47 protein-coding genes (1 of these 47 cut by a window edge) are annotated in these 57,671 nt (G+C 53.4%); 22 read left to right on the forward strand and 25 right to left on the reverse strand.

The features are described 5' to 3' along the window. The 3 genes from FIV08_RS18790 to FIV08_RS18800 all read left to right on the forward strand — a co-directional run. A protein-coding gene (locus FIV08_RS18790; protein ID WP_227714495.1) for a long-chain-fatty-acid--CoA ligase crosses the window boundary here: on the forward strand, positions 1–751 show its final stretch. It extends 935 nt beyond the left edge of the window; only the last 751 of its 1,686 coding nucleotides appear in the window; the start codon falls outside the window, past its left edge; its stop codon occupies positions 749–751. Positions 752–836: 85 nt separating this feature from the next. Further along, a complete protein-coding gene (locus tag FIV08_RS18795) occupies positions 837–1,508 on the forward strand; it encodes an OmpW/AlkL family protein (protein WP_091642699.1) in 672 nt (223 codons plus the stop codon). A 388-nt stretch (positions 1,509–1,896) separates the two neighbouring features. Further along, positions 1,897–2,925, forward strand: coding sequence for an IS630 family transposase (locus FIV08_RS18800; RefSeq protein ID WP_054645368.1), 1,029 nt, complete (start codon positions 1,897–1,899; stop codon positions 2,923–2,925). Positions 2,926–3,473: 548 nt separating this feature from the next. Here the strand turns inward: FIV08_RS18800 and FIV08_RS18805 are convergent. From FIV08_RS18805 to FIV08_RS18820, 4 genes are all read right to left on the reverse strand, one after another. Next, on the reverse strand, positions 3,474–4,724 hold the full coding sequence (locus FIV08_RS18805; protein WP_091642696.1) for an NAD(P)/FAD-dependent oxidoreductase: 1,251 nt from the start codon (positions 4,722–4,724) through the stop codon (positions 3,474–3,476). Positions 4,725–4,812: 88 nt separating this feature from the next. Next, positions 4,813–6,450 carry a GMC family oxidoreductase gene (locus FIV08_RS18810; protein ID WP_227663913.1) on the reverse strand — a complete coding sequence of 546 codons (1,638 nt, stop codon included), beginning with the start codon at positions 6,448–6,450 and terminating at the stop codon, positions 4,813–4,815. A 17-nt stretch (positions 6,451–6,467) separates the two neighbouring features. Then, positions 6,468–7,775 (reverse strand): cytochrome P450, encoded by a 1,308-nt coding sequence (locus tag FIV08_RS18815; RefSeq protein WP_227663916.1) that lies wholly within the window; start codon positions 7,773–7,775, stop codon positions 6,468–6,470. Positions 7,776–7,894: 119 nt separating this feature from the next. Then, complete coding sequence (locus FIV08_RS18820) at positions 7,895–8,215, reverse strand: 2Fe-2S iron-sulfur cluster-binding protein (protein WP_091642688.1); 321 nt, start codon at positions 8,213–8,215, stop codon at positions 7,895–7,897. A 129-nt stretch (positions 8,216–8,344) separates the two neighbouring features. Between FIV08_RS18820 and FIV08_RS18825 the strand changes: the two genes are divergently transcribed. After that, complete coding sequence (locus FIV08_RS18825) at positions 8,345–9,388, forward strand: AraC family transcriptional regulator (protein ID WP_091642684.1); 1,044 nt, start codon at positions 8,345–8,347, stop codon at positions 9,386–9,388. Between the two features lie 69 nt (positions 9,389–9,457). Here the strand turns inward: FIV08_RS18825 and FIV08_RS18830 are convergent, their stop codons facing one another. Then, a complete protein-coding gene (locus FIV08_RS18830; protein WP_091642682.1) occupies positions 9,458–10,072 on the reverse strand; it encodes a TetR/AcrR family transcriptional regulator in 615 nt (204 codons plus the stop codon). A gap of 258 nt (positions 10,073–10,330) precedes the next feature. Here FIV08_RS18830 and FIV08_RS18835 point away from each other — a divergent pair, with 258 nt between their 5' ends. From FIV08_RS18835 to FIV08_RS18855, 5 genes are read left to right on the forward strand one after another with little or no spacing between them, the layout of a single operon-like run. Beyond that, positions 10,331–10,816: a PaaI family thioesterase gene (locus tag FIV08_RS18835; protein WP_091642679.1), complete on the forward strand. Its 486-nt coding sequence runs from the start codon at positions 10,331–10,333 to the stop codon at positions 10,814–10,816. Continuing rightward, positions 10,813–11,316, forward strand: a complete 504-nt coding sequence (locus tag FIV08_RS18840) for a PaaI family thioesterase (RefSeq protein WP_091642677.1) — start codon at positions 10,813–10,815, stop codon at positions 11,314–11,316. The genes FIV08_RS18835 and FIV08_RS18840 overlap by 4 nt, the downstream gene beginning before the upstream one ends. After that, positions 11,306–12,208: an alpha/beta fold hydrolase gene (locus tag FIV08_RS18845; protein ID WP_091642674.1), complete on the forward strand. Its 903-nt coding sequence runs from the start codon at positions 11,306–11,308 to the stop codon at positions 12,206–12,208. Before FIV08_RS18840 ends, FIV08_RS18845 begins: the two co-directional genes overlap by 11 nt. 37 nt (positions 12,209–12,245) lie before the next feature. Continuing rightward, the gene (locus tag FIV08_RS18850) at positions 12,246–13,298 is read left to right on the forward strand and encodes an efflux RND transporter periplasmic adaptor subunit (protein ID WP_072678647.1); all 1,053 of its coding nucleotides are present in this window, start codon (positions 12,246–12,248) and stop codon (positions 13,296–13,298) included. Then, positions 13,295–16,333 carry an efflux RND transporter permease subunit gene (locus tag FIV08_RS18855; RefSeq protein ID WP_072678648.1) on the forward strand — a complete coding sequence of 1,013 codons (3,039 nt, stop codon included), beginning with the start codon at positions 13,295–13,297 and terminating at the stop codon, positions 16,331–16,333. The genes FIV08_RS18850 and FIV08_RS18855 overlap by 4 nt, the downstream gene beginning before the upstream one ends. 269 nt (positions 16,334–16,602) lie before the next feature. Here the strand turns inward: FIV08_RS18855 and FIV08_RS18860 are convergent, their stop codons facing one another. Together FIV08_RS18860 and FIV08_RS18865 are read right to left on the reverse strand one after the other, a co-directional pair. After that, positions 16,603–17,025: a 5' nucleotidase, NT5C type gene (locus FIV08_RS18860; RefSeq protein ID WP_216646157.1), complete on the reverse strand. Its 423-nt coding sequence runs from the start codon at positions 17,023–17,025 to the stop codon at positions 16,603–16,605. Between the two features lie 441 nt (positions 17,026–17,466). Continuing rightward, a complete protein-coding gene (locus FIV08_RS18865; RefSeq protein ID WP_152439435.1) occupies positions 17,467–17,754 on the reverse strand; it encodes a hypothetical protein in 288 nt (95 codons plus the stop codon). Positions 17,755–17,993: 239 nt separating this feature from the next. Between FIV08_RS18865 and FIV08_RS18870 the strand changes: the two genes are divergently transcribed. Together FIV08_RS18870 and FIV08_RS18875 are read left to right on the forward strand one after the other, a co-directional pair. Beyond that, positions 17,994–18,431 carry an NIF family HAD-type phosphatase gene (locus FIV08_RS18870; protein ID WP_152439436.1) on the forward strand — a complete coding sequence of 146 codons (438 nt, stop codon included), beginning with the start codon at positions 17,994–17,996 and terminating at the stop codon, positions 18,429–18,431. Between the two features lie 211 nt (positions 18,432–18,642). Continuing rightward, complete coding sequence (locus tag FIV08_RS18875) at positions 18,643–22,494, forward strand: hypothetical protein (protein WP_152439437.1); 3,852 nt, start codon at positions 18,643–18,645, stop codon at positions 22,492–22,494. A gap of 122 nt (positions 22,495–22,616) precedes the next feature. On the opposite strand, the gene FIV08_RS18880 is transcribed toward FIV08_RS18875, so the two are convergent. From FIV08_RS18880 to FIV08_RS18895, 4 genes are read right to left on the reverse strand one after another with little or no spacing between them, the layout of a single operon-like run. Then, positions 22,617–23,459 (reverse strand): DUF7281 domain-containing protein, encoded by an 843-nt coding sequence (locus FIV08_RS18880; protein WP_152439438.1) that lies wholly within the window; start codon positions 23,457–23,459, stop codon positions 22,617–22,619. After that, positions 23,449–24,684 (reverse strand): hypothetical protein, encoded by a 1,236-nt coding sequence (locus FIV08_RS18885; RefSeq protein ID WP_152439439.1) that lies wholly within the window; start codon positions 24,682–24,684, stop codon positions 23,449–23,451. Before FIV08_RS18885 ends, FIV08_RS18880 begins: the two co-directional genes overlap by 11 nt. Next, a complete protein-coding gene (locus FIV08_RS18890; RefSeq protein ID WP_152439440.1) occupies positions 24,681–25,319 on the reverse strand; it encodes a hypothetical protein in 639 nt (212 codons plus the stop codon). The genes FIV08_RS18885 and FIV08_RS18890 overlap by 4 nt, the downstream gene beginning before the upstream one ends. After that, the gene (locus FIV08_RS18895) at positions 25,309–29,040 is read right to left on the reverse strand and encodes an ATP-binding protein (RefSeq protein WP_152439441.1); all 3,732 of its coding nucleotides are present in this window, start codon (positions 29,038–29,040) and stop codon (positions 25,309–25,311) included. The genes FIV08_RS18890 and FIV08_RS18895 overlap by 11 nt, the downstream gene beginning before the upstream one ends. 82 nt (positions 29,041–29,122) lie before the next feature. Here FIV08_RS18895 and FIV08_RS18900 point away from each other — a divergent pair, with 82 nt between their 5' ends. After that, complete coding sequence (locus tag FIV08_RS18900) at positions 29,123–29,641, forward strand: MbcA/ParS/Xre antitoxin family protein (protein ID WP_152439442.1); 519 nt, start codon at positions 29,123–29,125, stop codon at positions 29,639–29,641. 99 nt (positions 29,642–29,740) lie between these two features. Here FIV08_RS18900 and FIV08_RS18905 read toward each other — a convergent pair whose 3' ends face one another. Next, positions 29,741–30,394, reverse strand: coding sequence for a hypothetical protein (locus FIV08_RS18905; RefSeq protein WP_152439443.1), 654 nt, complete (start codon positions 30,392–30,394; stop codon positions 29,741–29,743). Between the two features lie 254 nt (positions 30,395–30,648). Here FIV08_RS18905 and FIV08_RS18910 point away from each other — a divergent pair, with 254 nt between their 5' ends. The 6 genes from FIV08_RS18910 to FIV08_RS18935 all read left to right on the forward strand — a co-directional run bounded on the left by FIV08_RS18910 (position 30,649) and on the right by FIV08_RS18935 (position 38,521). Then, positions 30,649–31,281 (forward strand): TnsA endonuclease N-terminal domain-containing protein, encoded by a 633-nt coding sequence (locus FIV08_RS18910; protein WP_152439444.1) that lies wholly within the window; start codon positions 30,649–30,651, stop codon positions 31,279–31,281. A gap of 12 nt (positions 31,282–31,293) precedes the next feature. Beyond that, complete coding sequence (locus FIV08_RS18915) at positions 31,294–33,252, forward strand: DDE-type integrase/transposase/recombinase (protein ID WP_152439445.1); 1,959 nt, start codon at positions 31,294–31,296, stop codon at positions 33,250–33,252. Beyond that, positions 33,245–34,231, forward strand: a complete 987-nt coding sequence (locus FIV08_RS18920; RefSeq protein WP_172972304.1) for a TniB family NTP-binding protein — start codon at positions 33,245–33,247, stop codon at positions 34,229–34,231. Before FIV08_RS18915 ends, FIV08_RS18920 begins: the two co-directional genes overlap by 8 nt. Continuing rightward, positions 34,231–35,745: a TniQ family protein gene (locus tag FIV08_RS18925; RefSeq protein ID WP_152439447.1), complete on the forward strand. Its 1,515-nt coding sequence runs from the start codon at positions 34,231–34,233 to the stop codon at positions 35,743–35,745. Before FIV08_RS18920 ends, FIV08_RS18925 begins: the two co-directional genes overlap by 1 nt. A gap of 128 nt (positions 35,746–35,873) precedes the next feature. After that, entirely contained in the window at positions 35,874–37,469 is a 1,596-nt protein-coding gene (locus FIV08_RS19775) for a hypothetical protein (RefSeq protein WP_216646158.1), read from the forward strand. A gap of 506 nt (positions 37,470–37,975) precedes the next feature. Further along, positions 37,976–38,521, forward strand: coding sequence for a hypothetical protein (locus tag FIV08_RS18935; RefSeq protein ID WP_152439448.1), 546 nt, complete (start codon positions 37,976–37,978; stop codon positions 38,519–38,521). Between the two features lie 422 nt (positions 38,522–38,943). On the opposite strand, the gene FIV08_RS18940 is transcribed toward FIV08_RS18935, so the two are convergent. After that, positions 38,944–40,119 (reverse strand): NYN domain-containing protein, encoded by a 1,176-nt coding sequence (locus tag FIV08_RS18940; protein ID WP_172972305.1) that lies wholly within the window; start codon positions 40,117–40,119, stop codon positions 38,944–38,946. 240 nt (positions 40,120–40,359) lie between these two features. Further along, positions 40,360–42,183, reverse strand: coding sequence for a DUF262 domain-containing protein (locus tag FIV08_RS18945; protein WP_152439450.1), 1,824 nt, complete (start codon positions 42,181–42,183; stop codon positions 40,360–40,362). A 987-nt stretch (positions 42,184–43,170) separates the two neighbouring features. Here FIV08_RS18945 and FIV08_RS18950 point away from each other — a divergent pair. Then, positions 43,171–44,100, forward strand: a complete 930-nt coding sequence (locus FIV08_RS18950) for a DMT family transporter (protein ID WP_152439451.1) — start codon at positions 43,171–43,173, stop codon at positions 44,098–44,100. On the opposite strand, the gene FIV08_RS18955 is transcribed toward FIV08_RS18950, so the two are convergent. The 9 genes from FIV08_RS18955 to FIV08_RS18995 form a co-directional block, all read right to left on the reverse strand. Beyond that, complete coding sequence (locus tag FIV08_RS18955) at positions 44,078–44,491, reverse strand: hypothetical protein (protein WP_146136838.1); 414 nt, start codon at positions 44,489–44,491, stop codon at positions 44,078–44,080. The genes FIV08_RS18950 and FIV08_RS18955 overlap by 23 nt on opposite strands. Before the next feature lie 135 nt (positions 44,492–44,626). Continuing rightward, entirely contained in the window at positions 44,627–45,211 is a 585-nt protein-coding gene (locus FIV08_RS18960; protein WP_152439452.1) for a gamma-glutamylcyclotransferase, read from the reverse strand. A gap of 35 nt (positions 45,212–45,246) precedes the next feature. Further along, positions 45,247–45,879 carry a MarC family protein gene (locus FIV08_RS18965; RefSeq protein WP_152439453.1) on the reverse strand — a complete coding sequence of 211 codons (633 nt, stop codon included), beginning with the start codon at positions 45,877–45,879 and terminating at the stop codon, positions 45,247–45,249. Positions 45,880–45,974: 95 nt separating this feature from the next. After that, complete coding sequence (rluF, locus tag FIV08_RS18970) at positions 45,975–46,964, reverse strand: 23S rRNA pseudouridine(2604) synthase RluF (RefSeq protein WP_152439454.1); 990 nt, start codon at positions 46,962–46,964, stop codon at positions 45,975–45,977. Between the two features lie 104 nt (positions 46,965–47,068). Continuing rightward, positions 47,069–48,088 (reverse strand): sterol desaturase family protein, encoded by a 1,020-nt coding sequence (locus FIV08_RS18975; protein ID WP_228718369.1) that lies wholly within the window; start codon positions 48,086–48,088, stop codon positions 47,069–47,071. A 99-nt stretch (positions 48,089–48,187) separates the two neighbouring features. Then, positions 48,188–49,402, reverse strand: coding sequence for an IS256 family transposase (locus FIV08_RS18980; protein ID WP_152439549.1), 1,215 nt, complete (start codon positions 49,400–49,402; stop codon positions 48,188–48,190). 267 nt (positions 49,403–49,669) lie between these two features. Beyond that, on the reverse strand, positions 49,670–50,077 hold the full coding sequence (locus FIV08_RS18985) for a hypothetical protein (RefSeq protein ID WP_152439456.1): 408 nt from the start codon (positions 50,075–50,077) through the stop codon (positions 49,670–49,672). Next, entirely contained in the window at positions 50,074–51,696 is a 1,623-nt protein-coding gene (locus tag FIV08_RS18990) for an S-type pyocin domain-containing protein (protein ID WP_152439457.1), read from the reverse strand. Before FIV08_RS18990 ends, FIV08_RS18985 begins: the two co-directional genes overlap by 4 nt. 149 nt (positions 51,697–51,845) lie before the next feature. Beyond that, complete coding sequence (locus tag FIV08_RS18995) at positions 51,846–53,429, reverse strand: flavin-containing monooxygenase (protein WP_152439458.1); 1,584 nt, start codon at positions 53,427–53,429, stop codon at positions 51,846–51,848. Positions 53,430–53,967: 538 nt separating this feature from the next. Here FIV08_RS18995 and FIV08_RS19000 point away from each other — a divergent pair. Then, on the forward strand, positions 53,968–54,606 hold the full coding sequence (locus FIV08_RS19000) for a TetR family transcriptional regulator (RefSeq protein WP_152439459.1): 639 nt from the start codon (positions 53,968–53,970) through the stop codon (positions 54,604–54,606). Positions 54,607–54,630: 24 nt separating this feature from the next. Here the strand turns inward: FIV08_RS19000 and bamE are convergent, their stop codons facing one another. Further along, positions 54,631–54,942: an outer membrane protein assembly factor BamE domain-containing protein gene (gene bamE, locus FIV08_RS19005; RefSeq protein WP_052009733.1), complete on the reverse strand. Its 312-nt coding sequence runs from the start codon at positions 54,940–54,942 to the stop codon at positions 54,631–54,633. Between the two features lie 153 nt (positions 54,943–55,095). Then, positions 55,096–56,208 carry an NADH:flavin oxidoreductase gene (locus FIV08_RS19010; RefSeq protein ID WP_072675936.1) on the reverse strand — a complete coding sequence of 371 codons (1,113 nt, stop codon included), beginning with the start codon at positions 56,206–56,208 and terminating at the stop codon, positions 55,096–55,098. 89 nt (positions 56,209–56,297) lie between these two features. On the opposite strand from FIV08_RS19010, the gene FIV08_RS19015 reads away from it, so the two are divergent. Together FIV08_RS19015 and FIV08_RS19020 are read left to right on the forward strand one after the other, a co-directional pair. Continuing rightward, the gene (locus FIV08_RS19015) at positions 56,298–56,762 is read left to right on the forward strand and encodes a winged helix-turn-helix transcriptional regulator (protein WP_152439460.1); all 465 of its coding nucleotides are present in this window, start codon (positions 56,298–56,300) and stop codon (positions 56,760–56,762) included. 169 nt (positions 56,763–56,931) lie between these two features. After that, entirely contained in the window at positions 56,932–57,660 is a 729-nt protein-coding gene (locus tag FIV08_RS19020) for an OmpW/AlkL family protein (protein WP_152439461.1), read from the forward strand. The last annotated feature ends 11 nt before the right edge of the window (positions 57,661–57,671 follow it).

The raw sequence follows: 57,671 nt of genomic DNA on the forward strand, positions 1-57,671 counted from the left end.
GCTTAAACGGACGGTGATAGGGGGTAGCGCTTGTCCGCCCTCAATGATGTCGGAGTTTCGTGGTAAGTATGGCGTAGAAGTTGTCCATGCATGGGGAATGACAGAAACATCACCGATCGGGACCGTCAACGCACTGCTGTCGAAACACAATACTCTTTCGGAGGAAGGAAGAAACAAAATCCGTGAAAGCCAGGGACGGCCTCCCTACGGGGTGCAGCTCAAAATTGTAGGAGAAGACGGTCATCAACTGCCCGAAGATGGCATTGCTCAGGGAAATCTCCGCATCCGTGGTCATTGGGTGGTAGCCGATTACTTCGGTGTTGAACCAAATCAGACTCTTGAGGAAGACGGTTGGTTCGAGACAGGTGATGTTGCTTCGATCAATGATGATGGATTTATGACAATACGTGACCGCTCAAAAGATATTATTAAATCTGGTGGTGAATGGATATCTACAGTCGAATTGGAGGGAATCGCAATGGGCCATTCTGCCATCAATGAAGCTGCCGTAGTGGCGGCCTCCCATGATAAATGGGACGAACGACCGATCCTGTTGGCAGTAAAAATACCCGACGCAAATATTACTGAGGAGGAACTTCTTGCTCATTATCAGGGGAAAGTCGCCAAGTGGCAGATCCCGGATCGCGCGATCTTTGTGGAAGGATTGCCACGCAATGCCACTGGGAAAGTATTAAAAAACAAGCTGCGTTCTGAGTATGGGGAAGTATTAGTCAGTAAACCGGCAAGCTAGCATCAATGAGTGACATTTGTGTTACGAAAAATTGCAGTTTTACCTAAAGCCAATTTGTTTTAATACCAAAAAGGATAATAAAAAAATGAAACCTAAAATAATTAGTAAAGTCTCGTTAGTGGCGTTCCTTTTACTTTCACTTGCTGCGAGCCTGGCCAACGCTCAATCTGAGCCGGTTTACAGTAGAGGCGACTGGGTGGTTGGGCTGAATGCCACTAGAGTTCTAACCGATGAAGATTTGCGATCAGCCTCTGCGGGGGGTGCCCCCGTTCCAAATTCCAACCTGTCTATTAACAACGATACGACCATATCATTCGACGTGTCGTATTTTCTGAGTAATCAGCTGGCATTCAACATTTTTGGCGGCATTCCCGCTAGTGCGGACCTCCAGGGCGAAGAGTCTCTCTCCGGTCTTTTTCTTGGTCAAACAGATTATGGTCCGGTAATTCTTTCGCTTCAGTATCATGTCTTGACGGGTAGCAACTTCTCTCCGTACTTTGGAGCGGGTGTAGGACGGATTCTCTTTTTAGATGAAAAGGATCGCGCACTAACCGACTTCGACGTCGAAGATACATGGGCCCCTGCGGTTCAGGCTGGTTTTCGCTGGAAGATACACAATAACTGGTCGGCAAATTTTGACGTTAGATATGCACCCTTCAAGGCGGATATCACCGGTAACCTGGGCCCGGCCCCTGTTCAGGCAGAAGTGGAAGTGGACCCCACTATCGTGAGCATCGGAGTCGCATATCGCTTTTAAATGCCAAGTATACCAACCGTCTGCATTTGCTGGTCGCTTTCAGCAACCTGCTGATTGATAAAAAACCTGCAGCGTAAGACCAATGCGCCCCTTTTCCGCCAAGATTGCGGAAAAGGGGCAAAAACCAGCGGTTATTCAGATCTTCCTTAGGTATATAGCCCCAGCCTTATACATCATTTAAAGGTCTCGTATCGTTTAGTCGAGTAGTATATAGCCATCAGGACCGGCACGTCCTTACTATAGAAAACCTTTTCAGTAGTCCCGCAAGTTTCATTTAATCGAGCAAGTGTCTTAACATTAATACCGCTCGCACTAATGGGTTCGAAAGTAAGCGAACATCATTTATAATGTAGGCTCCGTTCGCCAAGCTTATCGGATATTTACACACATGCGCCACGATGACGGTCGTAAACTTGATCACAAAACATTAGAAGCCATTCGCGTTCGCGCCGTTCAACGGGTCATGGATGGCGAGAGTCCAGAAGTCGTCATCAAAGCGCTGGGGATGAGCCGAGCACGAATCTATGAATGGCTGGCTGCCTACCGCGAGGGTGGCTTTGACGCGCTCAAGGCCAAGCAGATTTCCGGTCGTCCCAAGAAACTGAGCGGTGCTCAGATCCGGGAGCTGTATATCTGGATAACGACCTTTACGCCGGACCAGTTGAAGTTTGATTTTGCCCTGTGGACTCGGGGCCGAGTGCGTGAGCTCATCCGGCAAAAGTTCAACGTCCGGTTAAGCGATGTCTCGGTCGGTCGTCTGCTTCGAAACCTGGGGCTGACGCCTCAGAAACCCCTGCATCGGGCCTACCAGCAAAAGCCAGAGGCCGTGAAACAATGGAAAGAAGAGACCTACCCGGAAATTCGCAAGGAAGCAAAAAAAGTCGGCGCCACCATCTATTTCGGCGATGAAGCCAGCATTCGGTCTGATTATCACAGTGGCACCACCTGGGCACCCAGGGGTGAAACTCCGATCATCCGTAATACGGGCAGTCGCTTCAGCATCAATCTGATCTCGGCCATCTCGCCTCGCGGCGAGCTTCGCTTTAAGACCATTCAGGGCAACATGAACACCGATGCGTTTCTTGGTTTCCTCAAGGCTCTGGTGCAAGACGTTGACAAGCCGGTTTTCCTGATCCTCGATAACCACCCGGTTCATCATGCTCGTCGGGTTCGAGACTATGTTGAGAGTCTCGACGGCAAGCTCAGGTTGTTCTTCCTGCCGCCGTACTCGCCGGAGCTGAATCCTGACGAGTCTGTTTGGGGCTATATCAAATACCATCACGTCGGTAAAAAGATCATTAACAGCAAAGAACAACTTCGGAGCACTGTTTACCGGCAGCTTCGACGTTTGCAAAAATTGCCACGACTATTGAAATCGTTTTTTGGCCATCCGGATTTGGCTTATATCTCCGGGTAATGTTCGCTTACTTTATTTCGAATTAGTAACTATCGGTTCTTGATGTCCACCATCAATAAGCCGGAATCTTACTGTGTTTGATTTACACACCGCTTGAAGCTTGCAGTCTGAAAAGCCCTGTCTTGGCTGCCACCACCCATCCGCATGAAAAAGCATATGCTCAGATGAACCAAAACAAGAGGTCGACACCGAATGGGCGATGTTGCTTATGAAGGATTGAGTGATCGGAACCTCTACCCATAATGGCCGATAGAGACTTCGCTTTATCTTTGTGGATAAAATCAAGTTCATATTTTCGTCGGTAATTGCAAGGTGAGGTTATTAGTGGGATATATAGAGAATTATTTCACCGCTATGGTGCTCTCGGTTTACCAGAGCAACAGTAATGTGTCTGGCTACGGGAAATTCCGCCGGTTGTGGCTCACGCATTCTTTGCGCTCACTGAAAGCTGTCGGTCGTAGGATATGATATCCATAGGCCGTATGAGTTGTGCATTGCTTTCGCAATTTTGGGCAAACTAAGGGCACAGCTCTACTCGGTCGTCAATTTCAATTTATGGACTGACCGCTCACCAAGGACTTCAGTTCAATATCCGGATCCTTCAACATTTCAGGATTGACCTGCCTGCGTTGTTGAACGAGGGTCTTGCCGACCATAAAAGCGATGGGCAGGTTAACCGCATCAACAGCAATGACACAGCCGTCGCGGAGATAAAACACCGCAAATCCCTTGTCTTCCGGGCTTCCGCGCAGCACACGCTGATCATGATATTGCGACAACCCCACCATCTGCAGACGCACGTCATACTGGTTCGACCAGAACCATGGAGCGCTATTATAGGGTTTCTTCTCGCCCATCAGGGTTGCCGCCACTGTCCGGGCCTGATCAACCGCGTTGGCGACAGATTCAAGGCGCTGCATCTTCTCGAAGAAAAGATTCCGGTGGCGGGTACAGTCGCCGATCGCCAGGATGGCTGGATCTTCTGTGCGGGTAAACTCGTCAACAATAATGCCGTCATCACAGGGCAGGCCGGCGGCCTCAGCCAGGGCGGTTTCTGGCGCCACACCCACTGAAACGAGCACTATGTCGGCCGGTACAGTGCCGCCGCTCGCCAATGTCACGCCAGCCACATGCCCCTGATCGCTAGCTTCGAAACCGGTTACCGCCGTGTTCAGGCGTAGATCCACGCCAGCGTTACTGTGTTTGGTGTAAAAAAACTCCGACATTTCCGGGCCTGTTACACGCTGCATAAGACGCTCGGCCGCTTCCAGTACCGTGACATCAACGCCTTTTTTGGTAGCGCTGGATGCCACTTCAAGGCCAATGTAACCACCACCCACGATGACCAAGCGTTTCCCCGGAACCAGTTGTTCACGCAGGGCATCCGAGTCAGCTATGTCATGTAGGTAATGAATGCCCTTCAAGTCAGCCCCGGGTGCGTTCAGGCGTCGAACGTGTGACCCCGTGGCCAGGACCAGTCGATCGTATTTCAATGTGCTCTGGTCCGACAAACTGATGGTCTTGTTGTCCCGATCAATTTGTTCGGCACGTACACCGAGCCGCAACTGATGGCCGGCGTTCTCGTACACCGAGCGCGGCTTGAGGTACAGCGACTCCTGATCCACCTCGCCTGCCAGGTAGTTCTTGGACAGGGGCGGCCGCTGATAGGGTGGATGTGGCTCTTCGCCCACCAGGACCACTTCATGTTGATATTTCTTTTGCAGCAAGGTTGTCAGGAGCGCACCTGCTGCGTGCCCGCCGCCAACGATGACTGTCGTCTCTTTCTGTTGGTTTGCCATAGCCTGTCTCTTTCTACTGTTCTTTGGAATCAGATTGATCAGAAGTCCAGATGCCAACTGAGCCCTGTGACGCCCGCGCGCGCGGAGCTCAGCCGACCATCTCCCCGGCATCCTCAAGTATCATCGCGGCACCTTTCTCGCCGATCATGGTTGCCGGCTGATTGGTGTTTCCGCCGACCAGCGTCGGCATGATGGAGGCATCGACCACCCGCAGGCATTGCAGGCCATGCACGCGCAGGCGCGGATCGACCACCGCCATCGGATCAACACCCATCTTGCAGGTGCCAACCGGGTGGTACGCTGATTCACCGCTGCGCCGTACCCATGCGGCGAGATCGTCGTCATTCTGCAGCGCCGGCCCGGGCAAGACCTCAACCTCGTGGTGCGGGGCAAACGCCGCCTGCGCCAGGATCTTGCGCACCAGGTGGACACCGCGCACCAGTCGCTCGACATCGGCGGACTCGGCCATGTAGTTGGGGTCGATCAGCGGCGCGGCAAACGGGTCGGCACTGTGCAGACCGACGCGCCCGCGCGACGACGGCCTGAGCCCGTAGATCATCACCGCGTAGCCATAACCGCTCATCGCGGTCTTCAGGTCTCGCCCGTGATCGTCGTACAGCATTGGCGCGAAGTGCAGCTGCAGGTCGGGTACCGGCTCCTCGGGCCGGGAGCGGATGAACCCGCCGGCCTCGGCGCCGTTGCTCGACAGCACGCCCCGCCGGCCGCTCAGATACGTCAGAGCGCCCCACAGCCCCTTGAGCCAGTAACTCGGATGCATCGAGATGCTTTGGCGGCTGCGGGCGCTGACGCGCACGAACACGTCGATATGATCCTGAAGATTCTGCCCGACGCCCCCCAACGCATGGCGCAGTTCTATGCCATGCCGGGACAGTTCCTCCCGCGGACCGATCCCGGACAGCATCAGCAGTTGCGGCGAGTTGAACGCGCCGCCGCAGAGCACAACTTCGCGCCCGGCACGGACCTGCGTCAGCCCCTTTGTATCGCGGTATTCGACACCGGTGGCGCGGGTGTCTTCGAGTAGCACCCGGGTGACATACGCGCCGCTGCAAACCGTCAGGTTGGAACGCGCCGTGGCGGGTTCGAGATAGGCCCGCGCGTTGCTACAGCGTGTGCCGTCTTTCTGGTAGGCGTAGTAGAAGCCCACGCCCTCCTGCTCACTGCCGTTGAAATCTGTATTGAGCCGGTACTTTGCCTGGGTCGCCGCCTCGACAAACGCCGTGCTCAGCGGATTGGTATAGCGGCGCTCGGCAACGTTCAGCGGACCACCCTGACCATGAAATTCTGCCTCATTCGGCGTAAGTTTGGGCTCGAAATGTTCCGATCGGCGGAAGTAGGGCAACACCTCGGCGTATGACCACCCTTTGCACCCCAGCCGTGCCCACTCGTCGTAGTCCCGGGCATGCCCGCGAATATAGACCTGCGCGTTCATGCCGCTGGAACCGCCAAGCATCTTGCCCCGCGGCTGAAAAAGCGCCCGGTCGTGCATGTGACGCTGCGGTTCGGTATTGAACTGCCAGTTGTAGCGGCGGCTGAACATTAGCTGCAGGAAACCCAGCGGCATGTTCACGAAAGGGTTGCGGCGGCTCTCCGGACCGGCTTCAAGCAGCAGCACAGAATGGCGACCGCTCTCCGACAGGCGGCTGGCGACAGCACATCCGGCCGAGCCCGCGCCAACCACGACATAGTCAAATTGTTCGGTCGTCATCCTGGTTAGCCTGTTCATTAACTTTTTGGTGTCAGCTGGACCATCAGCTCCGAATAGCCCCGCACGAAGTTGGACTGCACGCGCTCCGGCTCGCCGACGACTTCGATCTTGTCAAAGCGTTTGAGAATCTCTTCCCATAGGATACGCAGTTGCAATTCGGCCAGGCGGTTGCCCATGCAACGGTGAACACCGTAGCCAAATGACATATGGTTTCGTGCGTCCTTGCGATCGATAATGAAGTGATCGGGGTCCTCGAACTTGCGCTCGTCACGGTTGCCCGAGGCGTACCACATCACAACGCGATCGCCCTTTTTGATGGTCTGGCCGCCCAGCTCAACATCTTGCTTGGCGACTCGGCGCATATAGGCCAGCGGCGTTTGCCAGCGGATGATTTCCGACACCATGTTCGGAATCAGTTCCGGTTTTGCCTTCAGTTTTTCGAACTCCTTTGGGAATTCGTTCATGGCCACCAGGCCACCACTCATTGAGTTGCGAGTGGTATCATTGCCGCCAACGATAAGCAGCGTCAGATTGCCGATAAACTCCATCGGGCGATTGATCAGATCTTTGGTGTCGTCGTTGCTCTGTAGCAGGCTGATCAAATCGAAACCGGGCTCTTCGCCCGCCGCGCGGCGCGCTTCCTTATCCCTCCAGAGCCTGGAGAAGGACCAGGCCATGTCAGCCGCGTCGTCAAACATGATCTCTTCTTCGGCATACTCGCCGCCGGTTGCCGATGCTGCCCCGGCCATCCGATCCGACCACTCAACCAGCTTGTGACGTTCCTCGTAAGGAAAATCCAGAAGGGTTGCGAGCATGCGACCGGTGAGTTCCTTCGATACAGTGGGCACCCAGTTGAAGGGCTGGCCCAGAGGCAGGCTGTCAAGCACATCGCCGGTACGCGATCGGATCAGCTCCTCCATTTCCTTCAGGTTCTTCGGTGCCACCACGCCTTGAACCGAGCTGCGCTGCACATCGTGTTTTGGCGGATCCATGGCTATGAACATTTCCACCGACAGCCCCTCTGGAGGGTCGCCTAATATGATTTGCGGCTCGGCGGAAAACAGGTCGTGACTCTTGTCTACGAACATGATGTCCTCAAAGCGAGTCACCGACCAAAAGGGGCCGAAGGGGCTGTTCTTCTGGTAATGCGCCGGAGCCTCATCGCGCAACCGTTTGAAATAGGCGCGCCACTGATCCTGCCGATACAAAAATGGATTGCTGACATCGATGTCCTCAAGGGCCAGCGTGTTAACGTCCGGGATGACTGATTCAACAAATTCGGGCACCGGCCGGCGTGGGCCGAAGGCCTTCTTCTTGGCGCTCATTAACAGTTTCAGCCCCTGGATCTGCCTGTGCATCGGTACCACCCTGGAGGTAGCATTGATCACTCGGGATTGAATGTCGTCAAATGTTTTAGACAGTGTTGGCATGCGTCCTCCTATGTTCACATCTGGAACTCGGGTAAATGCACGGTCATGCCGTCCATTTCATCAGTAATGACCACCTGGCAGCCCAGGCGCGAAGTGCTCTCCCGCTCCGGGGTCATTGACAGCATTTGCTCTTCCTCACCACCAGGCGTACCTGTCTTTCTGAACCAATCGTCCGAGACGATGACGTGGCAGGTGCCACAGGCACATTCCCCCCCGCAGTCCCCGTCAATACCGGGGATCAGATTGTCAACGGCGATTTGCATTACCGAGGAACCAGTTTTGAACTCAGCGACATGTTTAGTTTGATCATGTTCTATAAAAGTAATCTTACCCATTGTTGTTCTCCTGCCCGTAGTATTCACCGATAGATATTGGCTGTCTGGCGATACTTCTGTCAGGTCATTTCTTGACAACATAGAGTCATTTAAAGACAAAATAGTGGTCGTTCAGGACGGAGATGATCAATGATGACGACGCAGAAGGCGGGTGATTTGCAAAAAACCGGTCCAGGTATTCCATCGAATTACTCACGGCTAATTGCGCGTGAGCTTGATTTAACAGCCAAACAACTGCCACGTCTGCTGCTCGGCACCGGGCTTGGTGTGGCGCAATTATTGAGTGAGGAAAGCCTGCTTACCGCAGCTCAGCAGATGCGGATTCTGCGCAACGCACTGGACTTGTCCGGCCTGCCGGAATTCGGGTTGCGGCTCGGCAAGCGACTGACACCGGCAACCCATGGAGCAATGGGGTTCGTTGCTTACAGCAGCCCCGACTTTCTCACTGCGCTGCAGGCGATTCATACTTTTCTGCCCACGCGTGCTAGCTTCATCCACCTGCATTTGCAGCAAGTCAACGAGCGCCTGGAGTGTATTCTGGACTATCAGGAGTCGCTGGACGATGACATACAGCAGTGCCTGTCGGATGCGATGATTAAGGCCCTTTTTGAATTTGGCGAATTTATAATTGGTCGCCCTTTGCATGAGGCTGAAATATACTTCGCTCATCCTGAACCAAAGTATAAGGCAATGTATGCCGATTTTTTATCCGGGCAGATTCACTATGATTGCGATCAGGTAAAACTTACGTTGCCGATGTCATTGTGTCGGGAACCGAATGCGTCCGCCAATCACGAAAACTATCGTCTGGCCTTGCAACAGTGTGAATCGATGCTTGTGCAACTTCAGTCGGATCAACCGAGCTATCAGACCCAGCTGAAGATGATGATGTTGTCCCGACCGCCCGGAACGCTCAGTGAAGACGAAGCAGCGGCCTCGTTGTTCATGAGCAAACGCACTCTGGCACGCAAACTCAAGCAGGAACGCAGCGGTTTTCGGAAAGTTCGCGACGAGATTCTGTCCCAGCAGGCAGCGACCTATTTGCGTGAAAGCCAACTGTCAATCGAGGCCATTTCCGCGTTGATGAACTATCACGACATTGCCAATTTCAGACGCGCCTTCAAGCGCTGGTTTGACCAGTCGCCTGAGCAGTTCAGGCAAAATGTCAGATGACAAACCGTGCATCCGCATGATTAGCGATCATAAACAGAGGCTACTTGCTTGCGTTTGTGAAGCCAGAACCTATGCCTGCCCCCCTTTATTGATCACACCGTCCATCGCGATCTGCCAGATCAAGTCGCCAATGGCGTCGAGTGAATGAGCCCCGTTCGGGTCGAACCAGGTTGCAACCCAGTTGAGCGCCCCAAGGCCGATCAGGCGGAGCAAACGGCCGTCAACATTCTTCCGGATCACGCCCTGTGCAATCATCGTTTCGAGGATATCGGCCCACAAGGACTCGTACTGGTCACGCAGTTCGATGATTTCCTCGCGGGCCTCCGGGCCCAGCGCTCGCCATTCAAACAGCAGCACGTAAACCGCGTCCGAATCGACCAACAGGGCTCGCAGATGCGCGTTGATACAAAGACGCAACCGTTCAACCGGGTCATCCGAACTGGCGTAAGCCGACTCGACCTCTGCGGTAACCAGGTCCACCCCCCGGCGCATCAGCTCGACAAGCAGCGCTTCCTTGCTGTTGTAACGATAATACAGACTTCCGGGCAGCATATTGCAGGCCTCGGCAATCTCCTTGAGCGACGTCCTTTCAAAGCCTTTCTCACGAAAAAGCCGGGCTGCGTTAGACAAAACGTCGCCCTGGTCGCCCAGTTTGCTTGCAGGAGTCATCTGTCTGTTAACCATGGCTTAAACATCTCCTCAGCAAGCCAGCTATTTGTTCATCAGAGCGGCAACCACCTGACTCATTGCATTGGTGGTGCGCCATCGCACGGGTGGCGTGCCATTTGCCACAACAGATTCTTGACATTTGGTTGGTTAACCAACCAAAATCCAGCAACAATGTTATTCGGAAGAAACTGACATGGCAATGACCTATCAAAATCAGCTGTTTCCCCCCACTTCCACCCCTGCGCGAAATGCAAACCGGGGTGGGCAGATCTGATGACGGAGTCGAACAGAGCTCAGCACAGTGACGCTGTGACGACGGCGTGGCAGTTCACCGAACAGGTTCCCCACGGCAGGGATCTGGGTATGCAGGTTGTCTCTGTCGATAAGGGCCAGGTCTGTATGCGCCTGACCCCACAGCCATGGATGTTCGCCGAAGAGGATACAAAAGAAATCTGCACCAGCGTGCTCTACTCACTGGCAGACTCCGCCGGAGGCCTGGCGGTATTTGCGGGGGCCCTGGAGCTGATGCCCATTGCCACGCTGGATCTGCGCATGGATTATCTGCGGCCTGCCAGCGGCGACCGTGCCCTGGTAGCGGTGGCCACCTGTCGTCATTTAACGGACGAGGTCGCGTTCATCCATTGCGACATCCTCAGCGAGAGTGACAGTGAGCTGTTAGCGACGGCAAGCGCCACCTTCATGCGCAACACCCAGGGCCAGCAATTTCAGGCCGGTGGACGAAAAAAGGAGGGCGCATGAGTACGACTGGCGATTCGGCACAACCCATCTCAGGCCCTTCCGAAAGCGGGCAAGAAAGCGGGAAAGAATGTTCCGACTGGCAGGCCCTGCTGGAGCGCACTCCCTACGCACGGCACCTTGGTCTTGAGGTTCAACGCGACGATGTAGGTCTAGTGGTTCATATGCCGTGTCGTGAAGCGCTGATTGGCAACTTTATGCTACCTGCTCTCCATGGCGGCGTGCTTGGCGCCCTGATGGAGCTTACCGCGCGGGTCGCTGCGCAACGCCAGGATACAGACAAACGTTGCCCACGCATTCTCGACAGCCACATTAACTACCTCCGCTCCGCGCAGGCCCGATCGACGTTCGCCAGCGCCGAAATTGTCCGGCAAGGCAGGCGGAGCAGCCTGGTCCGGGTGACCTGCTGGCAGGGCGATAAGCGCAAGCCGATCGCCAGCGGTCAGGTTCAGTTGTTGCTCCCGACAATGGCGGCCAAAGAAGCAGATCTTCATGGACAATAAGCACAACAACCCTGAACGCGACCAATTCCAGGCGCCGGATGGCGCGGAGATCGCCCTGTGGCGCTGGCCGCAATCCAAAGCGCGCCCCACGTTGCACTGGGCGCATGCAACGGGTTTCCATGGCCGCCTGTACCGCCCCCTCCTTGATGAGCTTGCCACGGACGTCAATGTCCTGGCCTGGGACATGCGGGGGCACGGGGCCAGCGCCGGTGCGGCGAACTTTTCGACATTCCGGGGCTGGGAAACCTACTATCGCGACATGACCGCTCTGCTGGATAGCCTGGATGAGCCGGTCTGGCTTGCCGGCCACTCCATTGGGGCCACCACCAGCATCATGGCCGCTGCCCGACGGCCAGACAAAGTGCTGGGCCTGATTCTGGCGGAACCCGTAATCATGGATCCGGGGCAGGGCCTGAGGTTGTGGCTGGCCAAGCTGCTACGCCAGTCACATCGGTTGTCACTGGCCGCCGGAGCCGCACGTCGGCGCCCGGTATTCGACTCGCACGCTGCTGCGTTGGACAACTATCGGGGCCGCGGTGGCTTCAAGACCTGGCCCGAAGCATGGCTGGAAGCCTATATCCAGCACGCCTTCGAACCGCAGGAAGATCAAGTTCAGTTGGCGTGTGCGCCGGAGTGGGAGAGCACCACTTTTGCCCATACCGAACACAACCCCTGGCCCGGTATTCGTCAGTTGCGGTGCCCGGTTATCGTGCTGGCGGCGGAACGCGGGTCAACCTTCTCGCCGGCCGCGCGAAAACGCCTGCAGATCCTGCTGCCTGAGGCTGACGTAAATGTCCTCGGCGAGGCGACTCATTTTCTGCCTATGGAGCGGAGGGAAACCGTTCGCGATGCCATCCTGCAACTTGTTTTGTCCGGCTACCGTGAGAGCTGATACTCAAATCTGGATTTTGCCAATCGGGACACCTGCCATGCGCTGTATGCTGACCCTGTTTATCTCGCTGCTCATGCTGTCTGGTTGTCAGCAGTCTTCGGAACCGCCCCCAGATGCCCGCGCCCCTATCCCCTGGGTAAAAACAGTTGAACTAAAGGACGCCGGCCCAACAGCGCAGAGATTTTCAGGAACCCTGCGAGGCCGCCACGAAGTTCCTCAGGCCTTTCAGATCGCCGGTCGGATTCAGCATCGTTATATCGATGCCGGTCAGCGCGTGGAAAAAGGCGACTTACTGTTCAAGCTCGATACACGGGACCTGGTGGCAGCCGCAGGGGTCGCCGCCGTGGATCTTAAGCGTGCAAAAGCGGCCCTGGCAATTGCCACCAATGAACTCCAGCGCCAGCAGCAACTTGTGGCGCATCAGTTTGTCAGCGAACAAACCCTGCAACGCCTTGAGTTGGCAGAGCGTGAGGCGCGCAGCCAGGTGCAAACCGCTTCTGCACGCAATCAGCAGGCTCAGAATGCCCTGGGGTATGCGGAACTGAAAGCCGCCCATGCAGGCGTGGTCACTGAGGTCATCGTTGAACCTGGCCAGGTTGTGGGTGTCGGACAAACCCTTGCCGTTCTGGCCGAAGATCAATCGCTGGAAGTCGAGGTTTTTTTACCAGAGGGCAGTAACCCGTCCATGCGCGGTTATGTCCCTTTACCCAATGGCGAACAGCTTGCTGTGAGCTTGAGAGAGATTGCCGGGGCTGCCGACCCCGCAAGCCGGAGCTGGCGTGCCCGATACAGCCTGGAGGGGCCCTACCCCTCGTCTTTAACCCTGGGGTCGGTGGTGAGTGTGCGGTTAGCGCAGAAGCAAACCGCCCCCAGCCATCGCGTACCGCTGGGTGCCCTGGATGAGAGAGGGCAAACGCCGCAGATCTGGTTGGTTTCCGACGGCACGGTAACGCCCCTGGCGGTCGAGGTGATCGATCTGGGTGAGGAGTATGCGAAGATCAAGGTCGACATCAAGGCGGGAACGCCCATCGTCGCGTTGGGGACACACCTGCTCACGCCTGGCATGGCAGTGCGGGAGCTGGTTCAATGAGCTTACCGAATCTTTCCGCGCTGGCAGTGCGCGAGCGTTCGGTCACCCTCTTTTTTCTTTTGCTGTCCGTTGTTGCCGGTTTCTACGCGTTCTCGTCCCTGGGTCGGGCGGAAGACCCTGCGTTCACCGTCCGGGCGATGGTGGTTTCTGTCGTCTGGCCAGGGGCAACCCCCGAGGTGCTGCAGAACCAGGTCGTGGATCGTTTGGAAAAGCGAATCCAGGAGGTGGTGTATTTCGATAATATTGAGACAACCATTCGGCCCGGGCAGGCCGCCATGGTTATCCGATTCCTGGATTCTACTCCGAGTGAAAAAGTGTCGGACCTCTTCTATCAAGTCCGCAAGCGCATGCTCGATGAGCGACCCAACCTCCCCCAGGGTGTGATCGGCCCCATCGTCAACGATGATTTCGCGGATGTGTATTTCTCCCTGCTGGCGCTGACGGCACCCGGGATGCCAATGCGTGAACTGACCCGCGAGGCAGAATCGATACGGGATCGCCTGCAACGGCTGCCCGGCTTGCAAAAAGCACAGCTCCTGGCGGAGCGTCCTGAGCGGGTGTATCTCGAATTTGATCAGGACCGGCTCAACAACCTCGGTTTGTCGGCAGAAGAGGTGTTGCAGGCGATAGAGGCCAACAACCGTCTTCAGCCTCTTGGCTTTGTTGATCTTGCCGGCCCGCGGGTTTATGTCCGCAGCAACATCGACCTGTCTGACCTTGAGCGCCTCACCTCAGTACCTCTCCGTATCGGCGACCAGCTTATTACCGTATCTGATCTGGCCGAGGTGCGTTTAGGGTATGAAGATCCTTTGAGCTACATCGTCCGCTCCAACGGTGAGGATGCGATCCTCCTGGGTGTGGTCATGCGTGCGGGTGAAAATGGCCTGGAATTTGGCGCGCGGCTGCGCGAGTTTGTCAGTACCGAACAGGGCAGGCTGCCGCTGGGAATGTCAATACAGACCCTGACCGATCAGGCGGAAGCCATCACTCAGGCGGTTGATCTTTTTCAGGTCAAGTTTCTGGTTGCGTTGGTCGTGGTGATGGGGGTTAGCATACTGGCGATCGGTCTGCGCGCGGGTTTGGTGGTGGGCATTGCGATTCCTGTGACCCTCGGCCTGACTTTCTTGTTGATGAAAATGGCGGGCATAAACCTGGACCGCATCACCCTGGGTGCGTTGATTATCGCACTGGGTCTGTTAGTGGACGATGCGATCATCGCCATTGAAATGATGATCGTGAAGATGGAGAGCGGCTGGGACCGGGTACGGGCAGCCAGTCATGCCTGGAGCGTAACCGCCGCGCCCATGCTGTTCGGTACGCTGGTGACGGTGGCCGGATTTGTCCCCATCGGATTTGCCCAGTCCGGAGTGGGAGAATACACCGGCAACATCTTCTGGGTGCTGGCTTTTTCGTTGTTGATTTCCTGGGTGGTGGCGGTAACTTTTACGCCTTATTTGGGCGTCAAGCTCTTGCCCGATTACACCGGGCATATGGGCCAGGACCTTTACCAAAGCGCGTTTTATCAGCGGTTGCGTGGGGTGATCACAGCGTGTGTTCAGTACCGGAAAACCGTCGTTTTTATCACAGTGGGTTTGCTGGCGATCAGTGCTTTCGGGATGGCAACCCAGGTGCAGAAGCAATTTTTTCCCAGTTCTGATCGCCCCGAAGTTCTGATCAGTGTCTACGCTCCGCAGGGGAGCGCTATTGCCACCACGGATCAAAGTGTCAGACGCCTGGAAGCGATTCTGATGGACATGCCGGAGGTGAAAAGCCTTTCCGCTTACATCGGTGCCGGTGCGCCCCGATTCTTCGTATCGGCCAACCCCGAGCAGCCGGACCCGGCATTTGCCAAGTTGATTGCCATTGGGCAGGACGTTAAAGGGCGCGATCGCATCATCTCGGCGCTGGAAACCAGAATCGCGGCGGGTGAATTTCCGGAGGCACGAGTGCGGGTGACGCGTTTGCTGTACGGTCCCCCGGTGGTCTGGCCGGTCAGTTTTCGTGTGCTGGGTCCGGAATCCGATCAACTCAGAGAGATCGCGCACCAGATCCGCACTCTCATGACCGGGCATCCGAACATCGTCATGCCGCATCTCGAATGGGATGAGCGTGTGCCCACTCTCTATCTTGATATGGATCCGGAAAATCTGGGTTGGATGGGCCTGACTCCGGCAGAGGTTGCCCGGCAACTGCAGTTCCAACTCCGCGGAGTGGCCGTCACCGAACTGCGCCAGGGCATAAGGAGCGTTCAACTGGTGGCGCGTAATGCACGTGGCGAAGTGATCATGCCGGAAGATCTTGAGATCAAAACCCGCGACGGCCGCAAACTTTCCGTACAGCAACTGGGCAAGTGGCAGGTTCGTTACGAGGACCCCGTCATAAAGCGTTACAACCGTGACCCCTTCCTGGCCGTTCAGGCCGATGTAGAAGGTGCCCAGCCACCGGATGTCACCAAGGAGATATGGAGTGCGATGACGGGCCTGCGCGAACAGTTGTCGGAGGGTTACCGTATTGAAATCGGCGGTACGGTGGAACAATCAGCCAAAGCCAATGCTTCAATCCAGACATTACAACCGGTGATGTTGGCGTTGATGCTGATCTTTATCATGCTTCAGATGCGTTCCTTTATCGGCACATTGACTGTTCTTGCCACCGCGCCACTGGGGCTGATTGGGGCTGTGCTGGCTTTGCTGCTGTTTAATCAACCCTTTGGCTTTACCGCGCTGCTGGGGCTGATTGGCCTGGGCGGCATCCTGATGCGAAATACCATGATTCTGACGCAGCAGGTGCAGGACAACTTCAAAGCAGGAATGGCTGCCCGGGAAGCCGTTGTCGAAGCGGCAGTCCAACGTGCCCGCCCCGTGGTACTCACCGCCCTGGCGGCCGTTCTGGCGTTTGTACCTCTGACCTTTGACCTGTTCTGGGGGCCGCTGGCTTATGTCCTTATCGGTGGCGTGGCGGTCGGCACTCTGATCACGCTATTGTTTGTGCCGGCGCTTTATGCCCTTTGGTTTCGATTAAAGAACGAACGCTGAGATTAGATCGGCCCCACAGTTTAGACTGGTTCAGGCATCCCAAAGCTAGCTGAAACCCCTGACCTGCACCCAGCTTCCTTTCCATGTGATCGTCTGGCGTCCGTGATTTGCTCCATCAATTAGGCTGTATGAAGCATAAGTGATTTGCTCGTCGGCCCTGAGCGGAGGCTAACTTGAATGTCCGCTTTTGTTTAATACCGTCATTGGAAGCGGGGTAGAGCTCGACTTTAAATGGCAAATTGGCAGTTTGGCGGCTGGGGAGACTAATCCTAAATCCCGAGACGAGTGCGAACGGCCGACCAGTCTGGGTAAGCGCTACTGCCAAATTGGATTAGTTCCCCCCTGAAAAGATCCTGGCCCTTGCCCTCAGAATTGTCGTCTATCAAAAAGTCTCCCCTCAAAAGCCCCTTATGAGGGGAGAGAATCAACTTTTCACAAAAGTCGTATCCGAGGTAGGTTTCTACCCATTCACGTTTTTCAGCATAACTGAAAGGGTTTCTTGTACTTGGGGCAGAGAGGATGAAAGGATCGTATTCATCCGAATCAATCAGGTCCTTTACTGTTTCGATTGCACCCTCAATTGGTTTGAGATTGGCGAAAAATCGATATTGTGACTGCGGGTACCGGATGGCCGGATTCATCCTTACGGCGTTTAAAAAAGCGTCTTTGAAGTCGCACAAAGTATCGTCCATATCGATATACACAATCCTCATCGGTGCCTCCGTTGAATCTTTGGTCTATTCACGATATCTAATCCTTAAGCGGATGAGTCACAAGCACGTCAGTATCCTCCGGGACAAGCCTTAGGCGCCCCACCTCTCGCCTTCTTTCGCGTTGAAGCTCATCCACCGGAAGCCCGGCTGCCTGGGAAAGCCATAGCACTTCAAACCACCAATCATTGCCTCTTTCCCTTGGAGGTGGGTGATTTCGCTTTTCCCACACACTTCCCCGAGACCAATCGGGGCAGCGAACAAAACAGTGTTCGTGATTACCAGCGATGAGAATTTTGTCCTTGTTCGGCTGGGAGCCTGATCCGGTGTAATCTTCCGTGTGCACAAGGACATCCTCGTCCGGGAGCGGCAGCATCTTCTCATGCAACCTGTGAGTGTCGGATATACACACAAGTCTCACCGCTACTCCCAAGGACAGTCTGGACTGCCCCACTCTTGGCCCACGGGTCCCCCGACCGCACCTTGTAGCTTTCTCTTTTTGATCCAGTCGATCGCGATCTTGTCCATATTTTCAGATGGAATTTCAACAACAAGCAGATCCCAGGATTTACCTTTGAAAGACTCTTTTTCGACTCGAAACTCCTTTGGATCATTCAGTTCTAGAAAAACTGACTTTGGTTGCGCGCTGAGCAGCTCCTGATAATACAAGTGGTAATTCGGGCCGCTGGAAATTGAAGCTTTTGTACTCATGTATTGGCTCTCTGGTCGTCAATGCTCGCAAAAAGTTCTACGCGTTCACGATATTCCATAATGGAAATTAAATTACTAATTATTTCAGTGCTTTACGTAATATTCAGTGTATGCAAGCATTGTGGAATACGCCAGTCGAGAGTTGGAAAAAGTTTGGGTTCCCTGGCACAGGGGCATGCAAGGGATGCGGAGCTCGACCCCAATGATCTCGACAAACGCCACAGAATGAGGCTTCAATCATGAATAGACAAAAACAGAAAACGCTTCTTTGCCTAGATCTCGAAGGGACCCTAATAAGCAATGCAATCTCTCAAATTCCACGGCCAGGTCTCTACCCGTTTCTTGAGGCCGTATCAGAAGCCTGTGATCTGATGTTGTACACATCGGTTAGCTCAGAGCGAGTCAATGTGATTCGGAACCTGTTGGTCGAGGAAGGAGTCGCGCCAGTTTGGTTCCCCGACCTAGCTGTCCTCCATCCCACCGGCACAATAAAGGACAAAGCCCGCTGCGGGCGATCTGACGCTCTGTTGCTGGATGATCAGGCTGCCGTTATTGCTCCTGGCGAGGAGTATTGGTGGGTTCCAATTGCAGAGTATCTGCCGCCTTACTCAGACTATGATTATGAGCTCGTTAAAGCTCTCGCCACCATCAAGTCCCGACTCAATGAGTCAGATTGAAAACGGAACTAGGTCGGAGGCAGCCCCTAGAAAGTGGCCGGTCGGTGACGTCGCTCAAGCGAACATTCAGGTCGACCAACACGCATTCATGAAGGTGTTTGAAGGTAAGACCTTTCACAATAAGCACTCCAACAGGCACACTTCATCAGATTGTATGAGTTAGATGGTTATCTCCGGGCGAAACCGCTGGGGAGTATGCTGAGGTGAGTGCGTGGCAATTTTCGACATAGAGAAAGATGATCTACTCCGACTGACCGAAACTCAGCTCGAAGAGTTAGTTGCTCGCCTAGCCGAGGCGGAAGTCGCGGCACATGGCCATAGCCCCGCATGGGTAAGTTGGTCAGGTTCCATAAATGCGCCTGACGAAGGAATTGATATTCATGTTCAGATCCCCGTCGGTTCGCTGAACACCGGTTTTCTTGAAAAGGCCGACACGATCCTACAAGCCAAGAAGCATTCGATGTCCAAGGCCTCGATCACTAATGAGATGGCAGCCGACGGCGAACTGTCACCGACAATCTCAAGCCAAGCGGCAAAGGGCGGAAGCTACATTATCGTCAGTTTGGGTGATGATTGTTCCCCTCCCATGCTGAAAGATCGCCTAAAAGCTATGCGGGATGCCGTTAAGGATGATCCCGACAGTGGCAATATTCACCTGAACTTTTACGACCGATCAAAGCTGCTTCAGTGGTTGCGACAGCATCCTTCTATCATGCTATGGGCAAAAGGAAAGCTCGGCCAGGGATACTCCGGTTGGCAGCCCTATGGCGCTTGGAGCAATCCACCACATGATGTCGTTGACAACCTGATTTGTGCTCCTGGCGTGACGGTCACATTACCATCAGAACAGGGTCAGAAGTTAAGTATTGAAGACGCAATCGATCCGATGCGGGACCTGATTCGATCTACCAAGAAGGCCGTTCGTATCACAGGCTTATCCGGGGTCGGGAAGACGAGGATCGTGCAGGCACTCTTCGATGAGAGTATTGGTTCAGACGCTCTCGATAGGACTATTGCCGTCTACGTCGATACGGGTGCTGATCCGGATCCTTCTGCGGCAGCTGTTCTGGACAGGCTAGTTAATGAGGGCCGAAGTGCCATCATCATTCTCGATAATTGCCCATCAGAATTGCACTCTTCACTGGCCAGCAAAGTATCAGCCGCAACCAGCGATGTGAGCCTCATTACCGTTGAGTACGACATCAGGGACGACAAGCCTCAGACAACCGAGGTAATCCACATTGAGGCAGTCGGACCGGATGTGGCTGAGCAACTTCTGATCCGGCGCTTTCCCGATATCGGTCAGATCAACGCCCGCCGGATAGCAGAGTTTGCTGACGGGAATGCCAGGGTATCTCTGGCAATTGCAGAGAGAGTTGAGCAAGGTGAGGGATTAGCTCAGCTTTCAGACACGCAGTTGTTTAACCGTTTGTTTGAGCAGCGTAATCATCCGGACGCAAATCTTCGGGAACAGGCTGAAATACTGTCTCTGGTATATTCGTTCTCGGTCTCAACCCTTAAGGATGGTTACAACGAATTGGAAGTACTGGGTTCGATCTCGGGGTATTCCCAGCTTCAATTGTTTCGATCCGTCAAAATTCTGTTGGACCGCCATGTTGTGCAGAAGAGGGGGCACTGGCGAGCCATCCTGCCCCATGCCATTGCAAACAAGCTGGCAGCATCGGCACTGGAAAGCATCCCTGTTGATCAACTCAGGGCGACCTTTGAAGCCACCGGCCGTGAACGCTTATTAATGTCGTTCGCACACAGGCTGGGGCTATTGCACGATCACCCCGTTGCGAAAGAAATCGTCGAGGCTTGGCTCCAGCCAAATGGGCTGCTGGGGGGGATATTAGAGCTAGACGGTATGGCAGGACGAATGCTGGACTATATCAGCCCAGTTTCGCCTGAAGTACTGCTCAATAGGATTGAAACAGAACTTAGAGCGCCTGACTTCGAGGGTATGAAACCGGGCGATCTACAGCGGACAACCATTCTCAGGCTTTTGCAGCTGCTGGCATACGAAGCTAGCGCATTCGATCGTTGCGTACGGCTGCTTATACGAGTGGCAGACTATGAAGATGAGAACAACAATTATGACGCGGTTCGGGACAAGATCACGCAGCTTTTCCAAGCGTACCTGTCTCGCACACATGCCTCTCTGGATCAGCGTATAGCGGTCATGAACGAATGCCTCTCGTCAGACTTGGCTGGACGCAGGTCGCTGGGCTTCCAAATGCTTTCGACTGCCTTGAGTGGGCCGCCTTGGACAGGATATGGGGTGAACGAGTTTGGTGCACGCCCGAGAGACTTTGGTTTCCACCCCAACCACGATGAACTTGTGGAGTGGCTCAGTGCCTTTATCGACATTGCGGCACAACTAGGAACCTCTGGCGATCCCGATCTTGAAGGACCCGCACGGCAGACCCTCGCAAACGTGTTTCGAGGGATATGGCACCACAAAGCGATCAGGGGCAAACTCGTCGATTCTGCTAGAAAGCTAAATTCCCATTACCCTTGGGTCGAGGGCTGGAAAGCCGTCCGATCGACGATCTACTTTGACCACACCAAGCGCAAAGGCAAGGGTGATTTCGAGCCGCTGCCAGATAACCTCGCTGCATTGGAGAGAGAGCTGGAACCCGTTGACTTGGTTCCGACAATAATGACATATGTGCTCGGCAAGGGGCACGAGTACTGGGCGCTAGACGCCGACTTTGATCATCAGGACACCAAAAAGTATCGCGAATCTAGGAAGCGACTTGACGCCAAGGCACTCCAATTAGGGGAAGACTTCGCAGCATCAGACTATGAGCTCGACGAGTTAGGTCCCAATCTGTTCTCCAGCGATGGGATGCCCTATCGCACCACATTCGGGATGGGGTTAGCGAAGGGATGCCATGACCTGCGAGCTGGTTGGCAGCAACTCCTCAATCAACTGGAGCAGCAGACCGAAAGCGGCAAGGACTTTGCGGTCTTTGCCGGCTTCATCGAACAAGTTCACTCTGATGAACCAGCACTAGCACAGGAGCTGCTTGACCAGTGCGCGCAGCATTCTCAGCTTAGAAACGTATTGGTCGGATTGCATCCCCGGTGGAAGTTCACAGAAACAGACTTGGATCGCTGTGTGGCGCTTCTCGATGATCCTGTTGTTTACCCGCGAATGTATGGCCCAATCATCTGGCGGGACGAGTATGCTCACTTGCCCGAAAGCCGTGTTCTTGATCTTGCTCAGCGACTACTATGTCAACCGAACGGTGATGACGTGGTCTTGGAGGCCTTGAGCATGAAGCTACCAGACAGCAAGGGAGCGGCTGATACGCTCGGATCGGCCCTTAGACGGGTCGGTTTGAAAGCAGCGATTCAGAGACTCCAAGGAGATCACCGTGACGCTGGCGGATCCATGGACTACAACATGGAGCGCGTCGTCAGCTCTGCGTTGCGCTTTGACGGGATTGAGGCCGAAAAACTGGAATGGTTGGACACTATCGTTGCGGTCATTGATGAGCACTATGGCTGCATTCATGCATTCGAAAGTGCTATCGCGACGACTATCGCATTGATGCCAGAGGCGCTTCTCAATCGCCTCTTCGAGGGCACCGAAACACAACAACATCGACGACTATTCTTTCTTCAAGATGGAGGCTTGCGCCAGTCACCTCTTACCCAAACCGATGTGGATGTTTTGATTGAATGGTGCCGTACTAAAAACGATAACAGCGTCTGGGCATCTATAGGGGCGGGTATCAATCTTTGGTCAACGAATGACGGTGAGGAGGGCGTGGTTACCATTTCGGAATCAGCGATCAGGTTCCTGGAGGCCTCTCCTAGGCCAGACGCAGTTCTGGAGGCATTCGCCGAGCGTGTTACTCCATCATCTTGGTCTGGTAGCCGAGCCAACGTGATGCAACCTCGAGCGGATGCCATTGGTGGGTTGGTCCAACACGAGCGCCCCGAAATCTCTCAGGCTGCTATATCAGTTTCCGCGAAACTGGCTAAGTTGATCGAGTCCGAAAGAGAACGTGAACAGCGGGAGGATGAGAAACGGGAGCAACGGTTTGAGTGACCGTAAGGGAACATCAACTCCAACACCCGGCTACGTGACCTGGGCCGCGCGAAATTGAACCCTCAACAGCACAAACCACAGTTACCATACGGCATTGTTGATCAACTCCCGACGCAGCAAACTCAACCCTGCGTGATCGGGCAAAGAGTCAGTTCGAAGCCTTTCGCGGTCAGGTACTCTTGGGTGAGAGAGAGTCTGTTTTGAAGGATGTGATTTCGAATGCAGGCAGGCAAGTTATCGGCGAATTCTAGTTGTTTCGCCGATGCAGATTGTAGATGAAATTCCCTCAACTTATTGCCGGACTCGCTTTCACGGAGTGCTTGCCAGCTTTTCGGTATCAAACATGCGCCGGCCGGATAACGACTAGCCATCATCATACCAGCGGGGTCGAAATCAAAATAGGCGACGACCTGCTCTCGGGGCAGCGTCCTAAGCCAGCTAACAAGGGCCTTCTGTGAAGATCCATGGCCCTTGTAGATAACAACGGGGTTGCTCATGTCCTCAGGCCATCGGATTCGACCGGCATCGATTAGCGTCTGCCCATTTTCAACGACGACCACGGTTTCTGCGACGTCGAGTCGATCCAACAAATTTTGGGCCGGTATACTGAGAAAGGCACCGCAGGGCACAAACGGGTTTCCACTCACCGGGATAAACCCGCCGGCGGGGCGGGTGAACGTGACCATTGTTTCAAAGACGCCACCGAGGGCCAATTTTTCATCGCTGGTGCGATCGGCCTGTGTTGCCCGGTCCCGGGGCAGCCCATCCAAAGTAGGATCTACACCGGCTTCCCGGATCACAAACTGCCTAAGCCGTTCCAGATCTCGGGCCGTAAACTCAATCCGCTTGCCGACGGTTTTCCCTGTTTCTGTCAGCTCTGTTACCCGACGCCACAGGGAGTTATCAGCCACATCCTGCCGGCGCGAGCTCAAGAACTTATGGATTGCCTCCAGTTCACGACGCATGTACAGGCCTCAAGATGACATCGTTGACGTACATGTTGTCCGGATACCGCTCATCATGCACACCTCGGTACTCCATTATGATGGCCCGCCTAAGCTCTTCTGGCAGCGCACTGACATCGGTGCTTATCATTTGTAACCAGGACGGCAGGTCGATATCCAGATCCATGACCTTACGGGCGTGTTTAGCACCCACCGACATGCCCTCTTCAGTCACCATGATGATCAACTGACCGATGGCCTCCTGTATCGGATCAGGTTGCATAACCTCCCGATCCGGCTCCTGACTCATTTCAATGGGTACCCGGGGTGAATCCGGCGCCCGGTCTTCGCTCTTATCCTTGCGCAGCCCATTGGCCAGCTCTGACAGAACGTTCTCACCATCTGGGTCAAGAAGGTCGGCATAACCACCAATCACAAAAGGGGAGGCTGCGTTGATGCTATCCGGACACCGTGAAAAATCGACGTCCTCAATGGTTGGCATAAATCCCGGATTATTGGCATATACAGCTTCAAATGTGCTGAGAAGCCTCACCATTTTTTGCTCTTCCTGCAAACGGCTCAACAATTTCCGTAGCTGGAATAGTGCGTGCCCCAAATCCTTTCGACTTTTCTCCAAGGCACCAGGCAGATGCTTCTGAAGCAGCTTTTCAAGAAAGGGCTCTCCGATACTGAGTTCCGCCATCTCAGTAATAGAGAAGCTATCAAAGAGCACGTTTAACGCATGGGCTCGACGAAGGACCCGATCGTTTTCTCGTATTCGTAAGTCCAGGTTGTTGATATAGGCGAATTCGCTAGTGACATATTGGTTAAAGCCAGTGGCCGCCTGACGAATGTCTTCAATGAGTTCCAAAATCCGCTCGGGGATTTCGTCTTCCAAGTTTCGCCGATCCTCGACGAGACCGTTACTGATGGCAATCCGGTACGCCTCGAACCTGTCCTGGAGATACACCCATTGACCGGCGATGTGCTCATGGGCGGAGTGTCGCCGGTGACTTTCCGTGATGTGATCCAACAGCCTCGTAACGACATTTCGGATCTGGTAACTGTCGGCATCATCTAAGCGCCAAATCATTCGGTGTTTTCGCAACACCTGTATCAGGGCATCGTTTTCTGGAACATCCTCAATCCGGCCACTACCCTGAAGAAAGGCCTTAAGAATTTCTTCGCTATAGCTGCCGAGGGCTTTCAGAGCCGATTTGGCACTGCCCGTCTTGCCCTTGCTCACTCTAGAAACTCCATCTGACCGTCCCGCTGCTCTGGCTCAGGCAGGTCCTCATGGACGCTTATAAAGCTCATAGTGTCGTAGAGCCAGCTCCACTTTCCCGTTGCCCGATACTGGCTGCCAGCTGACCCGAGGCGGGTCAGAAAGCCTTCGTCGACCAGCTTCCCCATGACGTAGGATAGGCGACCCTTGCTGTCCGACTGCCGGGAGCTGAAAAGCCCGCTCTTCACCAGAGATTCGAGTTTGGCTTCCAGTGCCGGCACCTGCTCAATGTGGGTCTGCATCTTGGACTCAGAGATGACCTCTCCGGGGACAATCGGGCGTTCAGAGCCAGAGACATCCATTACCAGACGCAGCCACTTTACCAGTGGCTCGAGCTGATTAATGACCTTCGAGAACTGAGACCGGATGTTCGATCTGGCACTACCGGCGCTGGGATCGATGTAAGCCATCATGTAAGAGGCGTTATCCTGAGTGGTTCGGATGCGCCGATTCAATGGCGCCAACATGAAGTCCATGCGCTGCACCTGGTCTTCCATACGTAGCAGGTTGAACTCCTGAGGGAAGCGGTGCTCACAGATAATTTCACCGCTCATCAGTAGAGCATAGGCCGACTCAAAGGTTGGGTTACTGGACACTGTGGATCTCCTCCGGCATCGCCAATTTCTGCTTCAGTTCGCTGCGCTTTTGGGCGTTCATGGCCATGGTCTCATCATCAGTGAACTCGATGATCTTGCCCTTCTGAAGATAGAGTTTGTTGTCGAAGAACCGGCTGAGGGCCCGGTTCATGTCGGGACAGGCTGACATCATCGTGAGGTTAGCCTCCTCCAACATGGCAGCGAGTTTGGGCACGTTGTTGTTGCTCAGGGTTGCCAGTTCATCCACCGGCCAAATTATGCGAACCCGTTCGTCCGGACAGAGGAACCGGGTAACCCCCATAAAGATGACCATGATGGCCAGGTAACTTAGGCCCCGGGAGCTGCTTTCTTCGAAATCCACCTCGGAACGAATATAACCCTCACGGCCGTCCTCGGTCAGGGCAATGTATAGATCCACCATGGAGCGGATGTCAGTATCAATCTTCGCTTCACGCAGGTCGTTCTGAACCAACTGGAAGCCCCCAAGAATTTCGTCGTTCGGCAGTTCCCGCTGATTCACCGGGGCCCAATCCTTCCAGGATTCGGAAAAGTTCTTCAGTGGCGCCCAGCTGATCTCGTCCTGGATCTTTGGCGTCAAAACAATCCGGATGTTTTCCAGGGATTCGATCTTCTGATTGGTGTTGATGTGCCGATCCAGCACAGCGCCTACCTGCTTCACCTTGCGGTGCAGGTTCTGCAAGCCTTCGAAGTAGGCAACGAGCTTCCCGGCTTCGTTGGCAAAGTGCTCGCGGGCCGCTGATTCGAGCTGTGGAAGGTTACTGTCCAGCAGAATCCTCAAACCTTCAACGTGACGCAAAGCTTGGGCTTCCGGATCGAAATCCTCATCACTGGGCATCATGGCCTGACGGTGCTGCATGATCTCGTCCCAAGTTTTGTGAATCTGGGTCCCGTGGTAATTCTGGAGCACCCGCTGGGCGCTGCGATAAGACGCCATGACCGATCGCTTGAGATCAACCAGCTTGCTGAAATGCTCTTGCAGGGTTGAAGTCAGGGCTTTAAGGTCGCCCTCCCGACCTTCAATGCCTCGGCCCGTCTCCGGGATCTTGTCCATGATAGTGACGGCGTTCTTCAGGGCCGTATTGATTGCGTCAATTTCCTGATCGAGCGATTTGTGCTTGTCGCGCCACTCCTTCATGGTCGCTTTGAACGCCGCGTCTTTGTCCTTGTCTTCTACGACACGGCGATCATACAGGCCCTTGGCCTCTGTAAACCGAGTGTTTAGCGATTCCAGCTGGCTCCACTCCTGGGCCACCCAGCGCTCATACTCTTCAACGGTGGACTTAGAGTCGTTAAGTTCCTTGATGCGCGTTTCATACTGATCAACGGCCTTCTTGGTGCGGCTGACCTCCTCAGCATCCAGCCCCTCCTCCGAGACAACCTCCAGAAAGGTTTTGTGCCGTTTCTTTAGATCGTCCTTGTGCTTCTCTTCGCCCCCTCTGGCTCGCTCCCGAAGTCCCTTTATTTGTTCTTCGATACTGTGGAGCTGTTCATCCCAGAGGTTTTTGGACTCAAGGTAAGCTTCGCTGAATCTTTCCTCAATACCCCGAAGCAGGTTCTCCGTCTCTTCGTTATAGCGTTCAATCTGACCCTCGATTTCTGCCAGATCGTTCTCGATACGTTTTTTCCGCTTCTCAAGTGAATTCTTAATGTCGTGCTTCAATTCTTTAAGCTGGCGACGTTTTGTTGAGAGTAACTGATCTTTCTGACGAACCTGAACTTTGGCGTCATCGTTGTGATTCCGACATTGGGTATGAAGGTGATCCGCTTTTTTCAGAGCCTGCTCTGCCTCACCCAGCTGGTCGAATGCAACCGTAATGGCTTGGTTTGCTCTATCGATTCGCTCACGGATCCGGCTTTCGCTGTCCGCGAAGGCCGGAATATCGATGGCATCTAGTTCCAGACTCCACCCCATGACCAGATCCGAGCTGGCTAGGTCCTCGGCCAATTTCGGGTTTAGGTCTTTGCGCTGCAACAAATCAGGGTCGATGATGCGGCCTAGCCGGCTACCCCAGTCCGGATCCTGACTGCGAAGCTCTGCCAACCAGGTGCCCGGCTCTGGATTCAGGGATTCAACCAGCTTATCGCGAGCCCGGGTCCTCTCTTCGAGACGGGTCTTTGCCTGAGAGTGCTTGGTCAGCGCAGCGTCGTGGTCAATCCGTGCTTTTCGCTCGGCTTCATCGGTCTCAGTCTGGCGATCAACTGCGGACTGATGTTCTGCATCCGATTGTTCGATTTCAGCTGAGGCGTCGTCAATCAACTTCTGTTCAGTCTCTAGGTACCCGATGTTTTCTATACGGCCTTCAAGCTTGGACTTGTCGCCGAGCAGTTTCTCGCGACCCGCTTGCCGGGTTTGAGTGGTTTCCAGAACCTCTTCGTTCTTGTCGCGCTCAATCTGACCGAACGCCTCGGCTTTTTTGGTTTCTGTTTTCCCATGCTCGGAGTTTTTCTTCGAGATTTCGCCGTTCAGCTTTGCCAACCACTCGGCATGATCGCTTTTCAGCTTGGCAACATCCCCCTGATACTTGCGCTCGTACTCCTCGATCTGGCTGGTGATCATGTCGTAATAGCGTTTCGTTTCGGCAAGGCTTTTCTCGACGTCCGGCAGCGTCTTCAGAGCCTCTACCTGTTGAGGGAGTTCGGCGTTCTGGTACTCGTTGTACTTCTCTTGAAGCTGGTTGAGCCTTTTTTCCAGCTGCTCCATGTTGCTCTGGGCTTCGCCGATTTTTCGAATGCGCTCATTCTGCTGGTCCCGGAATTCGGTCTCCCGCTCTTCGATCCTCTCGTTGAGCGAGCGCAACTCCGCGTCCTTCAGCTCCAGACGGTCTCGATCCCGGATCAGCGTTGCCTGCATATCCAACTTCACCTGAAGCACCTCATCCATCAACGCCAAGCGTTCATTGTTTTGAATGAGGCACTGACGGATCCGGTCAGTCTCCCGGGCGAAGGCTTTAAGGCTTCGAATTTCAGAGACAAGGCTTTCCGCGTCCAGCGGCATGGGGGCAGAATTGAGGTGGATGTCCTGAAACATCGTCTCGCAGATCATGGTTTTGAAGTTGCCCATCAGGTTGTTCTTGTTGAGGACAACGTGAGCCAACTTGTGGATGAACCTCATCTGGGTTTCCGGGCCGCCCAGACCGAACTCTCCAGCCTCAGCCTTCAGGGATCGACTGTCTGCACCCTTTCGACGGATCAGATCAGGATCTCGCTGAATGATGGCCCGATAATCCTGGATAGTCAGGATTTGTCGAGAAACTCGAACATTTCGGTCTTTGAGCAGGTCGATGACCTCTTGCGCTGACGCCCCCTCCCGGAGCCTGTCCGATATGCTCTCGGAGAATACGGTGTCATCAACGGAACCTCGCAGAAACCTATAACAAAGCTTGTTGGAACGGTGCCGGTAGAGCACTGCACAGCAGAAGCCTTCCTGCTGGGTATACTCGAATACGATCATCGATTGCGGTGAAGGAAGGTAAAACTCGAGGAAGGAAACCTTGTTACCCGCCTTAGATACAAGACGCTCCGGCTCCTCCCCATAAAACACCGGGATCAGCGACAGGATAGTGGTTTTGCCGGCGCCGTTGTCACCGGACAAATGCGTTCGTTCGCGACAAGGTATTCTGACCGTTTTGCCAGCCATTTTTATGTATGAGTGGTGAAGAACGATCTGTTCAAGTCCAAAGGTTTCGGCTGGCTGACTCACGTAGAGCTCCCTGCATTAAATGAGTAAATGAGAGCTAGGATAGTGCGCTTCGTACACGCTGTCAGCCCGAACTTACCCCAGTATGCGTGCCAAACACCTGCCACTTTTTACAAAATTAACAGTTACCTTTAGCTCCCGTGCCCACGAAGACAGAGTGAAGAATCCGTTCTATATTGCCCATAAACTCCTTTGGTCCTCTTGGCACAACATGGATGAATTCCACAAGTCTTTGAGTGAGATCGCGGGTTACACCGATGAGCGTTTTCACGCAGTCGCTGCCCAAGCTTACTTCGATATCGTTAGAGAGCTTCAGTTAAGTATCGCTGATGCCCACACCCTCATTGGATCTCCGGAACGCAGTGTTTTTGATGCATGGCAGAGGGGAGAGGAAGGCCCACGAATGACGGTTGACGAAATGAGGACTGTCTCGTTCTTGCTCCGTATCCATAGCGCGCTTCACACCCTTTTTCCAGACAATGAGCAAGCAGTTGCGTGGGTGCATAGCCCCAATACTCATTTCGGAGACAAAACTCCTCTAGACGTCATGCTCGTCGGTCGAATAGAGGATGTTCATCAGCATCTCGACGCACAGGGCCAATAGTGCCTATGCGAAGTCCCCTTGCTTGGCCAAATGCTCTTGGTTTCGCGTCATTTGCCGAGATAGCTTACTTCAGAACCGCTCGCAGCGGCTCAGCCCTCTCTATTGAAGCAAGTCGGCATCGATACCAGCTTTATCCAACGCCCGCTCAATCCGCCGGCGATACTTGTCCGCAGTGCCACCGTGTTGCGCCGCCAGGTCTACGAAAGTCCAACCCGCGAGCTTTCGCTTGATCAAGATGATGTCCTCTCCCGACAGACCCTTGGCTGAAAGCAATGAATCGACACGCTCTTCGTCCAGAGAGGTCAAGCTTTCACTGTGACTCAGGTGTTGATCCCAATAATCGGAGTCGTCCGCTAGTTCCGAATCAATGACGTACCTCGCCCTAGCACCGGTGCCGCCTTTTTCATTTTTCAGTGACCACCTTTTGAGCCGCGTATTGCAGTAATTCACTACTCCTATCATAAGGTAACGAGCAACCGGGTGACCCATAACACCTGTCCGATCACCAATTTCCTCAGCCGCTTTTTCTTCAATTCTCAAAGAGGTCGTTCCCCCATCGATCGCATTAAGTAGCCGCAAGGTGACTTCGTTCAAGGCATCTTCTGCAACCTGGTGCACTTCAGAGCCTTCGGCTTTCCCAAGAAAACGACCCAGCTTTTTCTTAACGACTGAGAGCGCTCTGCTCTTCACATCTTCGTGCGTCGCAATACGTCCTATCTCTTCAGTTGTCACATTGCTCGTGGAGTAGTCCATGCACCCTTCCTATTTGTATGCATTTTCAAATTATTAACAAACTTTAATTTTTAGCTTTTCAGCAAAACTTTTTGGATTTTTTCAATTTTTTTGTCCGGTTTTGCTCCGCTGTTTAGTTACTTACCTTTGAACAGGTGGGTATCAACATTCCATAACCTAAATTAAATACCAATAAAAACAGCAGCTTATGATCTTGCGATAGCTCTGTTTTTAACTATGGATTGATATCCGAACAAACAAAACTGGAGTAACCAATGCAGCAACGTGAACTCGTCAAACAATCACCGATTCGGTCTTCTTACCTCTCCTACTCAGTCCACTACGGTCGAGTGTTTGCGGTCGAAAGCACTCTCGAGCTCGACTACCTGAATCTGATCCGGTTCGAGAAAACCGCCGAGTCTGTCGAAAGCCAGCCCTTTTCGATCCAGTTTGAACTCGCGGGTCGACCAAGGCGCTACACCCCAGATTTCCTCGTCGTTGACCATGGGATCGAATACGTCGATGAGGTGAAAACCCGAAACGCAGCGAACAAACCAGAATTTCGCCTCAAAGCCGAGAAGCTTACCCGCTTTTTTTGGAATCGAGGCCAAATTTTTCGTGTGTTGACAGAAGATGACATTCGCCCAGGGCACCGCGCTCAGAATCTCCGGTTTTTGAGCCCGGTACTGGATTTGCCCTCGCCGATTGATGAATTCGAAACGCTCCTCAACGAAACCGACAAGCGTTCCGGCTCGATGACAGAGTTTCGCCGACTGCTTGACGATCTCACCATCGATCATTCGTTCATTCGTCGCGCCGTCGCACACCAACTCTTGCAGTGCGATCTGACGAAGCCCTGGTCCCAACTGGACTTCACCTGGTCACCCCCTCACCTCCAAACATTTTGAAAGGATCTAACTATGTTTAATACCATCGCCGTGACCGGAAACCGTGTGTCTTTTTGCAACTTACACGCGACTCTGACAACACTGCCAAACTCAACTGTCGCTCTTACCTTCGACGACGAAAGACAGCCAACCATCATCAAATCTCGCAGAGAGATTGAATCTGAGTTCGGGAAGAGCCTTCACCTTATTCCGAAGAGGCAGGCCGCTGCGCCCAAGGCTCTCGACCTATCGATTGCAGACCTTGATGAACTTAAGCGACGTTCTGCCTATCTCAAGGAATTGCAGCGGCATACGGAAAAAAATGGTGTTGGCGGGGTTAAAATTCGACGACAGGTCGTGGCAAGGGTGGCTCGTGAGATCAACGACCCGAATCCGATCTCTCCCGCAACTCTTGGGCGGTGGGCAAAACAATCGCACGACCACTCTCACGGCATCGCCTCTACGCTAGGGACGAAGAAGCGTTGTCGCAAATCCTCCTTCTCTCAAGATATCCAGGATTTGGCGCTGGAAGTCATTGACGACTATTACCTCCAGCTCGGAAACCCGACGCTTCAGTATGCCTATGACTGCTTTACCGAAGTGTTTGAGGCCAAGTTTGGAAATAAGGTTAATCGACCCTGTCGAGAGGTTTTCCGCAAGTGGGCCACGCAAGCGTGCGACCCGATCGAATTCATCGAAAGACGAGAAGGTCGGCGCGCCGCAAAGGCAGCTAGGCGCAATGCCAAGAAGAAATTCCAGACCGAACGGATTCTGGAGCGCGTAGAAGCCGATGCGATGAATCTGGCGATCGGCGTTACTGATGAAGAAGGTCGATACCTTGGTCCTGTGACGCTGTTTGCTGTCATCGACGTTTACTCTCGGTCGATCCTAGGTCTGATTGCCCAAGTCGGCAGGGGCGAATCCTCCGGCTCAGTGATTGACAGCTACAAACACGCAATTTGCCCGAAGTCGCCTGACATCCTTCCCGATAGCGTTCAAAACGACTGGGTGATGTATGGCACGCCAGAGACGTTCGTGAGCGACGGGGGTCCTGGTTATGTCAGCGTCCAGACCCAATCTTTCCTGCTCGACGCGGGGTCCCAATCTCAGATCGTGCAGACCTATGCAGGATGGCACAAGCCGTTCATCGAACGATTCTTTCTGACGCTTCGCACCCGCTTTGCGCAGACACTGCGAGGCTACTGCGGGAAACATACGGATCGTCCCAACCTGGATGCAACGATCCAGGAGAAAGCATCAATGACGTTGCAGGAGTTTCGCACTGCGCTCTACGAATGGGTCATTGATGAATATCACCAAACTCCCCATCAAGGTCTGAACGGTAAAACGCCTCACGAAGTCTGGGAGAAGCGGGCACTTGAGCTTCCACCCCAATTGCCTGCCAACTTCGAGCGAATCAAATTCACCATGGGTGAAACTAGAATCTGTAAGATCTCTGGCGAGCACGCTCACCAGGGAATTCAGCTCCATAAGCTTCGCTATAACGACGATGAAGACAGGCTTAAGCACCTCGGCATGACACTTCGAAGAATGGGTCGGCCAGCCGAGGTCCAAGTGGAGTACACGCACAACGACGTTCATTCGGTCAACGTCGTGGATCCCATTACCGACGAGATATTTCAGGCTTTTGTCTCGGACCCAAACATCAAGCCAGGCACTACGCTCGCCGAGTTGAAAGTGCAGCAGGGAAGCACCTACGCCAATAAAGGCTTCACAGGCAAGCGTAAGGCTAGGTCAAGTCAAACTTTCACTAATGCCAATGAAGCGCACGACGAGAAAGTGCGTGTAGCTAGTAGCTCCCGACGCACCCAACGTGCCCCCACCAATGCCATCCATGCGGAACTCATGAGAATCATGGAAGAAGATCATGACACCCACATCCCGGGTAACACGAAGCATTTGATGTCGACCGAACCACTTGAACCCAGAGCTGAAGAATACGGTACAGATGGAGAGTACGAAGATGATTAATGCTGATGACAGGAACGGGCAAAGACCGAAGTCTGCGACGGTCGCTTTTGCGGATTGGCGGACACGACACGATCGCTTCAAACAGGCCATTGATGACATTCAGCGAACTCATGCAATGTCTGGCGTGGAGGGTGTTGGCATGTTGTTGATGGGTATTCCGGGACTGGGGAAATCCTCGATCCTGGCCTCCTACATTAGGCATCATCTCTCCGGAAGAGATGATTTGGAGAGTCCTACTCGCTCGAAAGAGCCAATCATTCTTGTCTCAGTGCCCGCAGAGCCAACTCTCAAGACGCTGATCCAAGAAATTCTTTTGGCGTCGAGCTACGAGGGATCGATCAAGGGAACTGTTGGTGAACTCAAACAGAAGCTCAATGAATTTATCCGCGAGCGAGGAGTTGAGCTGCTCATTTTCGATGAGTTTCAGCACTTTCTGCGCGAGCAAGCCAAGTCCAACACCAGAGGTGTGGTTAATCACATCAAATTGATGATGGATAAGCACAAGCTAGCCGTGGTTATGGCCGGCACACCCGCAGGCTACAGATCCATAGCGCACTATGACGAACTGTACCAGCGATTCGCCCAACGACAGACACGTCTCACACCGTTTCAAATCGACTCAGAAGAGACTCTCAAAGCGTTCGGTTCCTATCTGAGAGCGTGCACGGGTTTTCTTGAGCGCCAGGGCGTTGAGTTCATTCCTTTGGCCAACAAAGAAATGATGGTGCGCGTTTTCGTGGCGACAAAAGGGATCCCGCGATTAATCGCTGGGCTCATAAAAGTCGCGCTTGAGAGCGCAGATGAAGGAAGAATGATCACTCAGAAACATCTGGCTGAGGGGTTCAGCAAAACGTCAATGAACCCAGATCTCAAAACCTTTAACCCGTTTCGCGCGCCCTACGAAAAAGTCTTGGAGCGTGCTCGAGAAGCGCAGAAAAAGGCGGCGAGTGAAGACCGGAAGAGTTGGGATATCCACTGATGAAACGACTCGCTGTGCGGCCAGAACCTTATCCTGACGAATCGTTCAATGGCTTCCTGCTACGCATTGGCAAGCTCAACTGCATCTTCACGCCGAGAGAAATCCTAGACTGCCTGGGCACACAGCCTACGGCCGCGTCCGGAGTTTCTGGGTGGCTCGAAGCTCCATCCAGGACAACTTTCTCGTCGCTTGAACGCAGGCTTGAGAGGCCCATGGAGAGTCAGCGAGTCCGATTCAAAGCACGAGACCAGCTTCCATGGTTACGATCAGAGCATCGGATGATTTCCGATCTACGGCTGGGATTTCCCCGCATTTGTCCTAGCTGTGTTTCGGAGCAAGGTTATATTGATTGGCGGTGGGGGCTGGCGGTAACAGCCCATTGTCCGAAGCACGAGTGTTTGTTGGTTTCAGAATGCCCTAGCTGCCACAAGAAGCTCAATTGGAGCGGTAGTTTGCTGATTGGTTGTCCTCACTGCGACAAAAACTGGAGTGATATTCAGCTCAGCCGTGCATCGAAGATCACCGGGACAGAACGTCAGATCTGGGAAGAAATGACGGATGAATTCAGTGAGATAGACTCATCACGTTTGGGAGACATTTGCCTGGCGATCAGTGTCGCAATGCGACCATTCGACCTGATTCACGAGCCCGTTAAACATTGCCCCAGTCTTACCGAGCATTCTGAATTTGTAAGTCTGGCGTACCAGCTCTTGGAGAGCCCAGAGGTGACTGCCTCTTGGCGCGAACAGTGCCATCAAAAAAGAAAAGGTGTCAGCTTTCTGGGCAAGGACTTTGTGGAAGCACCCTGCAATCTGTTCAGAGTGCACCTGGAGCAGAAGTGGCGAGGCACTCATGAGAAAGATCCGCGTGGCACTGAGACTCCTGCACTAAAGCTTGATTTTCCGGAAGTCACTGAGTACATCTCTCAATCGAGGCGAGACCGGGAAATAGTGTCGAAAGGAGGCTCTGGCTATCGGTACCACGTCACTGTTCAGTCGTTCGCAGAAATTACCGGCATGACCATGGAGTCTGCGCAGGAATTTTTTAGAGGAGACGCCTTAAATGCTCACAAGAATGTGCGCTTCTCTCGTAGCCGAAGATTCGATCTCAGGCAGTTTCGCGGGGTTATCCGTGCGCTTCCAAAGCCCGAGAATTCGATTGAAGTTCTCTCGGAAAACCCAGCGTTCAAGAAACATTTGACCACCTTTGGGCAGCTCGCCAATGACGTCATACTCCGTCAAGTCTCCGGAGGATTCTCGAAAGCCAACGGGATCAAAAGCTTATTTATCCAACGGCACGAATTCGAAAAGTGGCTAAGCGCTCAGCTTTTTCGAAACGCCAAAAGAGAGCTGAAAGTCGAACAGGTCACCGAGGCCCTCGATTGCACGACTCAGTGCGTTCGTGATCTTGTTAAAGCCGACGTACTGAAATGGGCGAAAAGCCAGAAGGGACAACCGAGGGTCCGAGGCCGATCCTTTTGTGAGCATGTCTTGCTCTCAGCGCAGGTGAGATAGCGGGCGGTAAAGGAGCACGGGAGCTGACCTATCAGACATCAACCCGAGAGAATCGCTGTTTTGATACTTAGTGCGGGGCTAGATTTTCTTCTAATGTACAAACCAAATTCACCTAGAGCAAAGCAGTTATGTCCTTAGATACTCAAAGAATGCCAACGCTAGGCTATTTCAACAAAATTATTTGCGATAGCTTGGGCTTATGGTCTAGTGATCCTAAAGATATTTCCTTTAATGTTCCGGCGAATGAGGAAGAAAGGAAAAAAGCGTTACAAGATGCCTTTTGTGCCATCAAAAACGATAATGGATCCTATGGAACGATTAGTGAATTGATATCAGTAACAACAGAAACGGCTCCCGGTCACCAGGAGATAGTTCGTAAAAACAAGACTATCCAAAGCCATATCAATTATTTTTCTAAAGAAGATTTTGCTTCGTATCACGAGCTCATGGACTTTAAAGGATATATCAAAATTGTCATCGAGGACGTCTATAAATCACCGGAGCTTTCCAGTTTTGCCTATAAAATTTATGAGTCAGCTCTCATGTATTATAGGGAATTTATCAGGGAGCATGCTGCAAAGCCGGGAAAGCATCTGGACTCGTACATTTTCTTCGTTAAAAGCACCTTGATTGACCTGATAGGGTCATTGGCCAAAGAATTTTCAATAGACAAAAACCATCTTTTTCATAGAGCTAATCCCAAGCCGAATGATTGGCCACTTCGGACCTTCGTTGATTCTGTGACCGAGCTTTGTGGCGTGTCTCTACACAGACTCCATCAGTTTCATGACTTTAAACTTAATCATAGAACCTATTCTGATAAAGAAATATGGGGAGAAGATTTAACATCGCAGTCCATCAATACAAGGTCCAAACAAATTGTCGGCAGACTCAACAAAAATAATAAAATAAAGTGGAATGGGTTTTATCCAATAATAGAGCCTCTACTTCAACTGCTGCCTGAAGGGTTTAGTGAAGAATTTTTTGAGGTGAAAGCCTATTCTTCTTTTGTGCTTCATAACATAAATCGCCATATTCGTGAACTTTCTTCGAAAGGCATTTTCAGTGAAACTGACGTTTCCAACTGGCATTACCCTAGGCTTGATACTGACAACTGCCACATTCCTGTCAGTGATCGAGTCGACCAGTCAATTAACCACGGAGAGTTTATTGATGGCGAAAAAATCCAAGCCTCAATACACAGCTATCACGAGTTCGTGAAAAATTTGAGGCTTTTAAGTTATTCGCTTATTGGCAGTTTTAAGACACCAAGCACACTTGAGTTTTTATATAACAGAAATTCAATCGACCATCCGATCAAGGATATCTTGGACGTCAGCGATGAAGTTCCATTATGGGTTTATGAGTGGAATGAGGCAAAAATGGCAGTTTTATCGCGCGACGTGGCATCCGCACTCTATCATTATAAAATTTCACTCAAATCAGCAAAGTATTCGGCAGGGCCACTTTTTATTGCTCTTTATACTGAAATTTGTGCCTTTTGCAAGCACCAGTACAAACAGTTGAAAAATAATAATGAGGAGCATTTGTTTGAACGATTTTATGAGCCCTTGGGTGATGATGCTTCAAAATACGCAATACTGATTGGCTATGCACCAGGCACTTTACGGAATGCAAAAACGTTGATGCCAACATCAACTTTGCCTAAGAAAGATGCGCTTCTAATTTTTAAAATAGACTCAAAAATGAAAGAAATGGCATGAAGCTTTTCTCCCACGTTGGACCCTTGAAACCGACTCCCTAGTCTGTTGAAGGCCTTATTCTTTCTGAAATTTTTATGAAACCATGTCGAGAGAAAGGAGTTAGTTATGAGCAATCAGATTCAATGCGCTGAGTGTCTCTGCACTTTGTATTTTACTGGTGAGAATGGATCTTCGGGCGTAACTGGCGAGCTATGCGAGTCTTGTCAGCAAGATCACGATAATGAAGACGATGACGATGATTAGACAACGGTAAATTTTGCCTTTTTCAGTGAATTTCTGGCTGTAGAGTAACAATTAAAGCCACTTTCGAATCAGCAGCAGCCGCCAGTACTGCCGCTGATTCACTGAGGCGGGCCTCTATTGGCAAGCCAGGAGATTTAGCACTAATCGTATCCACTGCAAGCCATTTAATTAGTAAGTATAGTTTGAGAAACCACAATAATGAAGCGGTCGATTTCCGTAAATGATGAGATATCAATCCAATCGCTGTTAGCTAAGGATAGGACATGAGCTACTCAAACGAAGATAAATGTACTATTGATGATTGGTACACTTGGATTGATTCAGTTAATAAAAGAGCTAATGCTGCCAAAAAAGGGGATTTTCATAGTCGTCTTAAGCTAAACAGTAAAACGCTCATATTCGACAATATGAAGCATGTGTATGGGCCAATGATCGTCGGTATTGGGAAAGGTAACTCAAAAAGAAGAACACTATGGTTCTTAGACGTCACCAAGGAAAATCCATATGAACTAGAGTGGAGGGATAAAACTCAGACGTGGGCTGTTATGCGGATGGAGTTCGTAGAATCAAGGTTGGCGGAAAATCAGACCGATAACATGGGTTTATACGACGGACTATCTTTGTCTTTCCATTTTATTCAAAGACTATTTGAAAGAAATTTGATTAAAACGAAAAGTGATTTTAGCAGCTTAGTTCAGAAAGTCATGGCAGGAATCGTACGACTAGATACTAAAAATTTGGCCGAGGATTTTTTATCACTTGGGTGTAAAGACTTAGGCTTGGTTTCGGAGCTTGGTGTTTTTTTGTAGGACTAGAAAATATTGATTCTTCAGGCCGCATGATTTTAAAGACTTTTATTTCTTTCGAAGATATGAATAACAGCAAAAAATCGAAGTTTTTAAAAATCCTGAAAGAGTCAAAACTATATAAAATGTCATCAGTTAACTCTCGGTTTACCGTTATTTCTTCGAGGCCTGAAGATGGAAATTATGACGCATACGATGATTTTGTGAAAAATTATGTAACCTCTGACAAATACATACCTCCAAAAGCAGTGAACTCGAAACTCAACGAATAAGTCGTCGCTCAATCCACCTATGCTGCGTCCGCCCAGAGGCCCTTGAGATGTCCTCCGTTTGCGACTGGGGTGTGTCATGCGTACCGGGGCAAGTCCAGATTGGACTTACCTCGGTCCACCAAGGTAATGGAATAGTTATTGCGGCGCTGATGTTCAAGCAGCCTCTTCTGATTCAACAGCCCTTAGCATCGTAGATAGATCCGGCATTGCTGGTTGGGTAAAAAGTAGATCTCGGATAATTGAGGGCTCAAACGCAACGTTGTTCTCGGTACACGCCGACCTCAGCCTGCGGATAAATGCCATATCCACTTCTTTCATGTGGTCATGTTCAGACTTTAGCTTCAGCAAACGACTGTCGTGTTGAGTGTCGTCAATCAGCTCAAACATCTGAGCCTTGTACAGCAAGGCTATTGCCTTTCGAATATCTGCTGCTGTGACGTCCTTTCGCACCGATGCGATGCGTACGATTAGTTCCTCGATCAAGTCCTGCTTTTCGAGGGGAGGCAAATCTCTAAGCGTATCACCAACAAGGCTAAGTAACTCTCTAGGTACCGTGACCCATTTTTTCTTACGCAGCAGCGCTTGGTAACTCTCTCGGCTTCCAGGCTTCAAATCAGCACTAGGCTGACGGGGGCTATCTGTTGTGATCAGCTCTGCCAACCAAAGAGTATTGCTGCCAGGCGACATTTTAAGTGCCACTGTATCTATGGCCTTCAAAAACGTGGAAAAAGAGCCGAAGCCCATGTCCTTCTCACTGAATGCGCTATTGACGTTAAGGACACCTTGTTTCAGTACATTTAGCGGTAGGGGTTCTGTACTTGCAGCCAAGATAGATTCTACGATCTCAGCTGCATCATCGAACTCAAGCTCTCTCGTGTTTGTTGAGACGGGATCTGTGTGGATATAGCGAGAGCAAGACGATTTCACACTCTCACTCAATGGTGAACGAGGGCCAACCCCGATTACTTCCTTTCCCATTTCTCTGAGGCGACGAAATAAGGGCGAAAAGTCAGAATCTCCCGTTGCCAGCACAAACCAATCGACATCAGTTAGCCGCAATGCGTGTTCCATCACATCAACAGTTAGCTGTATATCAGCCGAGTTCTTACCACTTACAGGATGAAAACTGTGGATGAGTTCGAACCCTAGTCGATTCAAAGGGGCTTGGAAATTGGAGATACCTGGCTTACTCCAAACTCCATACGCGCGTCTGACAATCACCTGACCAATAGCACTGATATCTGCCATCAACCGCTCAGTACCATCGTCCTTCACCCACTGGGTCAGATTTTCAACGTCGATGAAAACTGCAATTTTAGACTTTTCCAAACACTCTCTCCCTGTCCCGATCAGTAGATATAACTAGCCCCAATGCAGTGGACACGCATTGGGGCTGGTTGGACTTACCCATATTTTGGATGCTTCGATGTCGATACCAAGTCGACTCCGCTCACGTTAAGTCTTAGGGCGCGAACGTTCTCTAGTCCAAAATACTCGATAGTTTCAGTCATTGTCTGAGCGGCAGTTTTTGAGTGCATCTTTCCCTCTAGAATGGAGGGCCTTAAATTATTAGTTCGAAGGTTTTTCGTCAATTCGTTCACCACACACTGTCCACGTCTCAAAGGCCAATTCCATCATCACTTTTTGTCGATGGGCGATTTCGGCGGAGCTCCAATCATTGAAAAGGTAACCCAGCTTTTCTCGGGCGCGGTTGAGCCCGGTGTTCTTCCCGATCTGGTACTCCGGATCCATTAAGTTCGTCATTACCAGGTCTGACTTAACGTACTCCCCTTGTTTCCGAGAAAACCAATCTCCATTTAGGTCATTAAAGTTGTTTACAGCTTGATTGATCATGGGTTCCAGCAACGTCACATTGCCAAGACGAGCAACCGCTGTTTTGTAGCTCTCCATGTCCTCATAGTCATCAGGAATCGATCCAGCACTGGGCGTTTGAGGCAACACGTGTTCAATTTGGAGCGATTGAATAAACTGGTGTCCATGGCTTCCCATTCCCGCCATCTGCCGTAGTGAGTTTTCAAGTCGACCCAAAACAAATCGTTGCCGATAACCAGGATTAAAAGCTGTATGATAAATAGTCGGAAACGCGGATTTGAACTCCGGGAGCTTATCGCGTAAATACGGCAGCATAGAATCGCGCAACGCTGCGTCCACAGTCGCTCTGTCATCTACTTCTCTCAAACTTACAGCCCATCGAGCGAAGAGCTGCTCATTTGTTCGCCCCTGGATACCCAAGCTATTGCTGAAGAAAAGGAAGGACTCGATCTGGCGGCCCAGGTAGTCCAGAAGATCGTTGTCGGTACCCGAAGGTAATGCGAGCAACAAAACCAAGTGCTGACGCGAGCGATATTTGTTAATAAAACCAATGTGGCTGACATGAGGAAATTGGCCGCCATCACCAAAATATTCAGTGGCCTTAACCAGTTCAGAATAGCGGTTCGCCAGACGTTCTAGCTCGCGTGCCAGCTGCAAAGGACGATCTTGGTATTGGAGAGCTGCTTTCCCCTCCTTTGAGATTATCCATTTGTAAATTTCGTCCTCGCGTAGAATGCCTTTGTGATACCGCGCAACGAGAAAATACTTTAGAAATCTTAGAGGGCTTTGTCCCTCGCCGCATGACTCCAGATTCTTAGTTAGCTTGCGCCAAGTGGCCTTTATCTGACCGAACTCAGTTTCTCTGGCCTCGCTGAACAACAAGTTTTTAACCAGATCCATGGCATTCAAGCCAGCACCGCGCTGATTAATAGTCTCAAATATCTTTAAGGCGCTACCCAGATTTTCTGACTGAATAACTACCAGTTCTATTCGCGTCAGCACATAGCCGGCATAACTAATTAGTGCGTCTAAGTTCTGGTCAAGCACTTTCCGGAAATGGGAGCTTATAAGTTCATAGGCGTCCCGCATCCGTGTGATCGAAGCAGTGTCCTCGCCAACATATGGCTCGCCATGTATCAACTGAGCAAGAAAATCCCGACTTTCATCATATTGCAACTCAAGTCGTACTCTTGTGGTATCGCTGCGAATATCAAAATCCATTAACCATTGCTTTAAGATATCGAAATAGCGGCTCTGCTTTTCTGAAAGTCTATGCTGCTTTAACAAGTCCCTTAGCGCACAAAGGCTGATTACAATGGTCGTCAAACGCTGCTGACCATCAATCACGTCGAACTGACCATCCCTCTCCACGATTATGATGGAGCCAATGAAATAGGAGGGGGCAGTTTTAACCTCGGGGTCATACTCGCTATCGATATCAAACAAAAACTGTTCGACCTGATCGTCCGCTTCCCACACGTACTCCCGTTGATAATCAGGGACTACAAAATAGAAATCCTTAAGCTTTTCGATTGATTTAACGTTAGCTTCAATATCCATGTTGAGAGATCATTTCCTTTTCGTAAGCTTTAAGTATGTCGGTTCGTCTATTCAGGCCTGACGACTCAGAAATCTCCAATAGGCGGTTTCTTGAGACCATCGTACCGAAATCTGAAATAGCACACGTCTATGCGTTGCGAGTTTGGCCCACCGATATCACTGAATCACTAGGTGTCCAGCAATATCGGTTGATCTGATATGTTTTCGATGCCGAAGGAGGACTCATTTGATTCGATGAGCTGAAATCACCTCATCATCTCTCCTTGTGCGGACAGATCACCACATCCGGATCGACTTCCCCCCGTGGACACTCCTAACCTATGATTAGAGCATAGGTGGAATTGCCATGAGCAGCCAACGTTATCCCCCAGAATTCAAGGATTAAGCGGTCCGGGGTATACTGGTGCGAAGCTATACCGTCGCCGAAGTATTGCAACGACTGGGAGTCTTGGCTCCATTTATCCCTAGAACTCGAAATTGTCCATTAATGAAAATGGCTGGCTGGACGCATGCTCATGACTCGCCCTGTCAAATCGATCATCCGAGAACGGGTACGTTGAGTTATTCACTTTCCTTTAAACTCTGATTCTAGAGGTAAAATGATTAACCCTTTACTTAGTCTCTTATCGCTGCTAAATCTGTCGTCCTTGCTCTATAAACCTTTGCGTTAATGCACCTTTTTTGAAAAATCTCATGCTATCCATGGAAAGTCATGAGAAATCTCGCCTTATCACGGTCACTCAGAATCGTAATTTTGGTGACCCCGCCGCAAGTATCTGATTTCAAAGACCACCAGATCTCACCTTAGCCTTGGACTGACACAAGGTACGAGAGTGGGTAGGCGGTAGGGCTTCCGAAAATGCTTGTAGCCACGGATGGCGGAAAGCAAGCGTACATGGACGTACTCGCAGCGGTTTTCGGAAGCCCTACCGCCTACCCACTCCTGCACTAAAACAGCGAAATTCAGGTAGGAAAAGGAGCACCACCGTGTCAGGCAAAACCGTCAACAGCGCCATTCTGCTGCTGGTCATCGGCAACGCCATGGCCATCCTCTCCGATGTATTTATCAAACTGCTGGAACCCGGCGCCCCGGTCTTCCAGTTCGCCTTCCTGCGCTGCCTCCTGACCCTGGCCTTCCTGATTCCCCTAGCCCGCAAACTCGACCGCCAGAACCTCTTCGGCGGCCTGAGAATCCACGCCATACGTGCCCACATCCACCTGGTCGGCATCGTCTGCATGGTGATCGCCCTCACCAACTTGCCGCTGGCCACCGCCAACGCCCTGTTCTACGCTGCCCCGATACTGGTGATGGTGCTCTCCGCCTTTTTCTTCCGGGAACAACTCACACCCCTGAGCGTCACCGCCGTCTTCAGTGGCTTTGCCGGCATCATCGTCATCCTGCGCCCGGTGGAATTCAACTGGGCAGTGATTGCGGCCCTGGGCTCGGCCTTCGCCCTGGCCATCAACGCCGTGATGGTCCGCCAATTGCCCAAAGAGCAGACCACCGTCCACAAGCTGTTCCTGAACTACCTGTTGATTGTGCCGGCTGCGGCTGCCCTGGCGCTATGGGAAGGCGCGGCCTGGAACCCGCAGATCCTGATCAGCGCCGCCGGCTCAGCTCTGTTCATCCTCGGCTACAACATCACCGTGTTGCTGGCCTACCGGCAGGTGGATGCCAATCAGGTCACCAGCGCCGAATACACCGGGCTGATCTGGGCCGTCGCCATTGGCTGGATCTGGTTTGGTGAGGTGCCGGACCTGTGGTTCCTGGCCGGCAGTCTGATGATTGTGGTGCCGCTGGTGCTGATTGGCTTGCGGCACCGGCGCCGCACCCCGGCGCGGGGGTTTAACCCCGCAGCCCGGGAAGAGCGCCCGGAAAGGCTGGTTGCCGAACCTACCGGCGGGTCTGGTCAATAAGAATCTGGGTATCACGAATGATCCGGGCTGCCCGATACTCCGGCGGTATCCGGTCGTTGTACCCCAGGGATGACCGGTAACCACTGCGATGGTTGTGGTACTTCGGTTTGTATCGGTAATGGGAATGCTTTTTACCATAGTCCCGGCGGTCGTACCGATGCTTGTGGCGATTATCCCGATAGCGGTTGTCGCGGTGGCGATCATGGTAAGACCGGCGATGCTCGGCACGCAGCATTTTCTTCTGATGGCCCGGTGGCAGCGCCTTGCCCCGGTCCAACTGCTTCTGGATACCCGGCGGATGGCCGTGGCCACGGTAGCCGTCTGCCTGGGCCATACCGGCAAAGCCCAGGGCGACAATCAGGGTACTGCTGATCAGTAATCGTTTCATCATGACTCTCCCGTCCCTATCGACTGGAACCATGCTAAACGGAAACATTCCGTGAAGCCTTGCCACCAGATTAATGATCAGAAGGGAGATGTCAGCGCCCAAGGGCCGGTTTTGCACAAGCTTTACATGGGTTGACGTTTAACTGTCCGAAGCCTCGACAGGCCCGGAACGGGTGAGGTGAGATTCAATCGAAAAGGTATGGCGGCAGTCATCCCCCAACGCCCGCAGGGACTCCGCCAGCCTGAGCAGATATTCGGAATTGGGCCCACTGGGGCCAGCCGCTGCGGCAATCTGGGCAGCAATATCGGCTTCCGGAGCCTCGCCCAGAAACGCTTCGTTGTCTTCCGTGGCGATATACACCAAGCCCTCGGCATGGCTGCCATCGTCAAAGGTCATGGTGGTGCTGAAGCGCAGGTAACCGTTTTTCTCCCGCACATCCAGATACTCAAAGACATTCGGCGATACCCGGAACGCCATGCCCCGGCAGACCGCTCCGGGTTGCTCGATCAGCGTGACCACCCGGCCAGGAGCCTCAGGCGTGCCACGATGGTCGTGGGAACCCTGCCAGAACCGGCGAGCCCAACCGCGAATGGAGGCCGGCCGCTGTTCCAGGAACGGGAAATCCACCTTGTAAATCAAAGACCCGTAACCGAACAACCAGACCGAGTCGATGCCGTCAAAGTTGTAGCGGGTACGATTGTGATCAATGGTGTTGGCGGGCATAACAAACCTGCAGACGATACGAAGGCCTGATTCTGTCAGGCGCCTTGAGTGCTTGCAATAAAGCCGGCGATACCGGTCAGCACGATTTCCGCCGCCATGGCAGAGAGAATCAGGCCACTGATTTTCGACATGATGTTCAGGCCGGTTTTACCCAGCACTTTTTCCAGGTAGCCGGACAACCGCAACAACACCGCCAGAATCAGCAAGCCGGAGACCAGACCCAGCAAACCGCCAGCCACTTCGTGAACAGCTTTCAGCTCGGCACCGTAGACCATGATGGCACCGATGGTCGCCGGGCCGATCATCACCGGAATGGCCAGGGGCACCACGGCGATATCGTCGCGGTCTTCCTCTGGCAGGCCCGTGGCATGGTTGCGGGTGCCGCTGGTCACCAGACTGATAGCCGTGAGGAACAGCAGGCTGCCGGCGCCAATGCGGAAAGAGTTCAGGGTAATACCGATGGCGCTGAACAACAGCGGCCCGGCAAAGAACAGCACCACACCCAAAATAAACGCCGAAACACAGGCCCGGCGAATGATCGACGCCTTCTCCGCCGACGGCAGGCCGCGGGTCAGCGCCAGGAACATGGTGACCACAAAGAACGGTGCCAGCAGGAACAGAAAACGGATGGTACTGCTGAGGTAAGTGGCGAAAAACGATTCAAACATTCAAGCAAATCCGGCCAGGGGTTAAAGCCGGTAAGCATAGCGCCTGTGGGCAGATTCTGCCGTAAGGAAGAGAACCTATTGGCCGGCGGAACGGATCAACGCTTCTTGATGGAGGGCTTGCGCGGCTTGCCGGGTTTGCCTTTCGGGCCGGTCGTGCGCCCACCGGCCTTCGGGCCACGGCCAGGCTTGCCTGCAGGCGGTTTGCCGGTGCCTTTACCGGCTCCCTTTCCACCTCGGCCGGGGGAAGGTTTACCTGAAGGCTTTGCGCCGGCCCTGGCCGGTTTACCACCGGCACCCGGGCGGGCGCCTTTGGCCCCGGCGGGTTTCTTACGGGGCTTGCTGGCCGCCGGGTGCGTCGCTTCCGAGGACGAATCCCGAATGGCATCAAACAGCACCGCCAGTTCCTTCTCCGTCAGATCCCGCCAGGCGCCCACCGGCAAACCTTGCAGGCTGACGTTCATAATCCGCACCCGCTCCAGCTTCGTCACCTCATAGCCAAAGTATTCCGCCATCCGGCGGATCTGGCGGTTCAGGCCCTGCACCAATATGATCCGGAAGACAAACCGGGAGGCTCTCTCCACCTTGCAGCGCTTGGTCATCGTCCCCAGAATCGGCACGCCGTTGCTCATGCCTTCCACAAACTCCCGGGTCACCGGCTTGTCGACGGTCACCAGGTATTCTTTCTCGTGGTTATTGCCGGCCCGCAGGATCTTGTTCACCAGATCACCATTGCTGGTGAGGAAAATCAGCCCCTGGGAATCCTTATCGAGGCGGCCAATGGGGAAAATGCGCTCGCTGTGGCCGACAAAGCGCTGGATATTGTCTTTTTCCGCGCTGTCGGTGGTGCTGACAATGCCCACCGGTTTGTTCAGGGCAATGAAGACCAGATCTTCCTCGTCCCGGGGCTCCACCACCTGGCCGTTCACTTTCACCACATCGCCCGGCAACACCTGATCACCCACCTGGGCCCGTCGCCCGTTGATGTGCACGTTGCCCTGCTCGATGTACCGGTCAGCATCCCGGCGCGAACACATGCCGCTCTCGCTGATGTATTTGTTCAGTCGGGTGGAGGTTCGGTTGGCCATGACATCCTGCCAGTTTCAAATGATGGGTAAATGCGCGGGCGGCACACAACCCGCGCATCATCCCATTGCATCACCCTGACGGCAACTGCCAGGCCTAATGTCCGTCAGCGCCTGCGGAACGGATAGAACAGCTGCCCCAGGTAGGAACCCGGCAGTTTCTGGGTGGTACCATACTCCGCCGGCCAGTGCGCTTTCGGGAAATGGTAAGTGCCAAACAGCCGGTCAAAGAGCACCGTGTGTGCCGAGTAATTGGTATCGATGGCCGGCTTCTCCGAACTGTGGTGCCAGTGGTGAAACTGCGGCGTTACCAACAGGTACTTAAGCGGCCCCCAGGGCACATTAAGATTGCTGTGGATAATGATGGCCTGCAGCGCGGCGAACGTCACATAGATGTCCAGTGCTTCCTTGCTGGCACCAAGCAGATACAGAGCCAGCATAACCAATCCACGTTCAATGAAAATCTGAACCACATGGGCACGGGAGCCTGCCAGCCAGTCCATGGTTTCCACCGAATGATGGACCGCATGAAACGGCCACAGCCGCCGGACTTCATGGAATACCCGGTGCTCCCAATACAGAACGAAATCGGCAACCAGAATCAGCATTACTACCTGCAGCCATAAAGGCGTGCTCTGGATCGCCGCCTGCAGGCTGTCGCTGGCCACCCACTCGAAGTGTGTCACCAGGAAATTGCCAAACAGCAGAACCGCTGAGATCAGCAAGTGATTCAAGCAGAAGTAAAAGAAATCCAGACCCCATTCATCCCGCAAGATGACCTGCTCCCGATACTTCGGAAAGAGCTTCTCCAGGCTGGTGAAGACAATAGTGGAACCCAGAAAGGCTAAAATCAGCCAGTCCACACCGAGCGACAGCGGTTTCGGCTCCACCGGCCCAACAGGAACGTTGTAGCCACCCAGAGCAAACGCGATCAGCGTCATGGCAATGCCCGCAGCGCCAAGCCGTTTGCGCCGATCAAGCACAAAAGTGGTGATGCCGAAAAAGAGGGAGAACCACATGCCGTACTTTAAGACATCCTGAAGTGCCTCAGCATCATACGCGGCACGAAGATCGGTGGTAGTCAGGTAGGAAGGGAACAGGTAGGCAAGCACGGCCGCTAGGCTCAAGCCGCCGAGAAATATCGAAAAATATCCGGGAATTCGTCCGTTCCGAAAGCGAAGCTCTTTTTCGAGCCTGTAAATAAATCTGTGTAACTGCCCACCCCATTACAGGTGGCCGTCCAGGCGGTCACCGAATTCGATAATAAAGCGATTCAATGCCGGCTTCCAATCACGGATCGGCATGGTCCATTTCTTTGAGGCCTGCTGGATCGCCAGGAAGGCCACTTTCAGGGCCGAGTCATCACTTGGGAACAGCTTCCGGCGCTTGGTGGCTTTGCGGATGACACTGTTCAGTGACTCAATAGCATTGGTGGTGTAGATCACTTTCCGGATCGCCGGCGGGTACTCGAAGATGGTGATCAGGTTCTCCCAGTGGCTTTGCCAGGAACGAGAGATCTGTGGGTATTGGCTGTCCCAGCGCTCTCCAAAGGCCGCCAGTGCCTGCCGGGCTTCATGTTCCGTGGCGGACTGATAGATCTGCTTCAGATCGGACGTCACAGCCTTGTAGTCCTTCCAGGACACGTAGCGCAGCGAATTGCGAACCATGTGCACGATGCACAGTTGCACCTTGGTTTGGGGGTACTCAGCGGCAATGGCATCCGGGAACCCTTTGAGGCCATCCACACAGGCGATCAGGATGTCCTCCAAACCACGGTTCTTCAGTTCCGTCAGTACCGATAGCCAGAACTTCGCACCCTCGGTTTCGGCCAGCCAGAGGCCCAGTAACTCTTTCTGGCCCTCCATGTTGATACCCAGGGCCAGGTATAGGGACTTGTTGATGACCCTCTTGTCCTGACGAATTTTCAGAACGATGCAGTCCAGATAGACGATGGGGTAGATCGGATCAACAGGGCGATTCTGCCACTCGTGAACCTGATCGATCACACGCTCCGTCACCTTGGACACCAGAGTCGCCGAGATGTCGGCGTCGTACATTTCCTTGAAGGCGTCTACGATGTCTCGGGTGCTCAGGCCCTTGGCGTAAAGCGCTAGGATCTGGTCATCCATCTGAGTCAGGCGGGACTGGCCTTTACGGACGAACTGAGGCTCGAAGGAACCGTCCCGGTCCCGAGGAGCCTGTATCGGTACTTCGCCGTGTTGGCCCTTCAGGCGCTTGGCAGAATAGCCGTTACGGCTGTTGCCGGTGCCACGGCCTTCAAGAGCGTGCTTCTCGTATCCAAGATGCTCATCCAGTTCGGCGTTGAGTGCGGTCTCGACGGTGAGCTTGACCAGCTGCTGTGTGAGGGCTCCGAGATCTTTTTCAGACTTGATGTCTTTGGCCAGCTCGGCGGCCATGGCTTTGAGTTTTTCTTGGTCCAATTGCGTACCCACGATGGTATCCTTTTGAAAAGATTACTCAGTCGTGGGCAGTTACACAATTTGGTTTACAGCCTCTCTTTTTCCGGACGGGGCTCTACCACCCGCTCGCGGTATTGGTAATTGGTATCGTGTTCCGTGTTCATGCGTTCCCTGCAAATGTTCTTGTCAGCACTCGTTTGAGAAAATTTTTCTTATCGTTCCAAGCGATGGCTTTGCTTTGACCCTATTTTACAATAGAAGTAATTTTCACCGGACAACTGCTATGAATTATAACTCTGCAGTGATCTCTGAACTTAATGTCTCGGGGAGATTGAGAAACTTTCTCCATGCACTTAGAACTGCTTTGAATTCCTCAAGTGAGAATCTACCTTCTTCTTGACCGATCCAATCCTCATTAACATTTATGTTAATCTGAACAAAATTACTTGAGATAAAAACGTCAACGTCGTTACCTTCCACCTCTAGAGTTTTTATTTTTCCTTCTTCAAACATTTTTATTTTGGATAGTATCCTGTCACAGTCCTCAATATTCTGAGCAATGCTGGTTAAGGTATTGGCTAGATATCTCTGATACCGGGCCACTTCAAGTTCACCAGAAAACTCTTGGCGCTGATGATAGATTTGCCCTAGAACAGGGTGTTTTCCGCCATCGGAATAGTACAATTTTAATTTCATTTCTCACCTCTAAGTGTTCTTGGGGCCTGGCACACTGGATAAACTGTGGTTCTTGGTGAAATCCAACCCTCAACTCTAACACCGGAGGGAGTTACAGAAATCCACTTATCACCCTGAACAATTTTATTTGGATCATTCCAAGCTGCATCAACTTCACTTTTAATACGGGTTTCGTCCCAATCCTTAGGGAACATCGTGTTGCTAGAGTTGTTACTCGTCTTGGTTATCCACTGCCCTGGATTCGCCGGATCTTGGACTTCAACAGTAGCCATGTATACACCCGCAACATCAGGCATCGTTTCGGTGCCAGGAACTATCCTGACATCGCCATAAAGCAACGTATGGCCGCCGGTCGGTTTTCCTCTACTCGTGTAGTCAGCCTTCAGTACATGCTCAAAATCAATTGGTGATTGCTGAACATATTTGACTAAGCCACTATCTCCGGCACTATCAGCCCGCTTCTGAAAAACCAGATACAACGGCTCAATCCCACTATCCTTCGGAAAACTTACGATCAGCTCAACCTGATCCTCGAAAGGCCGCTGGTAGCCCGGCGGCGAATGTTCCTGACCATCCTCCTGAATCGGCGTCACCAGAATACTATAGGGATCGATCCCGGAGTCAGCTGGGTACTCGGTGCTCACAACCGGGCGATGGCCGCTTTCGTCCGGATACCAGACGAGGGTGAAGTCGTCGTCAACCACCACTTCAAAATTCTCGCCCTTGAGCTCTGCGTGAGCAACCGGAACCCGGTCTTTGTATCCAGTGCTGTCGTTGACATGATAGCCGGCAACCCGGAGGTTTCCGGTGGCATCCACGTGCAGATGAAAACGTACCCGAATGGCCGCCTCAGCCATTTCAAGGAGTTCTTCCTTGGTGTACAGGGTGCTGTCGCCCAATTTGGATGGCCAGAGTGCCAAAAGTACTGTGCTGGCAGCCGTACTCATTACGCTGGCACCAATACGCGCCGCCATAGCCCAGCCTTTTGCCAGTCTCATTGCCGAGCCGGAGATCAAGCCCAGCGGCCGCAAGCCGTTTGCACCAGGGCTGGTGACGGTGGCGGGGGCAAGCATCGCAAGGGTGCCAAAGTTACTGGCCTTTTCCTGCCCCTCGTTGCTGTCGGTATCCCCGGAGGGCCGGGTGCAGGACTTGGCGAATACCTTTGGGCCCAGGGGCGGAAGGGCAAAGTTTTCCGATATTACCACAGGCGGTGGAAGCGGCTCAGGTGGCGGTTCAATTACCGGGGTTTCTGGCGTGTAGTCGAGCTTCGGTGGTGGTGCCAGGCTATCGGAATGAGCGTAGGCGGTGCCCCTTGCAGGAAAAGCTCTTCGGTCACCGAAGCGTTTTTCGAAGCCAGTGACGGCATTCTCTGCAATGGCGACAGAGGCTCTTTCCGTGGGAACAATGCGCCCGGATACCAGCCGGAAGACGGGAACCGCCGGGATCTCTTTCAGCAACACCAACTCGCCACTGGCTAACTGGTCTCGTAAACGGGCAGGGGTAAAACTGGAGCTCGAAAGGTAGCTGGCCAATTCCCTATCGGAGTATTGGTCCCAGCCACCCTCGATCATCAACGCTTCGTGAAGCGCAAGCGAGTGCGGGTCTGCTATTTTGGTCACGTCCGTGTTTCCACAAAGTATTAATCGGCACAATCCATGCCTGTAGTGTGGTCAAAGGTACCGGAAATCTGGCGCCTATCCAAGATCAAGCCAAAAAAAGCCGCAGAGCCCGGGGCCATCCAGGCTCGGACTCTGCCGTCTCTCCGACTCTAGCCAACCAACGCCGGCTCGCCACCCTGCTCCATCACTCCCGCCGCTTCACACACATACTGCTCGGCATCAAAACGCTTGGTCTGCTGCCGGAACTGCCAGGTAAAGCCCGGCCACAGGGTGGTGTTCTTACCATTCTCGTTCACGTACCAGCTCTTGCAGCCGGTCTGCCACACCGAATCGCCAAGCTTGGCGTGAATCGAGGCGTTGTACTGGCTGACGGCGTCTTCCCTCACTTCCACCGTCTTCCAGCCCCGGTGCTGCATTTTTTTCAGGGCATCCAGCACGTACTGAACCTGGGATTCGATCATGTACACCATGGAGCTGTGCCCCAGCCCGGTGTTCGGGCCCATCAGCATGAAGAAATTGGGGAAGCCGGCTACCGTGGTGCCCTTGTAGGCTTCCGCCCCTTCGCGCCAGGCATCGAGCAGGTCCTGGCCGCCACGGCCGTAGATCATGCCCCGGGGAATCGGCTCCTGGGCCTTGAAGCCGGTGCCATAAACGATGCAGTCCACCTGGCGCTCGGTGCCATTGCTATCCACGATGGTGTTGCCTTTCACCTCACGGATGCCATCGGTGAGCACGTCCACATGATCCTGATCCAGCGCCGGATAGTAATTATTGGAGATCAGCACCCGCTTGCAGCCGAAATGGAAATCCGGCGTCACCTTCTTGCGCAGTTCCTTGTCTTTGATCTGACTGCGAATATGGCGCCGGGCCTGCAGCTCACCGATTTTCAGGATGCGCGGGTTACCGACAAAGCCCAGCACCCGGGCTTCCAGCGTCCAGTAGATGCTCTGACGAAACGCATTCAGGGTCTGCGGCACCTTACGGAACATCATCCGCTCCAGCGGGCGGATTTCCCGGTCCGGCTTGGGCATGATCCAGGGTGGGGTACGCTGGTAAAGGTCCAGGTGGGCCGCATCCTTGGCGATCTCCGGCACAAACTGGATGGCCGAGGCTCCGGTGCCGATCACCGCCACTCGCTTGCCGCGAAAATCATAGTCGTGGTCCCAGTTCTGGGAGTGGAAGCTGGTACCGGTGAAGGTGTCCATGCCCTTGATATCCGGGTAGGCAGGTGTACTCAGGCCACCCATGCCGGATACCAGCACTTGGGCGTGCAGCTTGCGGAACCTGGGCAGGGTTTTATCGCTGCGATCCAGGACATCCCCGGGCTTCAGGTTGTTGGTTTGCATGTAGGCCCAGAGCTTGGGGCTGTCGCAGGTTTCGATGGTCCAGGCCCCGGTTTTTTCATTCCAGCGGGCACCCGCCACGTGGGTATTGAGCTGGATGTGTTCGAGCAGGCCGTACTTTTCCGCGCAGTGGCGCAGGTAGGCTTTGATTTCCGGCTGGGGCGCGAACATCCTGGTCCAGTTGGGGTTCTGTTCGAATGAGAAGGAGTACAGCGCAGATTGCACGTCGCAGGCGCAACCGGGGTAGTGGTTTTCGTGCCAGGTGCCGCCGATGTCGTCGCTTTGTTCGAGGATAACGAAGTCGTTGAAGCCGGCTTCTTTGAGTTTGATGGCCATGCCGAGGCCGGAGAAGCCGGTGCCGATGATGGCGATCTGTGCGGTTTGTGTCATTGCTGCACTCCTGTGTGGCCTGTTTGGCCTTGCCTGTTGTTGTCTGGGTGGTCATCATTGACCGGTAGACACATGTATACCGCCATGGGTAGACACTTGTATACTCTGGTTCGGGTGTTTGGCCTTGGGTGACAGATTGTTGGCCTGTGCGGCCTTTAGATTGGGTGCTCGGTTCGCCGCTTGCTTGGGTAGATAGCACCGGCTGGCCTTTGGCTTATGGTGTTTGGTTGATTTGGGGATGGCTTTCCAAAACACGCTCCTTCGGCACATCCATGTGACGCTTGGGCTCCGCCATCCATGGCTCCGCACAGTTTTGGAAAGCCATCCCCAAACCAACCTTTAGACTTTTATGAAGGCCGTCTCCCAAATAGTGAAATTGGGAGGGCCCGCATACTCAAATGTTAGAGAGGCCGGTCTGGTAGACCTTTCGAAAATGCTTGTAGCCATGGATGGCGGAAAGCAAGCGTACATGGACGTACTCGCAGCGGTTTTCGAAAGGTCTACCAGACCGGCCTAACTCCAAAAACACGAGGCTTAGATGAACACACTGGCCGGCGGAAAACTGAAACTGGTACAGGCCGCTCTGCGGTTGATTACCGAAACACGGAGCCTGACATCACTCGGGCTGCGGGAGCTGGCCCGTGAGGCTGGGTTGAATCCGAATACCTTTTACCGGCACTTCAAGAGCCTGGACGAATTCGGGCTGCAGGTACTGGGGTATATCGCCGAGGACATGAAAACCGGAGTGCGACAACTGCGGCAGATGGCGGATTCATCCGAGCAGGCATCCCACGACACCGTCACCTTTGTGTACCACTACTTCCTCGCCAATCCCGCCGCCACCACGGTAGCCGTCCGCGAACTGCACGGGCCCTCGCCGGTGTTACGCCGGGCGCTGGAGGCGCAGCTGGATGCCAGTGCCCGGGAGATGGCGGAGGACATTCTTGAGCGGGGATTGGTGCCGGGTGTGGAGACCGCTGTGGTGCATGAGGTTTCCCACATGACCATCCGCTATATCCTGTTCCGGGCCATGGATTACATTGAGAAGCCCGAGCAGCGGGAAAAGATTCAGCAGGAAACCGAACGGTTTATCAACCGGCAGTTCCGGGGGGCCATGATTGAGGGGCTAAACGAGGAAGAGGTGCTGGCGTTGAAAACTGCACCGGGGCAAACCTGAAGCCCGCCCCGGCACTGAACAGCCTTACTCGGTGGTATTAAACACGTAAGATGACACAGTGCCATCGCTATTGAACCGCACCACCAGGTCCGTCGTTTCGGCATCACCAAAGGCAGACCAGCGATACTTGCCATAAGTCCAGGTGCGCTTGCCGTCTTCCACCCCGGTGCGCCAGGGCTCGCCGAACATATCCTGAATGTCCGCCCGGGTGGTTTCACCAATGCGGATCTGGTCCACATTGTGGGTCGCAAAGTCTCGGCCTACCGTCGCGCAGCCCACCAGGGTCGCCAACAACAAGGCCATGCCAGCCAGTTTCAGATGTCGAGCCACTGCCATATACAACTCCTTTTTCGATGGTTGAGTCATTACTGAACACAGCATAGCGGTTCTGTAAAACTGTGCGATTAACAACCGGATAACTTTCACCCACAAAAAAGCCGCGGGGCCTGAACAGGCGCCGCGGCAAGCAGGATCGAAGGGATAGATCGATCAGTAAAGCTTGGCCAGGGATTTCTTGGCGAAGGCTTCCACTTCGTTCAGCCGGCCTTCTTTCACTTTCACCAGCCACTCCGGGTCTTGCAGCAGGGCCCGGCCGACCGCAATCAAGTCGAACTCGCCGTTGTTCATTCGCTCTACCAGCTCGTCGATGCCGGACTGCTCCACGGCTTCCTGCTTGCTGGCGAAGGTGCCGCTGATGAAGTCTTCGGTCAGGCCCACGCTGCCAACAGACATGGTCGGCTTGCCGGAAAGTTTCTGGGTCCAGCCAGCCAGGTTCAGGTTGGAACCCTCGAATTCCGGCTCCCAGAAGCGGCGTGTGGAGGCGTGGAAAATGTCGACGCCGGCCTCAACCAACGGCTTCAGGAAGCGTTCGAGCTCTTCCGGGCTGTTCACCAGTTTCGCTTCGTACGCCTGCTGCTTCCACTGGGAGAAACGCAGCATGATCGGGTAATCCGGGCCGACGCGGTGGCGTACTTCTTCGACGATTTCCACCACAAAGCGCAGACGGTTTTCCAGGCTGCCGCCGTATTCGTCGTCACGCTGGTTGGTGCCTTCCCACAGGAACTGGTCCAGCAGGTAGCCGTGGGCACCGTGGATTTCCACACCATCAAAACCCAATGCTTTGGCGTCTTGGGCGGCGTCGCCGAAGGCTTTGATCACGTCCTGGATGTCTTCTTTGGTCATGGCCTTGCCGTTGGGCTTGCCTGGGGCGAACAGGCCAGACGGGCTGTATCCGGGGACGGACGGATCCGGCTCGGTGCCTTCTTTACGCACGGCACCTACGTGCCACAGCTGCGGGAAAATGGCACCGCCAGCTTCGTGAACGGCATCGACCACTTTCTTCCAGCCGGCCAGGGCTTCGTCACCGTAGAAAGCCGGTACGTTCGGGTAACCGTTGGCCGCCGCGTGGTTCACAATGGTGCCCTCGGTGATGATCAGGCCAACGCCGGCTTCGGCGCGGCGGCGGTAGTAGTCCACCACGTTTTGACCGGGTACGCCCTTGGGCGAGAAGTTACGGGTCATCGGAGCCATGGCTACGCGGTTACGCAGCTTGAGGTTGTGAAGTTCAAACGGCTCAAACATAGGACCAAGATTCATACTCATGTGATGTGCAACCTCATTAATTTGGTTTCGTTAAGCAACCCTATTAAATCCGGTTTCAAAATGCAACCCTATTCGGTACACTCCCTCACATGGCCAGAAAACGTTTTGATGACTCCAATTGCTCCGTCGCCCGTGCCCTGAATGAAGTGGGGGACTGGTGGTCCCTGCTGATTGTGCTGCACGCCATGTACGGCACCCGCCGGTTTGTGGATTTTCAACAGCAGTTGGGCATTGCCAAAAACATTCTGTGCGACCGCCTGGCACGCCTGGTTGATAACGAAGTGCTTCGCAAAGTAGACGTTGGCGAGCACGGCTCCCGCTTCGAATACCGCCTGACAGAGAAAGGCCGGGATCTGTTCCCGGTGGTGGTGGCCCTGCGCCAGTGGGGCGACAAATGGAACCCGGCACCTGATGGGCAGCCGCTGGACCTGCGCGATCGTGATACCGGTAAGCCGGTGCAACCGGTTACCGTGCGCAATGCCGAAGGCCAACCACTGTCAATCCGTGATGTGTTCGTTCCCGACAATGCTGAAAGCGACAGCAAAACGGCCTGACCATAAGGGCAAACCGCATTCTCCGGAATCACCCCGATTTTTTTTGAGCTGAATCAAGAGCCACACCAAACCAGATCCGCTGCCCGCCATTTCTTGCGCTAAATCAAGTTTCCCCGGCCCCGCTCCATTACATTGAGTCCATCGACTTTTAATGGATAAGGAGATGGCTATGTCTCGTAGTTTCAAATTGGGTGTTCTGGCAGCGGCCGTGATGGCAACTGCACCGGCCGTTCAGGCTTTCGAAGCGGGTGATTTCATTCTGCGTGCGGGTGTTGTGCATGTGGCGCCGGATGATTCCAGCGACTCTATCACTGTGGGTGGTGCGCCGCTGCTTTCCGGTGCGGATTCAAAAGTTACCGTCGATTCCAATACACAGCTGGGCCTGCGTGCCACCTATATGTTCACCAACAGCCTCGGTGTCGGCCTGCTGGGCGCAACCCCGTTCAAGCACAACATCAACGGTGGCGGCGATATTCCGAGTGACATCAAGCTGGGCGAAACCAAGCACCTGCCACCAACCCTGACACTGCAGTACTTCCCGATGGCAAGCTCTTCCGCCTTCCAGCCGTTCGTGGGCGTGGGCGTGAACTACACCACTTTCTTTGAAGAGAAGACCACCGGAACTCTGGATAGCGTGGTTGCTGCAGAATACGGCATCCCCGGAGCCCGCACCTCGCTGGACCTGGACGACAGCGTTGGCGTGGCCGTGGAAGTGGGCATGGACTACATGCTGAGTGAGAACTTTGGTCTGAACGCGGCCATCTGGTGGGCAGACATCAATACCGATGCCCGCGTGAAGGTTTACGATGCGAACGGTGATTTCGCCGCACAAACAGATAAGTTTGAAGTCGAAATCGACCCCATGGTCTACATGGTCGGTTTCACCTACAAGTTCTGATCCCACGTACC

The organism is Marinobacter sp. THAF197a (assembly GCF_009363275.1).
GTDB lineage: Bacteria > Pseudomonadota > Gammaproteobacteria > Pseudomonadales > Oleiphilaceae > Marinobacter.

Coding starts and splice junctions, on each gene's coding strand:
- FIV08_RS18810 (WP_227663913.1), bottom strand. CDS start 6,450: ATGACGACCGAACAATTTGACTATGTCGTGGTTGGCGCGGGCTCGGCC.
- FIV08_RS19000 (WP_152439459.1), top strand. CDS start 53,968: ATGAACACACTGGCCGGCGGAAAACTGAAACTGGTACAGGCCGCTCTG.
- FIV08_RS18905 (WP_152439443.1), bottom strand. CDS start 30,394: ATGGACTACTCCACGAGCAATGTGACAACTGAAGAGATAGGACGTATT.
- FIV08_RS19010 (WP_072675936.1), bottom strand. CDS start 56,208: ATGAGTATGAATCTTGGTCCTATGTTTGAGCCGTTTGAACTTCACAAC.
- FIV08_RS18815 (WP_227663916.1), bottom strand. CDS start 7,775: ATGAGCGCCAAGAAGAAGGCCTTCGGCCCACGCCGGCCGGTGCCCGAA.
- FIV08_RS18830 (WP_091642682.1), bottom strand. CDS start 10,072: ATGGTTAACAGACAGATGACTCCTGCAAGCAAACTGGGCGACCAGGGC.
- FIV08_RS18835 (WP_091642679.1), top strand. CDS start 10,331: ATGACGGAGTCGAACAGAGCTCAGCACAGTGACGCTGTGACGACGGCG.
- FIV08_RS18960 (WP_152439452.1), bottom strand. CDS start 45,211: ATGCCCGCCAACACCATTGATCACAATCGTACCCGCTACAACTTTGAC.
- FIV08_RS18925 (WP_152439447.1), top strand. CDS start 34,231: ATGAAACGACTCGCTGTGCGGCCAGAACCTTATCCTGACGAATCGTTC.
- FIV08_RS18900 (WP_152439442.1), top strand. CDS start 29,123: ATGCGTGCCAAACACCTGCCACTTTTTACAAAATTAACAGTTACCTTT.
- FIV08_RS18870 (WP_152439436.1), top strand. CDS start 17,994: ATGAATAGACAAAAACAGAAAACGCTTCTTTGCCTAGATCTCGAAGGG.
- FIV08_RS18880 (WP_152439438.1), bottom strand. CDS start 23,459: ATGCGTCGTGAACTGGAGGCAATCCATAAGTTCTTGAGCTCGCGCCGG.
- FIV08_RS18845 (WP_091642674.1), top strand. CDS start 11,306: ATGGACAATAAGCACAACAACCCTGAACGCGACCAATTCCAGGCGCCG.
- FIV08_RS18995 (WP_152439458.1), bottom strand. CDS start 53,429: ATGACACAAACCGCACAGATCGCCATCATCGGCACCGGCTTCTCCGGC.
- FIV08_RS19015 (WP_152439460.1), top strand. CDS start 56,298: ATGGCCAGAAAACGTTTTGATGACTCCAATTGCTCCGTCGCCCGTGCC.
- FIV08_RS18850 (WP_072678647.1), top strand. CDS start 12,246: ATGCGCTGTATGCTGACCCTGTTTATCTCGCTGCTCATGCTGTCTGGT.
- FIV08_RS18855 (WP_072678648.1), top strand. CDS start 13,295: ATGAGCTTACCGAATCTTTCCGCGCTGGCAGTGCGCGAGCGTTCGGTC.
- FIV08_RS19020 (WP_152439461.1), top strand. CDS start 56,932: ATGTCTCGTAGTTTCAAATTGGGTGTTCTGGCAGCGGCCGTGATGGCA.
- FIV08_RS18935 (WP_152439448.1), top strand. CDS start 37,976: ATGAGCTACTCAAACGAAGATAAATGTACTATTGATGATTGGTACACT.
- FIV08_RS19775 (WP_216646158.1), top strand. CDS start 35,874: ATGTCCTTAGATACTCAAAGAATGCCAACGCTAGGCTATTTCAACAAA.
- FIV08_RS18915 (WP_152439445.1), top strand. CDS start 31,294: ATGTTTAATACCATCGCCGTGACCGGAAACCGTGTGTCTTTTTGCAAC.
- FIV08_RS18840 (WP_091642677.1), top strand. CDS start 10,813: ATGAGTACGACTGGCGATTCGGCACAACCCATCTCAGGCCCTTCCGAA.
- FIV08_RS18820 (WP_091642688.1), bottom strand. CDS start 8,215: ATGGGTAAGATTACTTTTATAGAACATGATCAAACTAAACATGTCGCT.
- FIV08_RS18945 (WP_152439450.1), bottom strand. CDS start 42,183: ATGGATATTGAAGCTAACGTTAAATCAATCGAAAAGCTTAAGGATTTC.
- FIV08_RS18985 (WP_152439456.1), bottom strand. CDS start 50,077: ATGAAATTAAAATTGTACTATTCCGATGGCGGAAAACACCCTGTTCTA.
- FIV08_RS18800 (WP_054645368.1), top strand. CDS start 1,897: ATGCGCCACGATGACGGTCGTAAACTTGATCACAAAACATTAGAAGCC.
- FIV08_RS18910 (WP_152439444.1), top strand. CDS start 30,649: ATGCAGCAACGTGAACTCGTCAAACAATCACCGATTCGGTCTTCTTAC.
- FIV08_RS18860 (WP_216646157.1), bottom strand. CDS start 17,025: ATGGACGATACTTTGTGCGACTTCAAAGACGCTTTTTTAAACGCCGTA.
- rluF (WP_152439454.1), bottom strand. CDS start 46,964: ATGGCCAACCGAACCTCCACCCGACTGAACAAATACATCAGCGAGAGC.
- FIV08_RS18805 (WP_091642696.1), bottom strand. CDS start 4,724: ATGGCAAACCAACAGAAAGAGACGACAGTCATCGTTGGCGGCGGGCAC.
- FIV08_RS18795 (WP_091642699.1), top strand. CDS start 837: ATGAAACCTAAAATAATTAGTAAAGTCTCGTTAGTGGCGTTCCTTTTA.
- bamE (WP_052009733.1), bottom strand. CDS start 54,942: ATGGCAGTGGCTCGACATCTGAAACTGGCTGGCATGGCCTTGTTGTTG.
- FIV08_RS18955 (WP_146136838.1), bottom strand. CDS start 44,491: ATGATGAAACGATTACTGATCAGCAGTACCCTGATTGTCGCCCTGGGC.
- FIV08_RS18965 (WP_152439453.1), bottom strand. CDS start 45,879: ATGTTTGAATCGTTTTTCGCCACTTACCTCAGCAGTACCATCCGTTTT.
- FIV08_RS18920 (WP_172972304.1), top strand. CDS start 33,245: ATGATTAATGCTGATGACAGGAACGGGCAAAGACCGAAGTCTGCGACG.
- FIV08_RS18865 (WP_152439435.1), bottom strand. CDS start 17,754: ATGAGTACAAAAGCTTCAATTTCCAGCGGCCCGAATTACCACTTGTAT.
- FIV08_RS18825 (WP_091642684.1), top strand. CDS start 8,345: ATGATGACGACGCAGAAGGCGGGTGATTTGCAAAAAACCGGTCCAGGT.